Origin of the sequence: Paenibacillus humicus NBRC 102415 (genome assembly GCF_004000905.1) — a bacterium.
Lineage (GTDB): Bacteria > Bacillota > Bacilli > Paenibacillales > Paenibacillaceae > Paenibacillus_O > Paenibacillus_O humicus.
The window spans coordinates 57,672-115,342 of record NZ_BIMD01000004.1 but is presented as its reverse complement, the minus strand read 5'-3'; the positions used below and the strand labels follow the sequence as shown (position 1 = coordinate 115,342).

Below are 57,671 nucleotides of genomic sequence, written 5' to 3'. Positions count from 1 at the left end.
AGCGGCCATGTTCTGGCCCGCGACGTTGTTCTGCAGGCCGCTGAGCAGGCTGTTGACGTAGAACGCCAGCGTGCGCATCGCTTCCTTCTGCATGAACAGGGTCGACGTCTCGACGTCGCCCCATACCGTCTGGAACGTCAGGATCGAGATCGTCGCGATGGCGGGAGCCGACAGCGGCAGCACGATGCGGGCAAAGATGCCGACATGGCCCGCTCCGTCGATCTTGGCCGCCTCGATGAGATCGTTCGGAATCTGCGAGACGAAGCCGACGAGCATGAACACGGCGACGGGCGAGGCGAGCGACGGCAGCACATGGCCGAAATACGTGTTGTTCAGGCCGATGCCGCTGACGATCAGATACCTCGGGATGGAGACTGTCTCCGGCGCGAACATGAGCGACAGGGTGATCATCGAGAGGATGAGCGCCTTGAAGTGGAACCGGTACTTGGCCAGCACATAAGCCGCCATCGTGCTGACGATGATGACGCTCGCCAGCGTCAGGCTCAGCACGACGATGCTGTTGAACAGATAGCGCGTGAACGGAACGGTCGCGTTCGAGGCGTGCAGGAACAGCGACTCGAAGTTGCGCAGCGTCGGATGCTGGACGAAGAAGCGCGGCGGGAACAGGAACAGCTCGTTCTGCGGCTTGAACGCATGGCTGAAGATGAAGATGATCGGCAGCGACATGAACGCCGCGAGCGCGGTGAAGCCGCCGATCAGGACGGCCTGGAAAGGCGATGCCGAGCGGATTCTTCGGAGTCTGGCGATCATGGCTCACAGCTCCTCCTTCGAGTTGAACAGGCGATAGGCGAATCTCATGACGAAGTAGCTGAGCAGCAGCAGGATGACCGACAGCGCCGAGGCGTAGCCGAGCTCGAAGCGGATGAAGGCGTAGTCGTCGATATGGTTGATGATGAGATGCCCCGCGTACTGCGGCGTCACCGCCATGCCCGTCAGCTGCGTCGAGATGCTGCCCGCCTTGAGCGTGGACACGATCGTCATGACGGCGCTGAACAGCATCTGCGGCTTCATCGACGGGACGGTGATGTAGAACACCTCCTGCAGCCGGCTGGAGATGCCGTCGATGCGGCCGGCCTCGTACAGCTCCCGGTTGACCGTCTGCAGGCCGGCGAGCATCGCGAGGAAGCCGACGCTGAAGCTCATCCAGAGCGAGACGAGGATCATGATCTTCATGAGCGACTTCGGATCCTGGAGCCAGACGACCGGCCCGTCGATCCAGCCCATCGACAGCAGGAAGTTGTTGACGTAGCCGACGCGGTCCCCGCTGAAGGCGGCGATCCAGACGACGGACAGCGCCACGGCCCCCGCCATCGACGGAGCATAGAAGACGAGCGTGTAGTAGTCGCGCACCTTGAGCGGCAGCTGGTGGATCAGCCAGGCGAACAGGAACGACAGGACGTACCCGCCCGGACCGACGATGAGCGCGAACAGAAACGTATTGGGCAGCGCCTTGGTCAGGAAGACGATATCCTGCGTGAACAGCGCGATGTAGTTGTCGAAGCCGATGAAATGCAGCTTGCCGAAGCCGTCGTAGGACGTGAAGCCGAGCGTCGCCGCCATGGCGACGGGAACGACGATGAAGACGAGGAAGCAGATCAGGAACGGAGCGAGGAACACATAACAGAAGGCGTCCCTGCGCAGGTCGCTTGCGAAGCGCCTCAGCTTCGGCAGCGCCGGCGAGGGCTTGCGTCCGCTGCCGATGGCGATTGCGGGAGTCGGCTCGGTGCCGGTATTCATTTGTCCGTCCCTCCCCAGTCGTAAGGCTTGCCGATCTGCGGCACGCCGAGGCTGCCGCCCGCGATGCCGAAGTCCTTCTGCCTGCGGTTCATTTCCCGCTGCAGCGAGAGCTGCGCCTGCTCCAGCGATTCCTTGGCCGGGATGCCGTCGAATACCGTCCGGTTCCAGGCGAACTCCATCTCCCGTCCCAGGAAGTAGTAGCCGGGCACGTTCGGCATGTTTTTCGCCCAGCGGGACTGCTCGCGGATCGCCATGAGGTCGGCGCCCGGCCAGCTGAGCGATTTCATCGCCTCGACGTTCGCGGTGTTCCACCGGTATTCCAAGCCGTAGAACGATTCCATGTCGCTCGCGTACTGCGCCTGCACCTCGTCCGAGGTCCACCACTTCAGGAATTCCCAGGCGGCGTCCTTCCGGCCGCTCTTCTTCATGATCATCGCCGTCGACAGCCCTTGCGGCGACCAGCGGGCGACCTCCCCGTCCGCTTGCCGGATGCCCGGCAGCGGAGCGGTCGCCCAGTGGCCGGTAATCTCCGGCGCGGCGACGAGCAGCTGCACGTAGGTGTTGAAGTCGGCGATGCCGATCGGGATGTCCCCGTCGCGGAAATGCTGGAAGAACGCCGGAATATCGATCGGCAGGTTGTACTTCGTGAACATTTCCGTCCACTGCTTGAACGCCTGCTGTCCCTGCGGGCTGCCGAGATTGGCCTTGAGGCCGTCGGCCGAATAAGGATCCGCCCCGTTCTCCAGGAAAAAGGTCGCGAAGTCGCCCTTGGGCACGTTCATCGTCATGCCGTTCTCCTGCAGCGTCGGCAGCATGTCGAACACATCCTCCCAGGTGTCGGGAGCCTTCAGCCCGAGACGGTCCAGAATGTCCGTGCGGTAGAAGAGCAGCTGGAAGTTCTGCACCTCCGGCAGGCCGTAAGTGCCGCCGTCATAGCTGAGCGCCCGGGCCGCTCCCGGGATGAACCGCTTCATGACGTCGCCGAAGCCGGGATATCCGGACAGGTCCTGGGCCGCATTCCGCATCGCGTAGTCGGCCGGCGTCGCTTCCCCGAGCCCGAGCGCGACATCCGGCACCTCGCCGGCCGCGTTGCCGAGGATGAGCATGTTCGGGTTCGGCATCAGGTTGATGTTCACCGCGATGCCTGTCTTCGGAGTGAAGTCCTGATCGACCATCTCGCGGAGCAGATCGACGTAGTCGCGTCCCCGCTGCACCCAGATCGTCAGCGCTCCTTGCTCGGTCTTGCCGCCCAGCTCGTAATCCATCGTGAACGAGCGTCCGAAGTCGCCGAGCGCATACGGCACGCGGGAGAGCACCGAGGCGGTCTTCAGGCCGGGATCGCTGTCCGGCGTGCGCAGGACGAAGTAATCGAGCATGAGCGGCTGCTGGGTCAGCGTCGACATCCAGGTCCCGATGCTGGCCTGGATCGTGGAGAAGTCGTTGACCTTGCTCGGAATTTCGTCCACATCGTCCAGCATGGCCTGCAGCATGCTGACGGAGGACTTGATCGCCTGAGACAGGTCGGAATCGCGGCCGTTCAGGCCGTTCACATAGTCGCGGATGACGTTCAGCCTGGCGACGATCGCCTGCACCTTCGCTCCGGCGTCGGGATCGTATTTCTTCATCTCCCAGGTGCGCTGGGAGTCGATGTTCGCATCCGAGGCGTTTTTGCTGTAGTTGCCCGTAATCAGGCGGATATGCCGGTCGAAGTCCGAAATCTGGCCGAGCGTCTCCTTGAGCGCGAGCGACACCGGCTGGAGAGGCGACGAATCCGCCGTCATCGTGATTTTGTGCCCGCCTTTCTTCAAGTAGATCCGGTAGGGATTGCCCTCGCCGTCCGCCGCCGGGGCGATCTCGAATTCCTTGTGGTAGCCGAGCCCGTAATGCAGCCATTCGCGGAACGGAACCTCGCCGTCGATCTGGATCGTGCGGTAGGCCTTGAAGCCGGCGCGGTAGTTCTGGAAGTTCTTCAGATCCAGGACGTACCAGCCGTCCTCCGGAACCTCCGTCCTCCATTCCACCCATTCTCCCGGCAGCCGCCAGCGGTTGCCCCCGAGCACGTTGTAGGTGAGATGCCCTTTGGGATCGGGCGATATGTTCGGCTCGGCCCAGTGGTCCGTCTGGATGGAGATGCTCGACTTGCGGTCGAACGCCTCGGCTTCCGTGATTTCGTACCACGCCGGCTGATTCCCGGCCTGATCCGCCGGCTGCGAGGAGACATACTCCTCGTAGGCGGGAAGGACGCGCTGCGGCTCGAAGGAAAGCTTCTTAAGCGCGACCGGCTCCCGCTCTCCGACCAGCCTCAGCGTGTGGCCGCCCTGCTCCAGCCGGTACAGCAGCGGCCTGGACGAGGCCGAGAAGTCGCTCGCCGCCTTGACGGACCATTCCGATATCTCCGTCTGCCGGGGGCGCACCTGCATGCCGAGCTCGTTGCGTTCATACGGGTACTTGGCATCCTTCCACAGCCGCTGCAGCTCGATCGTCTCCGACTCGGCGAACGGGTAGGCGCCGTCGAGCTGCACGCCCCGGATGACGGATGTGCGGCCGCCGGGCAGCGGCTTGTAGTCCAGATGCAGCTCGTACCAGCCTGCGCGCGGAGCTTCGAACGACCATTCCACCCAGCCGGAGTCGCTGTTCCAGCTCAGCGCGGGACCGTCGGGACCATCCGTCTCCGCCAGCTTCGCCTCCGGAGCCGATTCCGTGTACTGGAGCGGATCGATCGAGATGGTCGGCGAGGAGGCCGCTTCCGCCTCCGCCTCGGGATGCTGGAGCATCAGCCTGGCATAGGGAAGCTTCCCTTCGGCATCGGGCTGCGGGTAATTCCCCAGCAGCTGCGAGGCGCTGACCGTCTGGGAGAACGTCGCCGCTTCCTTGCCGGAAGACCACCAGATGATACCGCTTGCAACAGCGGCGATGAGCAGCAGCCTCAGGCCGAGCTTGCCCGCCCGGAGTAGAGGCTGCCGGCTTCGTTTCGGGAGGAAGGATCTTTGGCCGCTTCCCGTCATGCCTGCTCTCTCCTCAGCGATACTCCGCTGCTCTCGTCGAACAGGTGAATCTTGTCCATCTGGAAGCCGAAGGCAGCCTGCTCCTCGGGTTGGTATGCGCTTTCAGGATCGGTCCGGGCTATGACTCTCGTGTCGCCGGCCAGCAAATACACATAGGAATCGGCTCCGGTTTCCTCCTTCATCTGCACGACGGCGGCCGTGTAGCCGCTGTCCTCCCCTTCCGGAAGCGCGGCGCTCAGGCGTACATGCTCCGGCCGGACGCCGAGCACGACGCTGCGCAGCGACCGGTCGGTGCCGCCGAGGCGTCGCTCCATCTCCACGGGCAGCGGCAGCTTCATCCGGCGGTTGGCGAAGTAGAGGGTCCCGTCCTCCCGCTGGATCCTGCCGGGGATAAAGTTCATTTGAGGAGAGCCGATGAAGCCCGCCACGAACAGATTGGCCGGCTCGTCGTACAGCTTGCGCGGCGGGGCGACCTGCTGAATGACGCCGTCCTTCATGACGACGATCCGGGTGCCCATCGTCATCGCTTCGACCTGGTCGTGGGTGACGTAGACCGTCGTCCGCTTGAGGTCGCTCTGGAGCTTGATGAGCTCGGCGCGGGTCTGCGCCCGCAGCTTGGCGTCGAGGTTGGACAGCGGCTCGTCCATGAGGAATACCTGCGGCTCCCTGGCGATGGCTCGGCCGAGGGCGACGCGCTGCTTCTGGCCGCCGGACAGCTGGCTCGGCTTGCGCTCCAGCAGATGCGAGATTTCGAGAATCTTGGCCACGCGGTTCACGCGCAGCCCGATTTCATGCTTGGCGGTCTTGCGCAGCTTGAGGCCGAGCGCGATATTTTCGAACACGGACAGGTTGGGGTAAAGGGCGTAGTTCTGGAACACCATGGCGATGTCCCGGTCCTTGGGGGAGACGTAATTGATGAACTTGCCGTCCATGTACAGCTCGCCGCTGCTGATCTCCTCGAGACCGGCCAGCATGCGCAGCGTCGTGGACTTGCCGCAGCCGGACGGCCCGACGAGCACGAGGAACTCGCCCTCCTCGATGGACAGATGAAAATCGTCCACGGCGGGGCGGGCTTCGCCTTTATAGCGTTTGAAGACATGATTGAACGTGATGCTTCCCACTGTTCTCACCTCGCGCTAGACTCTTCTGGATTGCTCTAGAGTCCATGTTAGCGCAAGGCGGGAATGGAAATAATAGGGTGGAATTGGCTTTTGCAGGGGGATATTGGCTGGGGAAGAGAGTTGCGGAACTCAGATTCTCGATCGTATTCTCTCAAGTATAGGCGTCCATGATTCCGGCCAAAAAATTCCGATAGTCAGCCACATAGGATTCGGGCTCGATAATCCTCAAGTCCCGCCCGAAACCCGCTAAAAATTGAAACCCGATCTCGTCTTGAGGCACGCTGATCGTCGCCACCACCTGTTCGGGATTCGAGGCATCGATGCTTTTTCGGCCATACCTTTCCAGCAATTGATCTTGGATGCGGGGGGAAATCCGAGCTTTGACGGCAACGAGCCGAGCCTGATAGTCATTTCCCGCGACTGAATGATCCAGATCATTTCGAGGAATAAAGGATTGTTTCTCCGTATTCAAACGATCCGTTCTCGACAGTTTAAACGTTCGATACGCCTGCCGTTCTAAACAAAAGCCCTTCAAGTACCAGCTCATCTCGCTGAAATGAAGCTGGTAAGGCTCCACCGTTCTCTTTGTAGCGAGACCGTTTCGATCCATATAATCAAATGAAACCAGCCTGTTCTGCAGGATGGCCTGCTGGCAAATGTTCAAGATCGGTTGAATCTCCGACCGCCCTTCCCAATCGTAAAAGGACAGATGAATAAACCCTTTGGGAGACACCGGATTCACCATGGACTCAATCTTCTTTATCGTCATCTCCACTTCCTGATGGACCCGAATTTGCCCCAATCCGCTCAGAGCGACCAACAGATTTTCCAAATCCTTGTGGCTCAAAAGGCGCTTGTCGAGCTTATATTCATTCATGATCCCATAACCGCCATTCACCCCATGAATGGAGTAAATCGGAATATTGGACAGGCCAAGCGTTTCCATATCGCGGAGAATCGTTCTTTTGGACACCTGAAACAGCTTGGCAAATTCGTTCGCTGAAACGACTTCCTTTTGCAGCAGGATCATGACGATGGCAATCAGCCGCTCTATCTTCCCCATTTTCCCCTCCTCGAATTCGAGCATCGTAGCTGTTCATATAAATTCAAAAACGTCTGTTTCATTTTAATCCCAACTTTTGTTTGGGCGCAGCACAAATAAGTGACAATATAGCTGTCACCTATTATACCTTATGCTGAGTGCATCAAAAGAAGGAGGAATCACCATGTCAGCTGTTGCGTATTTGAATTTTGATGGAAATGCAGGACAAGCGATCGACTTTTATGCCGAAGCGTTCCATGCGACCCAGGTCAAGAAAGTCCAGTTCAAGGATCTTCCCCAAGATCCCAACTACCCGTTGCCGTCAAATGAACAGGAAATGGTGATGGAGTCATCGATCGAGTTTGATGGCGGAAAAATCATGATGTCGGACCTTCTGCCTTCCATGAAGCCGGTAACGGGCGAGCTTGTACAAGGAAACCAGGTGCTGATCAGTCTCGTTATCGAGGATCAAGAAGCTTTGGCCGCATACTTCAACAACCTGTCTGTTGGAGGACAAATCATATTGCCTTTGTCCAGCCACCCTTGGTCCGCTTGCTTCGGAATGCTGGTGGACCGATTCGGCATGGTCTGGAAGTTCAACAGCGACGCAGACAAGTTTCTTGATTCCGTAATTGCCCATAAAAAATAATAAAAGCGCGGTACCGTCTATGGACGGTTGCCGCGCTTTTTTTGTTCAGAAAATCAAGGACCGGGAGGATGGGTAGGGAGGAATTAAGCCGATAGAGCGGTTCAGCTGAACGGGGCTATCGGCGAAAAATACGAAAGGAGCTGCCGCGGCGCATGGTTTTCAACCCTAACATGGAACTTTCAAGCCACGGTCGGTCAAAATCCAACCGCAGTCACAAGCCTTCATTGATTTTAACTAGTATTTCCTTCAAGGTTTTCTTTTCCTCTGCGGTAAGGGTTTGAACGATTTGATCCTCGACGCTTTGAAAGGAATCATTAAAGTCTTCAATCAATTCAACGGCTTTGGGCAAAACATATATATTTTTTTGCCGTTCATTATTGGCAGGTATCTTGCGCTCGATAAATCCTCTTTTCTCAAGGCCCTGAAGCATGCTTGTAATACTGGCTCCTCGCACGTGAAACCGATCTGCAAGGTCCTTTTGAATAATAGTTCTATCTTGGTTTTTGTAGATATAGTCGATTATTTTCCCCTGGTGCGCGTTTAAACCCAGCTCTTTGATGCTCTCGTCCGCTCTTTTCTTTAACTTAAGGCCGATAATCTGGAACAAATCCAGATAAGGCGTTTCCTTGCGGGGTTTCATGATGGTACCCCCTCAAATTATTAGAAGGCTAATTGTCTATAAATAGACTATACAAAAAACGAGCAGACGCGTCAAACAACAGTTAGCTTATTGACAGTTAGCTTTCTAACTTTTATACTCCTAATTGTTACATTGCCATGCAGCTGTCAGGCCAAGGAGGAATAAGAATGAAGAATGCAGTTCAACACGTTCCGTCAGAAAAAGTGACTGCCATTACGAATGCGCGTATTTTCGATGGGGAAAGAGTAATCGAGTCAAGGAGCGTTGTCATCAAAGGAGAAGCCATCCTTGCGGTGGGCGGCGACATTCCGGCGGATGCAACTATCATCGATGCCAACAATGCGACATTACTGCCCGGCTTAATTGATGCGCATGTCCACACTTCCATCGGAGGTTTGCGGGATGCCTTGAATTTCGGCGTGACGACAGAACTCGAGATGAACGGCGACTTTACGGAGAGAGGACGCGCAATCCAATTGAAAAATGCAGAGGACGTCGCCGATGTCCGTTCTGCAGGCACGGCGATAACCGCCCCGGGCGGCCATCCGGATGAATTGCTTCCGGATGGGGATGAGATCCCGGAATTCGTATTAAAGGAATTGGAGAAGCTTGCAAAGGAAGACCGGGAAGCTATGCTGGCCGCATACGCCCACGATCACGAAGAAGTTCCGCAAGTAACGACGGTGGAAGAAGCCATCAAACATGTGCATACACAAGTGGAGAATGGCGCCGACTATATCAAAATCATGATTGAAGAAGGCACCGTCATGGGTGCTCCTGGCCTGCCGGTTTTAAGCGACGAGATTCTACGTGCAGCCGTGGAAGAAGCCCATAAGTTCGGCAAAATCGTCATCGCCCACGTCTTGACTGCTCATTCTTCGCAAACCGCCATCGATCTTGGAGTCGACGGATTGGGCCACCTGTTTGTCGACAGGCCTGAATACACGTCGGAGTTAGTGCAATCCATCGTCGATTCCGGCGCGTTTGTTATACCGTGCTTGGTGTTGAACTCATCCATTCTCGGGAATCCAGCAACCGATTTGGCGAATGATCCGCGTGTTTATTCCAACTTAAGTCCGGAATGGATCGATATTCTGAACTCTAGCTTCCATACTTTCCCGCAAGGCAAAATGGAAAACAGCTTCAAAAACGTGATGGATCTTCACTATGCAGGAGTGGATATTCTTGTCGGTACGGATGTCGCCCCCGTTCCCGTTCCGAATCTTGGCGGCCTGGCTCATGGAGCCAGCGTGCATCATGAATTGCAGCTGCTCGTTACGGCTGGATTCACTCCCATAGAAGCGCTTCAGTCGGCTACCTCGAAACCGGCCCGTCGGTTCGGTCTTGAGGATCGCGGACGTATTATCGAAGGAGCGCGCGCTGACCTCGTCCTGGTCAATGGCGATCCGACAACCACTATCTCGGATACCCTGTCCATTCAAGCCGTATGGTTCAAAGGCGTACAGAAACGAAGTTGATCGTTGTTACTCCTGTTCTAACAAATTATATGTAGTCAAAAACGAACAGCAGGGCCCTCCGCTTCGAAGAGGGCCCTGCTGTTCGTTTTTGTAATTCAACTGCCAGCCGATTGACGCCGTCTGAAAAGGCACGTTTAAAGACGTGGATGGACAATGGCGTCCATCCATCTTCACTTTCATATGGCCGTTTCATCTATAAAGCGAAGCCAAAAAAGGCGCCATGTTTCGGGTCTCGGCCACCCTCGGTCCCGTAAACAAGGAACGTGGAATTAATTGTCGGGATACATCCGCTCCGACTAACCTCATCACGGCTGGCAGCAAGCTGCCATCACTCGTTGGGAATTGTTGATGCATGAACTAGTCATGATTCAACTGCCTCCTGTGATTTTTTCTTGAATTGGCCTTTGTTTACTTTACTTTGCTCCAATTCCTTCATTATCGACTCGCCTTCAATATCGACATTTGGCATCACATTATCGAGCCATTTAGGCAGGTACCAGGCGGACCTTCCAAGCACAGCCATGATCGCAGGAGCTAAGGTCATCCGAATCAAGAATGCGTCCACCAAAACACCGAAAGTAAGTGCAAAGCCCATTACTTTAATCATCGGATCGTCAGCAAATATAAAGGCGCCAAATACAAAAATCATGATTAGTCCCGCTTCAGTCACGACTCGGCCGCTCAGTCCCATTCCTGGCTAGGATCACGATAGCTCCACCGAAAAGAGGAAGTGCAAATTGTCGCCAAATCATTGAGTGAACTTGAATAGACCCTTTAGTCTTTGAATTGATTCATACTCAAATCTTTGCTGTGCCGGACTTCAATCCAGCCCGAAATCCCACTATCTTTCGCTGTCACTTATGATACGATACACCGCAATGTATCTAAGCACAAAGTACGGTTGACCATAACGTATACATCCGCATATAAAACAAAACCATTCCCAATTACGGAGTGGTTTCTTTGAAAAGTACTTCACTATGTTCGACCTTTTATTCTCAATCAAGTCAACTACGCATTTGTATCTAACATTGTTGGGATAGTGATTTCTTTTACGCAAGAAGCTTTAGAAAGGTTCATTACGCATTTAACCAAAGAAACCATATCTTGAAGAGGAATCTGTGTGCCGCCATATGTTGAGAGGACTTTTTCGACTCCATCCTCCAATGGAATTTGGGTTGCAATCTCACCAGGATTTATACAAGTTACACCGATTCCATATTTCTTTACATACTCTCTCATGGAATTTCCAATACCACGCAAACCAAACTTAGAAGCTGCAAATGAAACTTGTGTAAAATCGTTATGTTCAAGACCTGCCGTAGAACCAATCAAGAAAATTTTGGCGTTATCTGACTTTTTGAGATTCGGTAAAAGCTTCTGGATACAGGTAATCGCAGAAGTAACATTAATATTGATGATATTGGCAATCTCCGCTGGATCATCTTGCTCAAAATTATAGTCGTCTCGAAACCCTTTACTCTCCCATATCCCTACATTGTATATTAATACGTCTATAGCAATATCATTTAATGCACTCGTAATCAACTTGCTTGCATCAGGATTCGCTAAATCCGCCTCGATCCAATATTTCTGAATACCATCTTCAACGTTTAAACTGCTAGGGTAAGTTCTAGAAACCACCCAAACCTGATCGCCATGTTCGGGTAATCCCTTGACGAATGCCTCACCTAATCCTTTACTTGCTCCGAAGAGAATGAAATTTTTCATGAGTTATCCTTTCGATACGATTTTTTTATAATTATATCTAGTAATCACCGCTCATGAGAACAGTGTCTCATTTAAATAATAATCACTATTTTTATATGGCTACATATTCCGAATCAACGAAGCATCCAAATACTCTCTCCCCAAATAACCACTCAGAGGACAGGACGGTAACGAACTTATAACATTTTTCAACTCTGTTCCTTTCTCATGAGACCAAATTTCAAAAATCAAAGTCTTCTTTAGTTGATGGTACTCTGGGGAGTCCGTCACCCCCGTTAGAACCTCAAAAGCATAAATCTCATATCGCCAAACTTGCCTACAGATTGGTATCTACCTGTCTTCAAGCGGACGTAGTGCGTTTATTAGGTGATTTATTTCAGTTATGCTATATAATATTGTGGTTTAAAGTACGTCACCCCACGTGCATTGGGGAACTTCCCATAAAACGATGTATCAGGTCTTTCGGCACTGTGGTACGACTCTCCGCGCTGTCCGTCTATCGTCCATATAAAGACAAAATACCAGCCGCTTTTTCAATTAAATGTTCTCTGATATGCGAAGGGCTCAAACATTCGCAGTGATTGGTAAATCTTAATAAGGAGTCATAACCTTGCTCATTATCTTCCAATAAAATTGTTGCAGTGTACCAGCCATCCGTATAAGAAACAATACAATCTTCACCATAATAATCTATCATCGTCTTTTTAATATTCTCATTAAATCTAATTTGAACGTTTATCCATGATGCTTCTTTGGAGAATGATGCATCCATCTCAGCGATTTCAAAGTTGCTCGGGACAAATGTAGTCTCTGAAAGAGATATATTAGATATCCGGTAAACTCTAAATGTTCGAAACACCTGCTTTGTCCGACAAAAGCCTTGCAAGTACCAATGATTTCCCTTGTGAACAAGTCGGTACGGCTCGACTTCCCGGTTGGACGTCCTTCCCTTTGCGTTGCAATATTCAAAATGTACTATTTTCTGCTGATCCAAAGCTTTATGCACGCATTCTAGAAATTGCTCCAAACGAGCGTCTGCATACCACGGCGTCAGGTCAATGACGATTTGTTCCGTTTGTCTTTCAACCAACGATAATTGATTACTAGGCACCATACCTTTGACTTTGATAATGGCATTTTTGGATTGCTCGTCTTTTAATACAGATTGAACGCCTGACAAGCCAATAAGCATCGTACGAATGTCCTTGTTTGTGAAAAGCTTTTTATCTACTTTATATTCTTCCAGAATACCGATGCCGCCCTGACGTCCAGGATAGGTTATGATCGGAATACCCGCCTGATTGATAGCTTCAACATCGCGGTAAATCGTACGGGTAGTCACTTCCAAAATTGCGGCCAGCTCTTTAGCATCCACTTTTCTGCGTTGCATGAGAAGCATAATAATGGAGATTAATCGGTCGATCCTCATCCTTTCACCCCCTCTACCCTTTAAAACATGACATAATGTTGTCAAGTTTTCCATGTTACAATCAAATCCAATTCTGTCATTGGAGGTTGAGCCGAATGAACGAGAACCAAATGTTGCAACCTGAGAACCATACCATTACCCCCTGGGTCACTACAAAAAGCACAGAAAAATTGATTGCTTTTTTGGCTTCCGCATTTAATGCACAGGAACTTGGCCGGGTATACAATGCTGACGGAAGCATAGGACATGCAGAGGTGCGCATCGGCGATTCAAAGATTCTAATGTTCGATTCTCCTGCCGAATGGCCGTCGTTTCCTTGCTTGATCCGTCTGTATGTGGGTGACAGCGATGAAATTTTTGCTCAGGCCATCAAGGCCGGCGCTACATCCATGACGAGAGTGATAACCCAGGCATGGGGGGAACGAGGCGGAAGAGTAGTTGATCCGTTCGGAAATATATGGTGGATAACATCCAAAATAGAGGACGTTAGTCCTGAAGAAATGATAGAGCGGTCAAAACAGCAAGAGTATATTGATGCTATGGAATATGCCCAGAAGAGCTTTAACTCATTTTTGACGGATGTGGAAAAGAGCTGAAAGACCCATTTTGGACTTTTTCAGGAGCAACTAATGAGTCGAATCCGAAGGCCACACTCGCCCGCTCCTTTGGGTGTCTAAGCGGTAATCGGAATATTTGCTCCGGAAAAATTCACGGCCAAGCTGCTCGGCGGCGGTAACCGGAGAGCTTGGGTCATTCACCACCTCGCCGCGGCTGTTGCCGAAGCCTCGCACGACACCAACAAATTCGGAGTCTGTGTAGCGGGAATACTCCTGAATTTGATGGATAATGCCGAGCGAGGCGCCCGGATAAGTCTCCTCGGAAGCCAGCGCAAGGCCAATGCGCTTGCGGGACATCCTCTCCATAACATGGGCCGATTCCGAGTACGACGCTGCATAATAGCAGAATGTGCGATCGAAGAACGCTTTTGTCTGAGCCGATAAGCCGTACCAGTACACCGGGGAACAGAACACCACACCGTCGGCCGGTAGAAAGTCATCGAAAAACAGCGTCCGGTACTGGTCGGCAATAGCGCACTCGCTGTCCGGAAGACGACAGGTCCGGCAATCATGGAGAAAGCTTGAAATGTACGAGTCAATGAACCGCAACGATACCTGAGTCCTCACCTGCTCCGCCCCACGCTGAACAGCTGCTGCAAGCGCGGCAGAATTCCCTTTGCGTCGCGGGCTGCCAACGAGGATAAGCAGCTTTGGTGAATGGTTTTTTGGATTCAATTCTATTTCCCCTTTCCAATGCGGTTTTAGGTTCAACGCTTTTCTTATCCTCATTGTAATAATGAAATTGCAAATTGAATAATGATCGATATTGATATTTGTATCATTATTTCTGATATCCCTTTGGAGGAGAAACCGTGGAACTGATTGATCTCAAAGTATTTTTGAGCATTGCAGAAGAAGGCAGTATTTCGCGGGCAGCTGAACGATTGGAGTACGTGCAGTCGAATGTTACCGCGCGAATCCGTAAGCTGGAGTCTGAATTGGGCGTAGCGTTGTTCTACAGACATTCCAAAGGCGTCACACTATCTGAAAAGGGGATCGTATTACGCAAATATGCGCTAACGATTATGAATTTGTCCGAAGAAGCGGTTAAAGAGGTCCGGGAGACATCTTATCCAAGCGGCCCCTTAGCGATCGGCGTTGTAGAGACCGTTACGTGCGGAAATTTTATGAACATCTTATCAGATTTTCAATTGCAATACCCGGATGTATCGCTTTCCCTAATAACTGGAACCTCATCGGAGCTTCTTGCAAAGGTACTAAACTATCAATTGGATGGCGCCTTCATCACTGGCGATATCAAGTCGCCTCAGTTGATTTGTGAATATACGATGCAGGAGCAGGTCAAGCTGCTGACCCAAAAAACAGATGAGGTTTACCCGGACCTGTCCAATACGAAATGGGCTGTTTTTCCGGAGGGATGTCCATTCAGGGCTATTTTGGAGGAGTGGCTTGGCAGCAAAGGAATACCTCTGGTGAATATGATTGAAATCAGCTCGTTGGAAACGCTGCTGAGTTGTGTGCGGTCCGGTCTTGCTGCTACGCTGCTGCCTCAATCCGTGCTGACTGGAGCCTACAAGTCGCTGGGTGCATTCACGCTTCCGGCAGCGTTCGGGTGTACGCAGACAAACCTGGTTCGCCGGAATGCTCCATTTTCCAGTAAAGCTTTGACAGCTTTCGTAGAAATGGTGAAGATCGCTGGCCTTGATTGAAATTTATTTATGCCAGGCCGTCTGTGTCGCTACTCTAAGTTCTGTCATTTCGCAAGGAAGGATAGGTAGTTCTCCTCTTTCAAGCTCACCCGATACGGCCAGTTGAGGAAGAAATGCAATTCCGATGCCGGACATTGCGCATTGTTTTATTGCTTCAGCACTTGAAAATTCCAAATTCATATGTAATCTAACGATTCCTTCCCGAGCTAATGCCTGATCGAAAATCAATTCAGTTTTAGGAGGGACTTTATCATGGAATATGAAATTTTGGAGCTAGGCGATTATACCCTGCAGTCAGGTGCAGTGCTGAATAACGCTTTTCTCGCATACAAAACTTATGGGACTTTGAATGCTGAGAAGAACAATGTTATTTTGTATCCTACAGCTCTGGGCGATACCCATCGAAGTAATGAATGGTTGATCGGCGAAGGTATGGCACTGGATCCAAATAAATACTTTATTATTGTTCCAAATCTGTTAGGAAACGGCTTGTCTTCATCCCCTAGCAACATGGAAATACCGTCAGATAAGAACTCATTTCCTCTCATTACGATCTATGACAATGTGCGAATACAGCACCATCTCATGATGTACAAACTAGGGATTAAGAAGATTGCTCTGGTCACAGGCTGGTCATTAGGAGCTATGCAAGCCTATGAATGGGGAGCCGCTTATCCCAATATGGTTCAACGGATAGCACCTTTTAACGGAACAGCCAAGACTTGGCCTCACACCTATGCCTTCTTTGAAGGTGTAAAGGCTCCACTGGAGACTGACGACACGAGCACAAGCTTACGAACCGTAGGACGTATTTACGCCGGATGGGGACTCTCGCATGCGTTCTATCGTAATAGCTGCTACAAGGAGCTAGGGTACGATTCATTAGATGAGTTTATTGCCGGTTTCTGGGAGCAAAACTTTCTTGCGCTTGACCCTTGCAACTTATTGGCAATGATTCGGACAGGGCAACATGCCGACATCAGCAATAATCCCTTGTACAAGGGTGATTTCAATCAGGCACTCCAAAGCATCAAGGCCCAAGCCTGCATTATGCCAGGAAAAACAGATCTCTATTTTACGCACGATGATAGCATGTACGAAGCCGATCATATGCCGAACGCATGCATACATCCAATAGACTCCATTTGGGGACATTTTGCTGGAAGGGGTATTCATCAGCCTGATATCTCTTTTATTAATGATGCACTAAATAATCTTCTGTCCAATTGAATTTCATAAATCAATAGCCTTGCTGGGCTTGAGGTTCAGAGAAGTTATGTAGCAACCAATTCGTAAAATCATCTTCGTTATAAATGCTATCTTCAATAACCGCATTGTATATATCTACACTAAAAAATTTCTTTCGATACAAAGGATGACTATATAATCTGTTCTTCAACTTCAAAATAGCCTTCCTTTGCATCACATCAATTTTGGATTTCAATTCATGTATCTCCAACTCTCTTCGAGCAAAATCTTCGGAAGAAATCACCCAAACATCAACTTTCCAATCGTTTGAATATATAAATGTGTAGCAACCCCAATAATATCCTAGAGGTAAGTGTTCTGTATGACCAATTAACTCATTACGATAATTCATCTTGGATGGTTTAATACACAGAGCAAGTTCCTTTCCTAATTCAAAAAAGCTATTTACATCCATTTCATCATTGGCTAGATATATATCTAAGTCCCTCCACGTCATTAATTCCAAGAAGTAACTTCCACTTACTAATGCTTTTCCAAATTTATTGAGAACGTGCATTAAACCATTCTCATATAAAATTCCATCCGCTTCACTTTTAATAGTGGAATTAAGTTCTTCTAGATCAGCAATCATCATTTACCTCCAAATTATAGAACTTGTATATAAAATCATTCTTTCAAGTCCAAAGAACCATCACTCACACCATACCATATATTTCAATTTCGTTATTATCGTATCGCTTCAAATTTCGCTAAGAGTCGGTCGCTGGAAGTGCATAAGGCATATCTGAAAACAATAAACACGAAAAAGATGTAACCCACGCCCCCACTCCTTACACCTCATCAGACCGACTAGAATCCATTCTGACTCGACGAAAGAAGCGTCAAGGACATTGAATTGTTCTTTGACGCTTCAATTAACGATGACTTTGTGCTTATTTATGATAAGGTTCACCACTCTTAATCTTAAACTGGACCCCGCGTAACTTAACTACTGAGTATTGAGCACTCTCGGTATGCTCGTTGTCATTCCGGATAGCAACACTCCCGAGCAACCTAGATTTATGTTTTTAAAGAAAAAAGCCCGCTTTTATGCGGACTTGAAATCATTATGGTGTTCCAACCGTGTGCATTTGCTGAGTGCAGCTATCTTAATCGTCCATATAGTTATTTCCGCAACAATATCCCGGCACCCACCCTAAAACCCGCTTTGCCCGCTCGTTGCTAAACAGCGGCTCCCGCCCGGCCAGCTCCTTCTTAAACTCCTTCACCTCGGGATAATAATTCTTCACCAGCTCGGCCGTATCCAGCTCGCTCAGCGTATCATCCCCGGTTATATTCAGCACTTCCGCTCCCTGGATCCCCTCCACCGTCAAGGCCAGAACACAAGCCGCGGCGGCGTCCCGTAGATCTACATAACTCCAAAGGATCTTCCGAAAAGCCTCCGGCCGCTTCATCGCCTCCCGCAAATGATCATGCTCCTGCGGAGCCGCGATCAGGGAGAATCGGAGGCTGACGACCTCCAGCCCGCTGCGGCGGCTGAACATCGCCGCCGTCTGCTCGTTCAGCGTCTTGGACAGGCCGTAGCCTTCCTGGGCCAGATGGGGATGATCCTCATCGACTGGCAGATAAGCCGGCGCAAAGGGCTTCTCCGCCCACGCGAAGCCATAGCAGGACGTGCTCGATCCCATGACAACTCGATTAATTCCAAGCAGCGAAGCAGCCTCCAAAATGTTGAAGCCCCCGATGACGTTGTTGGCGAAGATATGGTTATGCGGGAACCCGACCGGCGCCGGTATCGCTGCCAGATGGACGATGCCCTCCGCTCCGCGCAGGGCGCTCATCACCTGCCCCAAATCGTTCATGTCTACCTGAAGCTGCCTGCAAGGCAGCTTATCCGAAATGCGGCTATCCAGCGAAACGACGTCGAATTCGGCTTCCTTCAGCTGGCGCACGACCTCCGAGCCCAGCTTGCCGCTGCCTCCCGTTACCGCGACTGTTTTCATGTGGCGCCTCCTCTTGGCTTGTCCCCGCACTTCAGCCCGATCTGTACAGCTGCTCAAAAAAACATCGTGTAGAGCGGGTCTGCCTGGCTGACGTTCTTCACCGTACTTGAATGCTCCTACTCCAAGAAACAGCCGCCATCAAGGCCGAACCAGCGTCCCGTCCGCCTTGCGGTCCAGCGCATACGGATGATGGTACTTCGAGCTGTCCCAGCCTTTGCGCAGCAGGCCCGCAGCTTGGACTTCATCCAGCTCCAGTCCGAGTCCCGGCTTGTTGTTCGGATACAGGTAGCCGCCTTTTCGCTCGATCAATCCCGGAAAAGCTTCCCGCTCCTCCGGCCGGAAATGGTTCACCTCCTGAATGCCGAAGTTCCACAGCGCCATGTCCAGATGGACCGCCGCCGCCTGGTTGACGGGATCGTTCTCCCCGCCCTCCTGCCAGGCGGTGCGGACGCCAAACGCCTCTGCGACGGCGGCGATTTTGCGGCAGGCGCTGATGCCGCCCGCCTTGGACAGGCGGACGCGGATGAAGTCGATCAGCCGCTCGGAGATCAGGGGCAGCCACTCCTGCACGTTGGTGAACTGCTCGCCTACCGCTTGGGGCGTGGAGCAGGAAGCCCGCAGATGGCGGTACCAGCCAAGCTGTTCAGGCGGAAGCGCGTCCTCCAGGAAAAACAATCGATAAGGATCCAGATTCCGCGCCAGCTGGATCGCCTGGACCGGAGACAGATGCTCATGCACGTCATGCGTGAACTGCGCATCCGGCCCGAACTCCAGCCGCAGCCCCTCGAACATCCGGGGTATGGCGGACACATAGGCCTGCTCGTCGAAAACCTGATTCCTCGACCATGCATTCTCTGGCAGCCGAGCACGCGAGGCGTCGATGAAGCCGCCGCCCCCGTAGCCGCCCATCTGCACGCGGATAACGGTGTAGCCCTCCTCGATGAAGCGATGCACGTCTTCCTTGAGCTCGGCTAGATCTCGCCCGCCCGCATGCCCGTAGCAAGGCACGGCCGCACGGGCCGCTCCTCCGAGCAGCTGGTACACCGGCAAGCCCGCTTCCTTGCCTTTGATGTCCCACAGCGCCATGTCGATGCCGCCGACGGCCGTCTGCAGGATGCCGCCGCTGCGCCAGTAGGCGCTGAGGCTCATCACATTCCACAGATCCTCGATGTTGGCGGCGTCCTTGCCGATCAGCAGCGGCTTCAGCAGCTGCTCGATCACCTGCACGACCGCCTCCGGGTTGTACAGATCCGAGGCGGAGCCAAGCCCGTACAGCCCGTCCTGGTCGGTGACGACCTTCACGATCGTCCAGCAGCCGTTCTCTCTCGTGCGGATGCACTGGATATCCCTGATCCTGGCCATTGCGATCCCTCCTTACGGACGGCGAATGCCGACCGTGACGATCTTGGCCGGTCCGACAGCCTGGATGAACTCCCCTTGGGAGCTTGCCAGAGCCGCGCCGACTTCTTCCATGATTGTGCTCTCATACATCGGGTTGTCCACGTCATCCATGATCGAGCTTTCATTGAAAGGAATATCCGCAGCACATGCGGCCGCATCGTGATTTCGGCAACCCGACGGGCCCGTACCATCCATACTCATTCCCTCGGACAAATCCGCTCCCTCAAGGAGTATGGACTTGACCTTAAGAGCGGTCTCTTCCCCCTTTACGTTGAACACGCGCAGGAACAGGTCGTCGCTGTCCTCGCCCGCCTTGAGCGCGCTGAACGCGAGGCCTTCGCCATGCCAAGCGACCATCTCCCGCGAAGCCGGGAGGGCTCCGCCATGCTCGCCGGTCTGGACCGCCGTCCACGGCACCGGGAACTGGTACGCCTCGACGAAGGCTCCCGACTCCGCAACATCGCCGTCATGGACGATGAGCTTCATTTCCAGCGTGTGGACGCCCAGGCATTGAGCTTCCGGTGTCGGGAAGACGCCCCAATCGCCGAGCTCCCGCGTGCCGCGCAGCAGCGTCACGGCGAGCGTCGAGCCTTCCTCCAGCGCCTCATACTCGTTCAGGCCGATGTTGGCGACGGTCAGTCCGGCCGAGCCGTCGCTGATGCTGACGAACGCGTTCTGATGCTGGGCGTTGCTCGGATTGGTCCAGGCCGACTCCGGCTTGATCGGACGGCGGGCCAGCTCGTAGATGGAATCCGCCGTCACGGCGTCCGCCGCAAGTCCCGTCGGGAACAGCATGCGGATCCGATGGTCGCGGACCGTGTTGTCGACCGTGCTGGAGATCGCGACCGAGCGCGAACCCCGCTCCAGCGCCAGTCTCGTGACGATCTTCACCTCAGCCGTCTCCTTTACGCGCCGGGACTTGCGGCAGCGGAACGGAACCATGGACGCGACCTCCCGGTCCAGCGTCTCGTCCGCTCCGGCCGGCAGCTGCCAGCGGTGGACGATTTCCAGAACGGCCCGCACAGCCGTATGCTCCGCAACACGAACCTCCGCCTGAAGTTCCCGGGTCGTCAGCGGCTGCTCGCCGTCCGGCTGCCGGTACATGTACTCGTTGCCGATGTCGCCCGTATCCTCGTAAACGCCGAGACCGGCATAAACGCGGCCGTTCCCTTTATCCGTCAGCGTAAAGGAGCCGTCCTCGGCAACCTCGATACGAACCTGCCCATTTTCAATGACGCGTCCCGATGCAGCCAAGCCGCCGCTGTCATGCAAAGCCACCGTCCCTACCCCGGAAGGCACAACCGCATACGTCCGGTACCCGATGCCAGGCAGCGGCTCGGCATGCAGCTCGGCCTCGATGCGGTACGCCCAGTACGGCTGGCGGAAGCGGTCATCCGGCAGGTCGTAGCCGAATTCCAGGCCGACCTTGCGCAGCTCGGCCGGAACCTGCCTCCCCGCCTCATCGACGACGATCCAATCGTCGAGACTCAACGACTCGAACGCCGGCTCCAGCTCGCCATACCGCTCATGCGGCTGACGATGGTCGAAGTAAAACCGCTCCAGGTCGACCGCCGCCTTCACTACGCCTCCCCGGGCATGGCCCGACGTGTTGAACACGACGAACGGACGCGAACCTTCGCGGAAGCCGGACGTGTCCACCTGTGCAGCCAGCCACTCCGCGCTGCGCCGCGCGACGGCCTCCGCGACCTGCCCCGCCTTGGCGAAGCGGGTCATCATCTCGCGATGGACCTCGTCCACGCTGCAGCCGCAGATGCTGTCATGCGGATGGTTCTGCAGCAGCGTTTTCCAGGCGTACAGCAGCTCTTCCCGCGGATAGGCGGCGCCTGCGAGCATCGCCATCGCCGACAGCGGCTCCGCCACCTTCTCCAGCAGCGTCTGCACACGCGCGTTGGCCTGCTTGATGTACACCCTCGCCGAGGCGGTGTTCACGAGCGTGATCCAGCCGTCCGTGAACTGGCTGCGCAGCTCGCCCTTGACGACGTCGAGATTGCCCGGCAGCTCCGCCTCCAGCGCCGCGACGTACTGAGGGAAGCTCGACTGCCGGAACTCGACGTCCGGCCTGATCTCCGCGGCCGTGCGAAGCGCCTCGGACAGATCCTTCTGCAGCGGCTGATGGTCGCAGCCGTTCATGAACAGCAGCTGGTCCGTCGAGGCGAACGTCTCCGCGTCCGCCAGCTTGCGCTGCCAGTACTCCCGGGCAGCCTCCTGCTCGACCGGAATTTCCACCCCGTTGTTGTACCACCCCGCGAACAGGATCGCCAGCACCCGCGTGCCGTCCGGCGACTCCCAGTGCATCTCGGAGAACCGGGACGTATGCTCGCCGCCCTCCTGCACCTCGTTGTTGAAGCCGACCGGCTTGACTCCCCGCCCGTATACGGCCGTCGTGATGCCGGCTTGGGAGATGAGCTGCGGAGCCTGCCCCATGTTGCCGAAGGAATCGGGGAAATACCCGATGCGGGCGACGCCGCCGAATTTCTCCGACGCCTTGATGCCGATGAGCAGGTTGCGCGCATTGGCCTCGCTGCTCACGAGGAACTCGTCCTGGAGAATATACCACGGGCCGACGACAAGCCTGCCCTGCCGGACGAGCTGCCGCACCTCCGCCTCGCGCTCTGGCTTCACAGCCAGGTAGTCCTCCAATACGATGTACTGCCCGTCGAGATGGAAGCTGCCGAAGTCCGGATCGTCGCGGAACGTCTCGATCAGATCGTCCATCAGCTGCACGAGCTGCAGCCGGTGCGTCTCGAACGGGAGATACCACTCCCGGTCCCAATGCGAATGCGCGATGACATGCGCTGTTTTCGTCTTCATTTCGCCGATCATCCTATCTCTGTATATTCGCTGGCTTAGACCCGCTTACATCTTGACCGAACCGACCGTCATGCCCTTCACGTACATCTTCTGCATGAACGGGAACGCCATCAGAATCGGAATGACGGTGATCAGCGCGCCGGCCATGAGCTCGTTCCACTTCTTGAACGACGAGGAGTCCAGGTACATGAGCCCCATCGGAAGCGTAAACATGCTTTGCTTGTCGACGATGATCATCGGCCAGAGGATGTTGTTCCAGCTGCCGATGAAGTTCAGGATCGCGATCGTGCCGATCGCCGGAAGGGCGAGCGGCAGGTAGATGCGCCAGTAGATCTTGAAGCTGCCGCAGCCGTCGAGCACGGCGCTCTCGTACAGCTCATGCGAGATCGTCCGGAAATAGCTCGTGAACAGGAAAATCGCGAAAGGCGCCGCCCCGTTGATCATGGGGAGGATCATGCCGATGTACGAGTTTTGCAGGCCGAGGTTCGTCATGTTGATATAGAGCGGAATCAGCGTCGTCACGCCCGGCACGAGCAGCAGCGCGATGAACGTGTAATAGAAGATTTTTTTGCCCTTGTACCGGAACTTCGCGAACGAATACCCCATCATCGTGTAGATGACGACGACGCCGAGGATGACAAAGAGGCTGACGACGACGCTGTTGACGAAGAACTGGTAGAAGTTCAGCTTGCTCCACACCTCCCCGAAGTTGGACCAAAGAGGCGCGGCCTTGGGGAAGGGAGACTGTGGATTCGCGAGCGAGTCCTGGGTCGTCTTGAGAGACGTCCCGATCATCCATAGAAACGGGTACACGCAGGTGACGCCGTAGATGACGAGTAGGATATGCTTCAAGTATTTGACCATGCGGGTCCCCTCCTATATGTCCGCCTGGAAGGAGCGGATGCTGAAGATGGCGATGACTCCCGTTACGAGGAAGGAGACCCATCCGATCGCGCTTGCCAGGCCGTAGTCGTTGTCGAGGAACGCGGTGCGGTACACGAGAGTTCCGATGACCTCCGAGCTGCCGCCCGGTCCCCCGCCGGTCATGATGAATACGTTCTCGAACGTCTGAAAAGCCCCGTTGATCATCTGGATGACCGCGATCAGCGTGATCGGCTTGAGCAGCGGCCATGTAATCTTGCGGATGAGGGTCGTCTTGCTCGCCCCGTCCACGCTGGCCGCCTCGTAGAGGGTCGGGTCGATGGATGTAAGTCCCGCGTAATACAGGATGAGCGTGCCCGGAAGGCCGCCCCAGATCGTCGTCAGGATGATGCCCATGAGCGAGGTCGACGAGCTGCCGAGCATGCCTCCGGGAATGACGAGGAAGTCCAGGCCGATCCATTGGAACAGCGCATTGAGCGCGCCGGCGGGCTCGAACAGCCCTTTCCAGACGTAGAAAATCGCGACACCGGACGCAATCATAGGCAAGAAATAGACGGTGCGGTACATCGCGGCCATCTTCGTGTTCTGCAAGGTGAACGCCAGCACGAGCGCCGCCGGCACGACGATGACCACCTGGAAGACGGCGATCAGCGCGTTGTGCAGCAGCGCCTTGTAGAAGTTCTGCGTGACGATCGGGTCGTCGCCGAGCAGAAACTGGCGGAAGTTCGCCAGCCCCTCGAAGCGCGCCGTCGAGAAGTCGATGCCCGACCAGTTGTAGAAGCTGAGCAGGATGGAGAAGCCGACCGAATACACCCCGACGCCGAGAAACAGCAGCACGCCGGGCAGCAGGAACAGATACGGCACCCATTTGTTTTTTGTCGTTACCATCTCAAAAATCACCTTCAGGCTCTTGGAGTAACGGCCGGCCGGCGCTGGATGCGCCGGCCGGCCGGATGGATCGGGACTTAGTTGCCGCTTGCCTCAAGCTTCGCCATCGTGTCGTCGAATTTCCCCGCCGCCTGCTCCGCCGTCAGCTTCTTCTCGATGACCGACTGCAGCGCCTGGGCGTACACTTCCCATTCCTTATGCTTGCCGCGCAGGGAATTGATGGCCGGCGAAGCTTCGGAATACGGTCCAGGCTCCTTGGCGAAGGCGTCGGAGATGGACTTCAGGTTCGGATCGAGATCCTTGGCATGGTCGCCGAGATTTACGGCCGGCACGGTGTAGGCGCCGTTCGCGAAGGCGACGGCCGCTTCGGGATCGGTCGTCATGAAGGTGATGAAATCAAGCGCCGCTTCGCGGTTTTTGGAATCCTTATTGACGGACAGCTGCGTCAGGGTGAACGGATCGGTCGTCCAGGCCTGGATTTTGGAGCCTTCCAGCGGCGGCACCGGGAACGTGATGATATCCTCCGGCTTCATGCCCATCGCGAGCAGCGTCGACATCGTGAAGGAGCCGCCAAGGTCGAACGCCGCCTTGCCCGCCGCGAACGCCTGGTCGGCGCCGTCGATGTCGGTCGACAGGACGCCCGGCATGAGCAGATCCTTGCCCGCCAGCGTCTCCATGGCCTTGACGACCGGCAGGTTGGCGGGATCGCTCATCTTGGCCTTGCGCTCCAGCAGATCGATGTAGCCCTGCGGTCCGCCATGCATGATGGAAAGCGCGGAGCCGGCCCAGTTCTCCCACAGATCCGGAATTTTCGCGCCGAACACGAGGCCCGGCGTTCCGCTTTTCGCCTTGACGGCTTCCATCATGGAGACGAATTCCTCCCAGGTTTTCGGCGCTTCCGCCTTCAGCCCGGCTTCCTCCAGCAGCTTCTTGTTGCCGTAGAAGGTGAAGAAGCCTCCGATGTCGAGCGGCAGGCCGTAGAACTCGCCGACCTTCAGTCCTTTCTGGACGGTCGTGGCGTTTTTATCCGTCTTCCAGGAGTCCACCTGGGTCTGCGTGATGCGGATCGGGTCCATTGCGGTGCCGACGTATTTGCCGAGCACGTCGTCCTTGATTTCGCCGGACAGCTCCAGCACGGAGCCTTCGATGGAATCGCCCGCGGTCGCCCACCAGTTGATGACATCCGGCAGGTTTTTGGAGTTGGCCGCCGCCTGGAACTTCTGGCGGTACGTGTCGTCCGGAGTGAAGGTGTCGATCTTGACCTTGACGCCCGTCTTCTGCTCGTACAGCTTGGCCGCCGCCTCGAAGCCCGGCGTGTACGCCACCTTCCAGGTCCACATCGTCAGCTCCTTGCCGGAGCCCGCAGCGTTATCGTCGCCTCCGCCGCCCGAGCAAGCGCTCAGCAGGAGAGCGGATGCCGTCATCGTCGATAGGATACAACCTGCTTTTCTATTCATGGCCAACCACCTTTTCTGTATTTAGCTTGGAGTCGTTCCTGCGGCGGCTGCCCGCCTCGCCTATTCATCGTAGCGCAGGAGACAGGAAAGCATACAGGAGGCGGAATTGGCTTTTGCAGGCCGATCTTGGCTTTGTCTCGGGAAGCTGCGGTTCAACCTTGCGCGGACGCGGATTTGAGCCGGTTCATGCGATGCCTCAGCTTGCCCAGCGATTATTTCCGGGTGGGAGAAAATAGGAATCCGTAGGAGTCCACGCGAAAAAGCCTCTACAGGACGATAGCGTCCCATAGAGGCTTGTGTTGCTTAGCGGTGGCTCGTCGGATGGGTCGCCGTAACCGGCAGCTCTCCCTTGAACATGCGGTTGATGTCCCCCGCGAGCCTCAGGTAGAAGTCCGACGATACCGACACGCCGTCGGCGTCCAGCGTCAGGAAGTATTGATTCGTCGGAATCATGGAGCTGTTCTCGGCGATCTTGGCGATGGCCGTTCCTTCGTCGTACTCGTCGAACATCGCGACGTAGCCGGTGTTGATGCCGACCGTCTTCATGTCGTAAGCCTGCCTCCACATGAAATCGCCGTGCATGCGCGGATTCTCGTTGCGCGGGCCGCCGGTCATGTTGGACCAGGCCGAGCCCGGCCAGATGACGGGCTGGTAGGCGATATTGTTCTGCTGCGTGAACGTGTAGTCCGGCTGCCAGACGTTGGTCTTCCAGCTGTCTGCGTCGTTCATGTCGTGAAAGCGGCCGACGAACCACGGGGAGATCATGTCCAGCGACTTGTACACGTCGAGGAACCCGGCCTTGGAGTCGTTGACGCCGGTGCGCCAGTAGGCCGGCACGCCGCCGATGACATAGACGCCCTGCTGCTTGAACCAGCTGATCAGCCCCGCCGACTCGGCGGCCGTGCCGGGACGGTCGGTGAAGCCGATGCCCCAGATGCAGACGACCGTTTTGCCGTTCTGCTTGGCGTAGGCGCTGGACGAGGGAAGTCCCATCGCGTTGACGACGTTGGCCGTCCAGTCATGCTTGACGGCATTGACCCAGTTGGAGGCGTTCATGCCGGTAATGTCGTACATGACGTAGAACTTGCGGTTGTTCGCCTCCGCCGCGTTCTTGACCTTGACGGCGACGCTGTCGCGGTTCGTCTTCCAGTTGTTCGGCGTGTCGCTCTCGTCCGCCCCGAACCGCTGGAGGGCCGCTCCGTCGATGTTGTACGTCTTCATCCATTCGAAATGCTTGCTCACCGTCTCCTGGTCATACGAGGAGAACAGCTTGGCCGAGGAGCCGTTGCCAAAATTGCCGAGTCCGGTCTGGTAGGACTTCGTATATTCCCTCATGTCGGGATACAGCTCGAAGTTGACGTTGCCGGTCGCGGCAGGCGCGCTGCTGTTTTTGGACCAGTGCACCCAGCCTCCGTTCGGAGAGCCGTCGCCTGCGGCATTGAACCAGCCCTGGTAGCCCGCAAACAGCTTGCCGACGACGTCTCCGCCGCTTGGCGCCGAAGCCGCATTGAACTTGAACCAGAGAATGTTGAACAGGTTGCCGGCGCCTCCGGTAAACTTCAGGTACAGCGTATGGACACCGCTTGCTCCGGAGACGGAGCAGGACTTGGTCTGCCAGTTCTGCCAGCCGCCCGTTCCCGGGACGGCGCAGGTTCCGATCAGCGTGCCGGACACGCTGTCCAGGCGCGCCTCGATGCTGCCGCCGCTGTTGTTGCTGGCGACGCGGACGTCGAGCGACGACGCTCCGCTGCCGAAGTCGACTCCGTTGAAGGCGATATAGTCGCCGTTGTCGATGAAGGCGACGTTCTGGCCGCCCTCGCTGGAGGCTTCGAGCTGGATGCCGGACTGGCTGCTGTAGCCGGAGGCGGCTGTCTGGGCGAACGCGGAGGCGGCCGAGGCTTGGCTGGCGGACAGGGACATCCCGGTTGCCAGCATGGCGACAGCGACGAGCAGAGAGAGCAGGCGGCGGCGGTTGAAGAGACGGGATTTGTTCATAAGTTCCTCCTTTGATCTCGATCGAATGCTGGATGGCGGCGACGTCTGGCTGCGACCCCTGTTGCAGGCTGCCGTTGAATCGGCAGTCTTCCCCACCTCCTCGACTTCGCATCAGCAAGCGCTTTCATAAATCGGCGGGCTTGCTTTCTCCAGTTTAGCGATGGAATCCCCTTCCATCTATAGGGCGGATTTATCTTTCTCAGGGCAAATCGATACGGTTTGACCCCTCTTTCGGCTCGTACAATGAAAACGCTCTATTGTGAGGAGGACCGAGTCGTGATAAACTTTGTAAACACGCGTTCATATCCTTGCATGCTGAGCGCGGGAAACAACGGAATCCAATATCTCAATGTCAGGAGAGACAGCGAATGAAATACAGAAAGCTTGGCCGCTCCGGCCTCAAGGTCAGCGAGATCAGTCTCGGCAGCTGGATGACGTACGGACATACAGTCGGTGAAAATACGGGTGCGAAGCTGGTCGACCGCGCCTTCGAGCTCGGCATCAACTTCATCGACACCGCCAATGTGTATGAGCAGGGCGCAGCGGAATCCATGCTCGGCGACATTCTGCCTGCGTATCCGCGCGAGTCGTATGTGCTGGCGACGAAGGCGTTCTGGCCGATGGGCTCGGGCCCGAATGACCGGGGCCTCTCCCGCAAGCATGTCGTCGAGCAGCTGAACGCCAGCCTGAAGCGGCTGAAGCAGGACTACGTCGACATTTTCTACTGCCACCGCTACGATCCCGAGACTCCGGTGGAGGAGACGCTGCGCACGATCGAGGACTTTGTCCGCCAGGGCAAGGTGCTGTACGTCGGCGTCAGCGAATGGAGCGCGGCCCAGATCCAGGAGGCGGTTCAGGTCGCGGACAAGTACCTGCTGGACCGCATCGTCGTCAACCAGCCGGAGTACAGCATGTTCAACCGCACCATCGAGCGGGACGTGCTGGCCGTCAGCGAGAAGAACGGCATCTCGCAGGTCGTGTTCTCCCCTCTCGCCCAAGGCGTGCTCACCGGCAAATACCGGCTCGGCCAAGAACTTCCAGAGGGCAGCCGTGCGAGCGATCCGAAGACGAACATGTGGATCAAGAACTACTTGACCGACAGCCATCTGCGCAAGGTCGACCAGCTGGACGCCGTGGCGAACGAGCTGGGCTTGTCCCTCTCCAGCCTGGCGCTCGCCTGGATTCTGCGCCATGACAGCGTAGCCAGCACGCTCGTCGGAGCGACGAAGGTGTCCCAGCTGGAAGAGAATGTGAAGGCTTCGGGCGTAGAGCTTTCGGAAGAGATCGTCGCGAAGATCGAGGCGATTTTGACGGGAACGGAAGAATAGAAAAGTCCGTTCGGACCTTCTTTCCTATTCCAGCAATCTGTTAACCGCACAGCAAAGAGCGCCCGTCGTCGACGAGCGCTCTTTTGCCAGTTGCCTCCTGCACGAGAACAGCTATAGTCCCGCCATCGGCGCTCAAGGATTTATTTCCACCTCTTCCGCATGCCAGTGTCCGTTTTTCCATTTCACTCTCATCCTGATGGTCTCCACCGATCCGAACCGATGATCGCCAGCTTGGAAGGAAAAACTCTGCTTGGCATAAACATAGGCTCCAAAAAAGGAATGAACCGGAACGATGGAAAAGATTTTATGTTTGTTCGGCTCGTAGCGGTAAGGCGACTGCACCAAACCGCGCTTCAGCGGATTCAGCTTGTCGTAGGCCTGCTCGTTCATGTAGGGAGCGAAGTTTATATCCGTTTGCATTCCAATCGTCATTATTTTTTGGACGCCGTTCCTTATCCAGATGAAGCCTGCGGTATATGCGGACAGGAATAGGAGCAGCAAGACAAGGAGCAGCGAGAGCTTCTTTTTCAACGCGATCATCCCTCCCATGCTCTCAAAAACGCAAGGCGGCTGCGCAAGGTTGCGGGCTCATGTTCCTGTCCGAACCTTTCCCAAGCCTGAGTCAGTTGTTGAACAAGCTCCGATACTCCGTCGGCGTCATCCCTTCATGCTCCTGGAACCGCTTGTTGAAATAGCTGGCGCTCGGATATCCGGCCCGCACGGCGATGTCTCCGATGTTGTCGTCCTTCCGCTCCAGCAGCTGCTGCTTCGCCATCTGCAGCCGGGCGCGCGTCACGAAGTCCGATGGCGTCATCTGCATGGCGCTCTTGAACAGCTTGCAGAAATAATGCGGGCTCACCTCCGCCCGATCCGCCCATTCCTGAAGGATGAACGGCTTCGCCGCCTCCTGCTGCATGAGCGGCAGCAGGCCGATGACGCGGCTCTCCGCCGGGCTCGTGCGCCCCGAGGTCAGGCTGACCGCCTGCTGCACGAACTCCGCGAGCACCGCATACGTCAGCGTGGACAGCAGCGCCGGTCGGGTCATGCTGTTCGCTTCGGCTTCCTGGAGCAGCGCGAGATGAGCCTCCTCCCAGGCGGAGGGCTGGCGCAGCTTCCACAGATTGTTCTTGTGGAAGCCCCTTTCGATCATATAATCATGAAGCGTGCCGCCATAAAAATGGATCCAGCGCACATCCCACGGCTCCTCGGCGCTGCTGTAATACCGCTGTCGCTGCAGCGGAAAATACAGAACCGCCTCGCCCCGCTCCAGCTCGTGGATCTTGCCTTCCACCTCGACATACCCCCGCCCGGAGGCGACGTAATGGATGTTGAAGTTGTTCAGGGCACCTGCCTCCCGATGCACCGAATGCGTGGGATATTCCGTGTATCTGCCGACCGATTCCGGAAAGACGAAGTACGGAAGATCCGGCCAGGTCAATAAATGGGCCTGCCGCTCCATTGAAATCTCCTCCAGGACAATATTGTTCTAATGACTCTCAAAATATTATTATTTTTATTCTATCTTCCATTTCATATAATGACAATATAATCGCAGTTGTTGAAGGAGGAGATGTTTGAGCCATGAACGGGAAGCTGAAATGGGGCATTTTGAGCACCGCATCGATCGCGAGGGGTTCGGTCATTCCGGGCCTGATGAAATCCGAGCTCAATGAAGTCATAGCCATTGCAAGCCGGGATGAAGGGAAGGCCCGCGGGACGGCGGATGAATTCGGGATACCCGGATATTATGGCAGCTATGAGGAGCTGTTAGCCGACGATGAAGTCCAGGCGGTCTACATTCCGCTGCCCAACCATCTGCACCGCGAGTGGGCGATCCGCGCCATGGCTGCCGGCAAGCATGTGCTGTGCGAGAAGCCGATCGCGCTGACCTCGGCCGAAGCGGAAGAAATGGCTGCAGCAGCGGCCGCGAGCGGCGTCATTCTCGCGGAAGCCTTCATGTACCGCCATCATCCCCGTTACGAGACGATCCGCAGCATTATCGATTCCGGCAAAATCGGCGATCTGAGAAGCATACACGGCACGTTCACGTTCAACAGCTCCAACAGCTCCGGCAACGTCCGATTCAACAAGGACTGGGGAGGCGGCGGCCTCTACGACGTCGGCTGTTATCCCATCACGGCAGCCCGGCTCCTGCTCGGCCAAGAGCCGGAGGCCGTCACCGTCAGAGCTTTGTTCTCGCCGCAGCACGGCGATGTCGATATGATGGCTTCAGGATTGCTGGAATTCCCGGGCGGCCTGGGCGTTACCTTCGACTGCGGCATGTGGGGCGCCTTCCGCAATACGCTCGAGGTGCTCGGTACCGAGGGCATCATCGAGGTTCCTTCCGCTTTCATCGCTCCGGAGGACAGCGGAGCCCATTTCTACTTAACAGTCAACGGACAGCGGGAGGAAATCGAAGTTCCTCACATCAACCATTTCTCGCTGGAATGCGACGATTTCGCCCGTACGGTGCTGCACGGAGAGCCGCAGAAATTCCCGCCGCAGGATGCGGTCCGCAACATGCGCGTTCTGGAAGCCTGCCTGCAATCGGCGCGCGAGGACAAGCGCATCGTCCTGCAACCGGTTGCAACCCACCAATAAGGAGGAAATGCCATGAAAACAATCCTCATCCCGGGAACCGACAAGCCCGTCTCGATTCTGATGAAGGGCTCCGACTACTTTACGCATGACCAGTACGAGAAAGCGGCGGCCAATCTCGACGCCTTCCTCGCCATCGGCGGAAATGCCGTGGATACGGCGCACATCTATTGCGGCGGCCAGAGCGAAGAGGTTCTGGGCCGTTACATGGAGGAGCGCGGCAACCGCGATGACCTCGTCATCCTGACGAAGGGCGCCCATCATGACCATACCGGTCCCCGCGTGAACCGCCAGGCGATCAACAGCGATCTGACGACGAGCCTGGAGCGGCTGCGCACGGATTACGTGGAGCTGTATGCGCTTCACCGGGACGATCCTTCCGTGCCTGTCGGCGAAATCATCGAAGCGCTGAACGAGCATATCGAAGCCGGCCGCATCGGCGCGATCGGCGGCTCCAACTGGACCTGGCAGCGGCTGCAGGAAGCCAATGAATATGCGGCGGCCCATGGCCTTGCCGGCTTCACCTTCAGCAGCCCGAACTTGAGCCTCGCCAAGGTCAACGAGCCGTTCTGGCACGGCTGCGTGTCGGCCGACGCGGAAACGCTTCGGTGGCATGAGCAGCAGCAGCTGCCCCTGCTGTCCTGGTCCTCCCAGGCGCGCGGCTTCTTCACCGGCCGCTTCTCGCCCGAGGTGCGCGACAACGACGACATCGTCCGCGTCTTCTACAGCGACGGCAACTGGGAGCGTCTGCGCCGGGCCGAGCAGCTGGCCAAGGAAAAGGAAGTCACGGTCATTCAGATCGCTCTGGCTTATGTGCTCAATCAGCCGTTCCCGACCTGCGCGCTGATCGGCGCCCAGAACGCGCAAGAGCTCCGCTCTTGCCAGGAAGGGACATCCATCAAGCTGACGCGCGCCGAGCTGGACTGGCTGGATCTTACCGCTGCTAGCGTTGCGGGATAAGAATAGCCCGAAAAAGAGAGCTTGTGCAGGCAATCAAGGAGGCTACCCCTCAGGACAGCCTCTCCATTCCTAAAACGCCAAAAGGGACGAAGCGGATATGGTTGATCCGCTTCGTCCCTTTTCCTTTTTGGCGGGCCTGCCCTCTCTCCATTCCATTACCAAGCGGATGATCTTGATAGAAGGGCTTTTCTATTCATTTCCCTGATGTCCCTCTTAGGACTTTCCGAGCGAGATGCAAAAACCATTAGATAGAGTAAAGCAGAAGCTTGTCCCGCCTGGATGCAGCAACGGCTAAATTTCCCTTCCAAAATCAGTACCGGTTATTGGCTCGCAGCAGCGTGAAACGGTTCGGCCGGACCTTGTCCGCCTCGCGCAGCGAGTTCTCCACCAGCTGCTCCGGCAGGCCGAGCTCTTGCGTCGAGACCGGACCGCCGACGGAGCGCAGCCAGTCCCTGATTCGGCCCGGCTCCGGCAGGCTGCCGATCCATTCCTGTATTTCCGGCCAGTGCCGCTCCAGCGCCTTCCTTCCTGCGGCGTCCACAATCTCGCCGTGCCGATAACGTCCGCTGCCATCAGCCGAAGCGGCGATACGTTTGTACAGCGACGAGATCAGTGCGCTTGCCGCTCCGACCTTCGCTCCATGCAGCAGCTGCCTCTGCCCCGTGCGGTGCAGCTCCATCTCCCAATAATGCGAAAGATGATGCTCCGCGCCGGAAGCGCAGTTGGACGAGCCGAGTATGAGCATGGCAAGCCCGGAGCGGATCAAGGCTTCGGTCAGCGCCGTGATTCCTTCGGCGCTGCGGCTTGCGATGCTGCCGGCATGTCGGATGCAGGACTCCAGCGCATCCTCCGTCATCGCAGCCGCCCATTCATCATACGGGCTTAAGCCCAGGCGGGCTTCAATCCGCCAATCCAGCAGGGACGTGAATTTGCCGAGCATATCCCCGAAGCCGGCGGCAATTAGCGGCGCGGGAGCCGCCCGGAGCAGATCCGTATCTGCGAACAAAGCCGAGGGGCCGACGGCGGACACCGTCGTTTTCATCCCGCGGATGAGCAAAGGAGCCCCGAGCGAGGTGAAGCCGTCGACCGAAGGCGCCGTCGGCACGCTTACGAAAGGAATGCCCGCTGTGTAGGCGGCATAACGGCTGAGGTCGTGGATCGTGCCGGAGCCGGCTGCGACGATGGCCGTCGCCCGATGCTGCTGGACCGACAGCAGCAGCTGCACGACCGAAGCCTCGTCCGCGACGACGTCGCCCGCCGCATTGGCATCGATCAAGACGGGATGCAGGTCCAGCTTCATGCTTGACGCCGCATCGAGAAGAATCGTTCCCGCAACTTTCGACGTTGCCGCGTCGCATGCCATGACCGCGTTCCGATGCCCTTTCTCCGATAGGAATTCCACAGTCCGGGCTGCCGCCCCGGACGAGACGTCGATCGTTTCCGGGAATGTCATGCCGCTCAAGTCCCGCCCTAAGGCGAGCGCTCCTTGCGCCATTTCTTGCAGAATCATGCCGGCATTCTCTCCCTTCCATGGCTGCCTTGCTGCCTGAGGCTTGTCAGCGCCCATGTCTCAGCGATTCAGCCGCCACAAAAGATCGCTCAGCCGCAGCTCCTGGCGCAGGCTCCCCGGCTTCGTGTCCCGGCCGATCACAATCGCTTCGATGCCTGCCATCTCGGCGAAGTCGAGCATCTGCTCCGTGCTGACGTTGTACGAGAAGCCGGTATGATGCGCGCCGCCCGCCTCGATCCAGTTCTCCACTCCCTGCTTCAATGATGGAAACAGCCTCCACAAAACCCGCGCGACCGGAAGCCGGGGCATATTCCGAGCCGGCTCCACGGCTTCGACCTCGCTGACGAGCAGGCGGAACCGTCCGCCCAAATCAACGATCGACGCATTGATGGCGTCGCCTCCGCGTCCGCTGAACACCATGCGCGCCGGATCCTCCTTGCCGCCGATGCCGAGCGGATGCACCTCCAGAGCGGGGCGTGCCGCCGCGATCGTCGGGCAGATCTCCAGCATATGGGCGCCAAGCACAAGCTCGTTGCCAGGTTCCAGATGATAGGTGTAGTCCTCCATGAAGGAGGTGCCTTCATTGCCGGACATGATTTTCATCAGACGCACGAGCGCTGCCGTCTTCCAGTCGCCTTCCCCTGCAAAGCCGTATCCCTGCGCCATGAGCCTCTGCACGGCGAGACCGGGAAGCTGCTTCAGTCCGTGCAGATCCTCGAATGTCGTCGTGAACGCGGTGAATCCCCCGTCCTCCAGAAAGCCCCGGATCGCGATCTCCAGCCGCGCCTGGTAGGCGATCGCCTCCCTTGCCTCCGGCGATCCGTCATTCATCGCGTACAGCTCGGCGTATACGCCCATGAGCCGCTCCACCTCCGCGGCCGCGACCTCATCGACCCTCTTCGCCAGATCGCCGACTCCGTATGTGTTGACCGACCAGCCGAACTTGATCTCCGCTCCGACCTTGTCGCCCTCCGTCACGGCTACCTGCCGCATATTGTCGCCGAAACGGGCAACCTTCAGCGTGCGGCTCTCCGCGAATGCGGCGGCCGCTCGCTGCCAGTCACCGATTTCCCGGCGGACGGCTTCGTCCTCCCAATGCCCGAACACGACCTTGCGGGCGGTTCCCATCCTGGCATGGATATAGCCATGCTCCCGGTCGCCATGGGCGGACTGGTTCGTGTTCATGAAGTCCATGTCGATCGTCTCCCACGGAATGTCGCGGTTGTACTGCGTAGCCAGGTGAAGGAGCGGCTTCTTCAGCCTGGACAAGCCTCCGATCCACATTTTGGAGGGGGAAAAAGTGTGCATCCACGCAATGACTCCCGCGCATTCGGCGTCCGCTCCGGCTGCGGCCAGCGCCGAGGAGATCTCCTCCGGGGTTGTGAGCACTCCACGGAACTCGATTTCACAAGGAATAACGCTGGATGAACTCAGCTTTTCCGCGATTTCGCGGCTATGCCCTTCTACTTCCAAAAGAGTCTCGGGTCCATACAGATGCTGGCTTCCGGTCAAAAACCAGAAACGCCAAGGGCGAGCGGTCAACATATGGCAGCCATCCTTCCAAGGTTGATGGGTTCAATCGGTAAGTTGCGGTCTTTTCAAGCCGTTCTATTCGATTAATTTGATCATTGATTTGGTCATTTGGCCTATGAATTCGACTATCAACTCGGTCTATGAATTCGACTATGAATTCGTTCTATAAATTCGGTCTATGAATGTGGTCGAATCAAAATCCGTTCCGAACCCCTCCAGCTCTATTGAACCTGCGGCTGCGTCCGGCCGTTCCGTTCCGAAGAATTCCTCGCCTGCTCCTTCATCGATTTAAGCGTTTTCATGACTCTGCCGGCTCCACGTCCGAAATAATCATGCAGCTTGCTGTATTCCTGGAAGAGAGCTTCGTAGACCCGGACATTGCCGGGGATCGGCTTGAACGACTCTTCCTTGACGCGCGCCATGAAACGCGCGGCATCCACGATGGAATCGTAGCCTCCCTGCTCCGTGCCGGCAGCGACAGCGGCGAACATGGCGGCGCCGAGCGCCGGCGTCTGCCTGGAATCGGCAATCCGGATCTCGCGGTTCGTCACGTCGGCGTAGATCTGCATCATGAGGCGGTTTTTTTGAGGCAGGCCGCCGCAAGCGTAGAGAATGTCGACCGGCACTCCGCTGCCATGAAAAACGTCTACGATCATCCGGGTTCCGTAGGCCGTCGCCTCCAGCAGCGCGCGGTACACTTCTTCCGGACGGGTGTGGAGCGTATATCCAAGCATCAAGCCGGTCAGGTCGGCGTCGACCAGCACCGAGCGGTTGCCGTTCCACCAGTCCAGCGCCAGCAGGCCCGACTCTCCCGGCAGCAGCGCCGCCGCCTTTTCCTCGAGCCATTCGTGAATGCCGGCACCGGCGTCGGCAGCCGCTTCAAACGCATAGGCCGGCACCGCTTCGCGCGTGTACCACTCGAAGATGTCTCCGACAGCGGACTGGCCCGCTTCATAGCCGTAATACCCCGGAATGATGCCGTCCTCGACGACTCCGCACATGCCCTCCACGATGCGCTCCTCTTCGCCGAGAAGCATATGGCAGATGGAAGTGCCCATCACCATCACCAGCTTGCCCGGCGTCACGACGCCGACGGCGGGAACCGCGGCATGGGCGTCCACGTTGCCGGCGGCGACCGCCGTGCCCGCGCGCAGGCCGGTCAGCCGGGCCATCGCTTCCGTAAGGCCGCCGACTCTCGTGCCCGGCGGAACGATCTCTCCGCGCAGCTTGGTGGCCGTCAAATCCTCCAGGCGCGGATCCAGCGAGCCGAAGAAGTCGGCGCCCGGATAGCCGTCGCGCTTGTGCCAGGCGGCTTTGTAGCCGGCCGTGCAGCTGTTGCGGACGAAAGCATCGGTCAGCCTGTAAATGACCCAATCCGCCGCTTCCATGAACAGATCGGCCCGTTCGTAAATATCCGGGGCTTCATCGAGTATTTGCCAAACTTTGGCGAGCATCCACTCGGAGGACAGCTTGCCGCCGTAGCGCTGCAGCCAGGCTTCGCCTCTCTGCTCCGCCGCTTCGTTCAGCTTGTTCGCCTCGTCCTGCGCCGCGTGATGCTTCCACAGCTTCACCCAGCTGTGCGGATGGCCCGCATGCTCCGGCAGCAGGCAGAGCGGCGTCCCCGCGCCATCGACAGGCAGCATCGTGCAGGCCGTGAAGTCGATGCCGATGCCGATAATGTCTTCCGGATCGACGCCGGATAGCCGGAGCACCGCCGGAATCGAGCTTCCCAGCACTTCCATGTAGTCCGAAGGATGCTGAAGCGCCCAGTCCGGCTCCAGCTCCAGCCCCGAGCCCGGCAGCCGGCGGTCGATGACATGATGGCGGTACGGTGTGACATGATCCGCGATCTCGGAGCCGTCGACCAGATCGACCAGGACGGCCCGGCCGGACTGCGTCCCGTAATCGACGCCGATGGCGTATTTCCTTTTCATGGCTGCGAGCCCTCCTTGGGAATGGATTGGCCGTAATAAGCGCCCGATCCGTGCTTGCGCAAATAGTGGCGGTCCAGCAGCAGCTCCGACATGCCGGCCAGATCCGGCTTCAGCCGGAAGCTGCGGTAAGCCATCTTGGCCACCTCCTCCAGCACGACGGCGTTATGGACCGCTTCGGACGGATCCTTGCCCCACGTGAACGGAGCATGGCCATGGACGAGGACGCCGGGAATGGCGTCGGGATCGCGGTTCAGGAACGTCTCTGCGATGACCCTTCCCGTCTCCTTCTCATATGCGCCCTCGATCTCCGCGGCGTTCATCGGACGGGTGCAGGGGATCTCGCCGTGAAAATAATCCGCATGGGTCGTGCCGAGAGCCGGGATACCGAGCCCGGACTGAGCCCAAGCCGTCGCCCAGGAGGAATGGGTATGGACGATTCCGCCGATGGATGGAAAGGACCGGTACAGCACCAGATGGGTCGGCGCGTCCGACGACGGCTTCCACCTTCCCTCCACGACGTTTCCTTTGAGATCCACGACCGCCATGTCGTCCGCCGTCATGTCCTCATAAGGAATCCCGCTAGGCTTGATGACGACAAGGCCGGAGCCGCGGTCGATGCCGCTGACATTGCCCCAGGTGAACGTGACCAGGTTGTAGCGAGGCAGGTCGAGATTGGCTTTGAGCACTTCTTCCTTCAACTGCTGAAGCATAGAGCGAGGCCTCCTTTCGCCGATTCCACCTCATTATATACTTGTATGTACATCTTGGGAATATATGAACCATAAAAAGACCAGCCTGTACATACATCAGGCTGGTCTTGATTCTCGATTCCAATACTAAACCATCACTTTTCCAGGGCTGCCGTGGAATCGCGGATGACAAGCTCCGGCTTGTAGACGAACTCCTTCGCCTCGCCCGGACGGCCTTCGATCAAGCCAAGCAGCGTCTCGGCCGCCTTGATGCCAAGCTCCGCCTTCGGATGCGTGAGGCTCGTCAGCTTGACCGGACCCGCGACCGCATAAGCGGAGTCGTCGAAGCCCGTCAGCGACAGATCGCCGGGCACCGACAGCCCGAGGCCCGCCGCGGCATCGACCAGCCGCACAGCCAGCTCGTCGTTGTAGCAGACGAGAGCGGTCGGACGGCGGTCTCCGGTCAGAAGACGGGAAGCCGCTTCAAGCGGCTTCTCATGCTTGTCCTCGGAGGAGTACAGCACGAGCCGCTCCGGGTGCAGCGGTATTCCCTTCTCTCTGCAGGCTCTCATGAATCCCTTCATCCGCATCGTTCCCTGGATGTCGTCGGTCTTGAAAAAGCCGGCCAGCTCCCGATGGCCGAGGCTGATGAGATGGGAAGCCGCCTCATATCCGCCCGCTTCGTCATCGACCCTGATGCAAGGACAGTCGAGACCCGAATAACGCTCGTTGATCATGACGAACGGAATCCCCTCCAGCTCCAGCCGGATGTACAGGTCCATGTTCGCGTTTCCCTGGGCGCTCTTCGTCGGTTCGATGATGAGCCCGCTTGCCGGGTAGGAAAGCATTCGCTCCAGGCTGTCCCGCTCCTTGAGCTTGTCGTTGTCCGTGCTGGAGAGGAGGAGCCCGCAGCCTCTGCGGCTCAGCTCGCTCTCCGCGCCCCGGACGATATGGGGGAAGATATAGTCGGATATATACGTCGTCACCATGCCGATCGTCGGCGTGTCTCCGGCGGTGCGTACGCGCAGCCGGGAGACGAACGTCCCCTTGCCTTGGACCCGGTAGAGCAGCCCGTCGTTCACCAGCTCTCCGATCGTCTGCCGGACCGTCTGCCTGCTGAGGCCGAACATGGCCGCGAGTTCGTTTTCCGAGAGCATCTGCTCGTCGGCCTTGTACCGTCCCTCCTGCAGCCAATCTCCAATCTGCTGCTTCAACGCCAAATATTTCGGAACCTTGTCATCCATCCCAGCACCCCGTCGCATATATTTACATGATTATATCATATTTAAGTTGTACATACATGTTGGATGAGCTATGATAAGGCTGGAAAACAAACCCTTCTATATAAAGCGAACATTTGATCGAGCGGAGTCGATGGAATGATTTCTGGAGAAGCAGAGCTTACGAAGCGTTTTTCTCCGAAAACTTGAAGCGTTCGCCTTTAACCCGTATATCCCCTATTCATAGGGATTTTTTCGAGAAATCCGGGTCTAACAGCGATCGGAAGAGCATTCCATCTGCGCAGCGGCCCCTGTTCGTTTCCGTTCAATTTATATAGACCAAATCGATGCGAACGAGGTGCAGGCGAATGGCTCTTCAAGCAAAAATGGCTGTCGACAGGGATTTTGTCATCGGCCGCGTGGACGACCGGCTTTACGGTTCTTTTATCGAGCATCTGGGCCGAGCCGTCTACGGCGGCATCTATGAGCCGGAACATCCTCTCGCGGACAGCAGCGGCTTCCGCCGGGACGTCCTGGACATGGTGAAGAAGCTCCAGGTACCGATTGTCCGCTATCCGGGGGGCAACTTCGTGTCAGCCTATGACTGGAAGGATGGCATCGGCCCCCGGGACAGCCGTCCGAGCCGGCTGGAGCTGGCATGGCGCACGGTGGAGCCGAATCTCGTCGGCATGAACGAATTCGCCGACTGGGCGAAGGCGGCCGGAACCGATGTCATGTGGGCGATCAATCTCGGCACCCAGGGCATGGAGGATGCCCGGCAGGCGATCGAATACGCCAACCATCCGGGAGGCAGCTATTGGAGCGATCTGAGGATTTCCCACGGCTATAAGGAGCCCCATGGAATCAAAACCTGGTGTCTCGGCAACGAGATGGACGGTCCATGGCAGATTGGCCAGAAGACCGCCGCCGAATACGGCAGAGCCGCATCGGAAGCCGCCAAGGCGATGCGTCAGGTCGATCCTTCCATCGAGCTGGTCGCCTGCGGCAGCTCCGGCCTTGGCATGCCTACCTTTGCAGAATGGGAAGCGACGGTGCTCGACCTGTCCTATGACCAGGTGGACTACCTGTCGCTGCACCAATACTACGGCAATCATGAAGGCGACACCCCCACTTTCCTGGCGCGGTCGCTTCAGATGGACGAGTTCATTGAAAGCGTTGTCGCGATCTGCGATTACGTCAAAGCCAAAAAGCGCAGCAAAAAGCGGATCCACCTGAGCTTCGACGAGTGGAACGTCTGGTATCATTCCAATGAATCCGACCGCAAGCTGGACCCTTGGCAGATCGCTCCCCCGCAGCTTGAAGACGTCTACAACATGGAGGATGCGCTCGTCGTCGGCTGCATGCTGATCTCGCTGCTCAAGCATGCCGACCGCGTCCATATCGGCTGTCTCGCCCAGCTCGTCAACGTCATCGCGCCCATCATGACCGAGAACGGAGGCAGCGCCTGGGCGCAAAGCATTTATTATCCGTACTTGCACGCTTCCCTTTTCGGCCGCGGCCAGGCGCTCGTGCCCCTGATCCGCTCTCCCAAATACGACACCAAAGAAATCACCGATGTTCCTTATCTGGAGTCCGTCGCCGTCCATCGCGAGGAAACCGGCGAAATCACGATCTTCGCCGTCAACCGCAGCCTGGACGAGGAGCTGCTGACGGAAATCGACCTCCGCAGCTTCGGGACATGCTCCTTGATCGAGCATATCGTGCTCGACAATCCCGATCTCAAGGCGTTCAATACAGCGGCTAGGCCCGACACGGTCCTTCCCCGCACGGGCGGAAGCTCGACCGTGGACGGCTCCAAGGTCGCCGCTTCCCTGCCGAAGGCTTCCTGGAACGTGATCCGTCTCCGGACCATTTCGTAAGCCGATTGCAGGTTGCAGGAATGACAAGCAAGGGACTCCGGCGGACGCTGCCGGAGTCCCTTCAGGTTTTTTTCGTTCCCTCATCATCCATCGGTCGCTGATTCCGAGCGGCTCCTTGTTCCACGCCTAAGATGAAAACGCTTTAAACCGCATCCGCTCATCCGGTCCCCGATTGGAACCTTGGCCCGGACCGACTATAATAGAATAGATTTCCTGTTCAACCTACTCTATTTCTATGGGGGTTCCTATGCGACCTACTCAACAGCAATTGGAAAACTACGCCGACATTATCGTCCGCGTCGGTGTCAACGTGCAGCCGAATCAGAAAGTCGTCGTCATGGCTCCGATCACCGCCGCGCCTCTCGTTCGGCTGGTGTCGTCCAGAGCGTATGCAGCCGGTGCCCGCGACGTCCACGTCGAGTACAATGACGAGGAGCTGACCCGCATCCGCTTCAAGCAGGCGCCGGAGGAGAGCTTCTCGGAATATCCGGCATGGCGCGCCAATGCCATGAAAGGGTTCGCCGACGAAGGCGCCGCCTTCATCCAGATCTACTCCCCGAACCCGGACCTGCTGAACGATATCGATCCGGACCGGATGGCGACCAGCTCCAAGACGGCATCAACCGCTCTCGCTCCTTACCGCAATGCGCTGATGAACCACGAGAACGCCTGGACGCTCGTATCCTACGCCACTCCGGAATGGTCCGCCAAAGTATTCCCGGGTATTCCCGTAGAAGAAGCGGTCGAGAAGCTGTGGGACAGAATCATCGATGCCACCCGGATCGGTCTCGACAATCCGGTCTCGGCATGGGAAGAGCATAACGCCACCCTGCTGTCCATGGTCGACCGGCTCAACGCCAAGCGCTATGCGGAGCTCCGCTATACGGCTCCCGGCACGGAGCTGACAATCGGACTTCCGGATGGCCATCTCTGGCTCGGAGGAAGCAAGGAAAATTCGCGCGGCGTCATGTTCAATCCGAACATGCCGACGGAGGAAGTGTTCACAATGCCGCACAAGGACCGGGTGAACGGAACGGTTCGCAGCACAAAGCCGCTGAACTACAATGGACAGGTCATCGACGGCTTCTCCTTGACGTTCAAGGACGGCAAAGTCGTCGAGTTTTCCGCCGAGCAAGGCTACGAGACGCTGTCCAAGCTGCTCGCGACCGACGAAGGCGCCGTGCAGCTCGGCGAAGTCGCGCTTGTACCGAACGATTCCCCGATCTCGAATTCCGGCATTACCTTCTTCAATACTCTGTACGACGAGAACGCATCCTGCCATCTCGCTCTCGGCCAAGCCTATCCGGTCAACCTGGAAGGCGGCTCGGACCTGTCTCCCGAGGAGCTGGCTGCCCGCGGCTCCAACCGCAGCCTCGTCCATGAGGACTTCATGATCGGCTCGCCGGAGATGGACATCGACGGCGTCACGCAGGACGGCAAGATCGAGCCGATCTTCCGCGCCGGCAACTGGGCTCTCTAGGTTCAAAACCCGGCCTATGAGGCCGATGCAGCATCCCGGAAACTAAAAAAAGCAATCCGGAAGCCAGGCTTCCGGATTGCTTTTTGTTTTTCAGCGGCATGGGAGGAGGAATCCGCCGGCGCTGTTCGGCAGATGAATCGGCCGCAGTCACCGGCAGCCTGTGCTTCCATCCCTTACTTCGCTTCCGCGGCCTCAGGCATCGCTTCCGGACGGGAGCAGCTGCTGACCATCTCGTAGTGCCTGCCCTCGGCGGAGGCGTCATGGAAGCCGTGCATCGCCTCCAGCACATGGTAGGCCATCTCGCCGCTGGCGCGATGCGGAATTCCCTCCGCGATGGAGCGGGCCAGGTCGGCCACGCCGATGCCGCGGTTGTTGTCCGTGAAGCCGTGCGTGAGCGGAATCTCTTCCGCCGCATCGGCTCCCTGCCTGCGCAGCCGGACGACGCCCCCGAAATTATTGGGATCCGGAACGAGCAGCGTGCCTGCCGTGCCGTAAATCTCGATATTCGGCAGCGTTCCCCCGACCGGGGTGTCGAAGCTCGTAATGAGCGTGCCGACCGTGCCGTTCTCGAAGTCGATCACCCCGGCGATATGGGTCGGAACCTCGACGTCGATCACTTCTCCGCGCTTGGGCTCGCTGCGGACGGTCCGCTGCGGATGCGAGACGACTGCCGAGCCGGTCACCCTGCGGATCGGACCGAGCAGATTCACCAGAGCGGTCAAATAGTACGGGCCCATGTCGAACATCGGTCCGCCGCCCTTCTTGTAGTAGAAGGCCGGATCGGGATGCCAGCTCTCGTGGCCGCCGCTCAGCATGAAGCCGACTGCGGCGATCGGACGGCCGATCGCTCCGTCGTCGATCAGCTTGCGGCAGGTCTGGATGGCGCCGCCGAGGAACGTTTCGGGAGCGCTAGCCACCCGGAGCCCTTTGCTGGCGGCCAGCTCAAGAACCTGACGGCCCTCCTCGCGCGTGACGGCGAGCGGCTTCTCCACATACACATGCTTGCCGGCTTCCAGCGCAGCCAGGCATACCGGGGCATGGGCCTGCGGAATCGTCAGGTTGACGACGATGCCGATCTCCGGATCTGCGAGCAGCTCTTCCACTGTATAGGCATGGGGAATGCCGTATTCCTCCGCCATGGCGCGCGCTCTGGAGGGATCCATGTCGGCGCAGGCCGCCAGCTCCACCTCGGGATACTGCTTCAGGTTCGTGAAATAGATGCGGCTGATGTTGCCGCAGCCGATGACGCCGACTTTAATGGGGTTCATAGTATTGGGGCCTCCTTGGGCTGTCGTTGTTCTAGGCTTGCGGACGGGCGGCCCACAGGAAGCCCCGTCTCATCAGTTCGAGCACCGGAGGCATCTCGACGATATTGGCCTGATGTCCGAGCGTATTGTGGTAGACGCGTCCTTGGCCCCATGTCTTCGTCCAGACGACGGGCATCTTGACGCCGTCGAAGTCGGTCGTCGCATGTACGGTGATGGCTGGATCGACGTGCATGTAGTATTTTTCCGAGGAAACCTCGAAATCTCCGATTCCCTCTGTCAAAGGATCGTCCGGGCGGCTCATGCTCACCTCGTATCTCACCCCGTCGTTGCCGGGATGCGCGACCCATTGTCCGCCGACCATATGCTGATATTCGACTTCATTGCGGAAGGCGTCGCTCATCCCTCCGTGGCAGCCGGCGATGCCGCAGCCGGCCTGCACGGCATCCAGCAGCGGGCGCAGCTGCTCCTGAGCGATGCTGCCCATCGTCCAGATCGGGACGATCAGATCGAGCGAGATCATCAGCTCCGCGTCCTTGAAGCTGTCCAGCGTATCCGAGACGACAACGTCGAATTGTTCCTTGCCCAGCAGCTCCGCGAAAATCGCGGCCACCTCTTTCGGCTGATGGCCGTCCCATCCGCCCTGCACGATCAATGCTTTTCTCATGGTGCACCCGCCTTTTTCCTCATATCGTTTTCGAGCTTCACGCTTCCTGCATTTCCTGTAGGGCTACCCAGCGTCGCTCCGCGATGGAACGGTCGACCGCCTCCAGCACCTCCTGGCATTTGACGCCGTCGACGAAATTCGGCGAAGGCTGGCGGTCTTCATGAATGGCGGTGAACAGCTCCAGCATCTCATGCGTGAACGTATGCTCGAATCCGATCGTATGCCCTGCCGGCCACCAGGCGTTGATATACGCATGCGGAGCATCGGTGACGAGCACCCGGCGGAAGCCTTGCACATCGTCCGCATCGTCGGTGAAATACACCTGCAGCTCGTTCATCCGCTCGAAATCGAAAATGACGCTGCCTTTGCTGCCGTTGATCTCGAAGGAATTGGTGCTCCGATGACCCGCCGCGAAGCGGGTCGCCTCGAAGCTGCCGAGCGCGCCGCCCTCGAAGCGGGCGAGGAACAGCGTCGCGTCGTCGACCGTGACCGGACCGCGCGGAGCGTCCTTGTCGCCCTTGGCGCTCAGTCCCGTCATCTCGGCGGCGATGGGCCGGTCCTTGACGAAAGTTTCGCTCATGCCGATCACCTCGCTGAACTCTCCCACCAGGTAACGGGCCATGTCGATCAGGTGGGCGCCGAGATCGCCATGCGATCCGGAGCCGGCGATATCCTTCTGCAGCCTCCATACGAGCGGGAAGTCCGGATCCAGAATCCAGTCCTGAAGGAACCAGGCGCGGAAATGATAGATTTGGCCGAGCCGTCCTTCATCGATCAGCTTCTTGACGAGCTGCACGGCCGGCGAGAACCGGTAGTTGAAGCCGACCATATGCTTGATTCCGGCTTGACGGGCCGCCTCCAGCATCTCCCTCGCATCCGGCAACGACAGAGCGAGCGGCTTCTCGCAGAACAGATGCTTGCCTGCTGCCGCTGCGGCCAGCGCGATTTCCTTGTGCGCATCGCTCGGAGCGTTGATGTCGATCAGGTCGAGATCGTCCCGCTGGACGAGCCGTCTCCAATCCGTCTCGGCTTCCTCCCAGCCGAACTGGGCGCGGGCCTGCTCGACGGCTGCGGCATCGCGGCCGCAGAGAACCTTCAGCTCCGGACCCGCAGGGGCATCCGGGAAAAACATCGGCAGGGCGCGATAGGCATTGCTATGCGCCTTGCCCATGAACTTGTAGCCAACCATCCCAACCTTGATCTTCTTCACCGACATCATCTCCTTCAATGGATTCTGTTGTCTGCTTGCCTTCGCCTCATGGACGGCCGGGGCGGTACAACAGCGTCGAATCCCTCGCCGCCAGCCTCGTAGCCAGCATGAGCTCATGGGAAGGCGCGATGCCGCCCTCCGCCTCGCCGATCGCCCGCAGCGCAGCCTGCCGGCCGACTTCGTCGAAAGGGACCGCCACGGAAGTAAGCTGCGGGCTCGTCATGGAAGCTCCATCCGAGCCGTCATATCCGGCGAGCGCGTAATCCCTTCCGGCCTGGATCCCTTTCTCCAGCAAGCCTTGCATGATGCCGATCGCCATCCGGTCGTTGCCGGCATACACGCTGTCGGCCTGTCCGCTCCGCAGCAGCTCCTCTACCCGAGAGGCAAGCGCCAGGCCGCTCTTGCGGCTGTACTTGCCTTCAAGAACGATATGCGGCGACAGCGGCAGATCCGCCTGCTCCAACCCCTCCACATAGCCGGCATACCGGTCTCCGCTGTTGGAATACTGCGCAGGACCGCCGACAAAGGCAATGCTGCGGCAGCCGAGTCCGTGCAGATGGGCTACCGTCTGCCGGCTCCCTGCGGCATGATCTCCGTCTGCCGTCCGATGCTCCAGTCCTTCGAACCGCTGGCCTGCGACGGCGTAGGGATAGCCGGCCGTCTCCAGCTCCATCAGCGCCTCCCTCTCTCCCGGAATCCCGCTCGAACCGAGCACGATGCAGGCATCCGCCTTGCGGGATCGGAACAAGCCGGCATATGGACTTGCATCTCCCGGCTGCCGGAAGATCAGCAGCAGATTCAGCCCCCGCTCGCCGGCCGCAAGACCGATACCGCCGAGCAGCTGCGAGAAGTAGAAGGTGGAGAAGAGCGGCACGTTCGGCATGAACGGCAGCACGACGCCCAGGTTTCCGCTCCTCTTCTTCGCGAACTGCCGGGCGATGTCGCTAGGCACATAACCCAGCGCGTCCGCCGCCTCCAGCACCTTGAGCCGGGTTGCCTCCTTGATCGGCCCCGTCCCGCTCAGCACCCGCGACACGGTCGCCTCGGATACGCCCGCGAGCTTGGCGACTTCCGTCCTTTTTGTCATTCCACAGCCTCATTTGCCTTAAATATATACTCATGTACGCGTGTACATTTTTTCATGAAAACGCTCTTATGTCAATGCAATCCTGCGACAACAAAGCGATGAATGGCGCAATAGCGAACAAAAAAAACCCGGCATGGCCGGGGGGATGAATCAAATGAACGGCATCGTTTGCGAATGGGCCGCGCCGCGTCACCTATCCCGTCTTCCTGCCGAACCGGATCCGCGGATCCAGCAGCAGATAGATCATATCCGCGATCCAGGAAAATAGGACGACGAGAGCGGTAACGAGGAGGATGACGGCGATCAGCAGCGGATGGTTGCGCGAAAGAGCGGCGTAAACCATCAGCGATCCGAGACCGCCCCAATTGAACACGTTCTCGACGATGGCCGAGCCGCTGACCAGCATCGGCAGATCCATCGCGGCAAGAGTAACGACGGGGATCATGGCGTTTTTGAGTCCATGCACAAGGATGACCCGTCTTTCGGGAACGCCTTTTGCCCGGGCAGTCTGCAGATAGTCCAAAGGAAGCACCTCCTGCAGGCTGGAGCGGATGAACTTGAGATACACGGCGACGATGCCCAGCATCAAGGTCGCCACGGGCAGAACCATATGCTGCAGCAGATCCGGCAGGTTCCCTTCCATTCCGGGAGTATGCATGCTGCTTGGAGGAAGCCAGAGCAGGTTCATGGCAAACAGCTGACGCAGCCAGATGCCGGCGGCGCTGGCGGGCAAGGCGAAGCCGGCAAGCGCGAGCATGGCTGCCGCCCGGTCCGACAGGCCGCCCGGCCGGCGGCTGTTGTAGATCGCCAGCGGAAACGCGATCATGAGCGCAAGAAGCCACGCGGTGCCGATCAGAATCAGGCTGTTCTGCGCATACTTCCAGATGTAGCCGCTGATCGGATACATCTGGTAATCCAGGCCGAGCGCTCCATGACGGAGACCTTTGAGCCAGGCCCAATACTGCTCCAGAAAGGGCAGATCGAGTCCGAGCGCATGCTTCCGGGCATCCACGAGCTGCTTCTGCTCCAGCGTCATTCCGATCGTCGACCACATGTCGCCGGGCATTTCATGAATCAGATAAAAGCATGAAGCGGACACGATCAACAGGACGACAATGGATTGAAGCGTTCTGCGAATGATGAATTCCCACATATCGGACCCTCGCTTGCCGGCAGGAATGGATGGCTGAGGCGCGACTCCTGCGCATTCGCGACCACCTGCCCATAGTTACCATCTTCTGCTCAATTACAATCTTCTGCTCTATTGCAATCTTCTGCTCTATTGCAATCTTCTGCTCTATTGCAATCTTCTGCTCGATTGCAATCTTCTGCTCGATTGCCATCTTCTGCTCGATTGCCATCTTCTGTTCAATTACAATCTCCTGCTCCATTAATTACAATCTCCTGCTAAATACACCATTTCCTGCTCATCTTCTGCTTGCTCCAGAGCATTCACAGCCTTGTGGCATAGAAGATGGCTACAGATTGACGGTTTTCATGCCGTCCTCGGCGTACCGCTCGCCATGCGCCGCTCCGCGCGGGGCGACCTCCTCGATCCGGCTCCGATCTTCGTCCGTCAGCCCGATATGGACCGCTCCGATGTTCTCCTCCAGATAGCTGCGGCGCTTCGTCCCCGGGATCGGAACGATGTCGTCGCCCTGCGACAGCAGCCAGGCAAGCGCCAGCTGGGAAGGCCTGCAGCCTTTCGCCGCCGCAATGTCGCGGACCCGGTCCACCAGCTCCAGATTCCTGCCGAAGTTCTCTCCCTGGAAGCGGGGAGAGTGGCGGCGGTAATCGTCCTGCGGCAAATCGTCGAACGCTTGGATCTGGCCGGTCAGGAAACCTCTGCCGAGCGGCGAATAGGGAACGAAGCCGATGCCGAGCTCGCGGCAGAGCGGGAGGATCTCGTCCTCGACATCCCGGCTCCACAGGGAATATTCCGTCTGAAGCGCAGAGATGGGATGCACGGCGCTGGCGCGTCGGATCGTATCCGGAGCGGCTTCCGACAGGCCGAGAAAGCGGACCTTGCCTTCCTTGACCAGCTCCGCCATCGCCCCGACCGTCTCCTCGATCGGCGTATCGGGATCAACCCGATGCTGATAGTACAGATCGATATGATCGGTTCCAAGACGCCGCAGGCTGGCCTCGCAAGCCGCGCGTACATAATCGGGACGGCCGCTCACCCCGAGCCTTGACCCGTCCTCCGCTCTGCGGATGCCGAACTTGGTCGCGATGGCCGCGTCGTACCTTCTGCCTTTGACGGCTTGTCCGACCAGCTCTTCATTGGCTCCGACGCCGTACATGTCCGCCGTGTCCAGGAGCGTCACGCCGAGCTCCAGCGCGCGGTGGATCGTGGAGATCGACTCCGCTTCGTCCCGGCCCCCGTAGAAATCCGACATGCCCATGCAGCCGAGTCCCAGCGCCGATACTTCCAAACCTTCTTTTCCCAGCATCCGTTTCTGCATGCAGAATTCGCCTCCCATTCATTTTGCCAAACCGGCAGCGGCCCATCCTTCCGGCCGTCCATGCGCCGTCCAATCGTTATGCTGCAGCCTCCGCAATGCCAGCGTGTCCGTCTTGCTGAAGCTTCCATAATGCTGGAGTTTCCATCATGCCAGAGTCTCCGTCTTGACATGCCCATGCAGCCGAGTCCCAGCGCCGATACTTCCAAAAAGCCTCCGCCATACCAGAATGTCCGTCTTGCCGGAGCCTCCCATGCCGGAGTCTCCGTCTCGCTAGAGCTTGCCCTGCCGGTCCTTCAGCAAATCGCGGATTTCGATCAGCAGCTTCTCCTCGCCCGTCAGGACGGGATCCTGCCTCTTCGGCAGCTCTTCCTCATGATGCCGCTTGCGCTTGAGGCCGGTGAGCAGCCGGATGAACAGGAAAATGGAGAACGAAACGATGAAGAAGTCGATCACGCTCTGGAGGAACAATCCATAGGCGAGCGTAGTATCTCCGAATGTCGCCTTGAGCCCGGAGACGTCGACGCCTCCGAACAGCATGCCGATCAGCGGCGTCAGAATGTCCGCCACGAGCGAGCTGACGATTTTGCCGAAGGCCGCCCCGATGATGACGGCGATAGCGAGATCCAGGATGTTGCCTTTGAGCGCGAACGCCTTGAATTCCTTCCACAAAGGGAGCCTCACTCCTGTTCCATTATAGGTTGTCTATTTCCCACGTCCTTCCATTTTAACTCCATTCGGCTTCTGCCGCCAGATACATATCCGGCGGAAAGCCGGCGTAAGGTAGCACATAGCGGCAGAACCCGAGCCTGCCACCGGAAAAGGAGTCCATGCCATGAACAATGAGCGCCAATCCATGCCGGTTCCCGAGCCCATGCGAGCGGATGGAGCCGGCGGGCCTGACAAAGGCCCCCGCAACCTTATGCGCGATCTGCAAAATCCCGATCTGCTCGTCCCCCCGCCAACGGACAACGGCCTCATCCCGAATCTGAGATTCTCCTTCTCGGATGCGCATATGCAGCTGAACCAGGGCGGTTGGTCGCGCGAGGTGACCATCCGGGAGCTCCCCGCAGCGACAACGCTTGCCGGAGTCAATATGAGCCTCATTCCGGGAGGAGTCCGGGAGCTTCACTGGCATCAGCAGGCCGAATGGTCTTATATGCTCCTCGGAAGCGCCCGGATTACCGCCATCGACTGGCAAGGCCGCAATTTCATCGCCGACGTCGGTCCCGGAGATCTGTGGTACTTTCCGCCGGGGCTGCCCCATTCCATCCAAGGGCTGGAGGAAGGCTGCGAATTCCTGCTCGTCTTCGACGACGGCCATTTCTCGGATCTGAACACCCTCTCCATCTCCGATTGGTTCGCCCATACTCCCAAGGACGTGCTGGCCGAGAACTTCGGCGTTCCGGCGAGCGCGTTCGATTCCATTCCGCCCGGACAGGTCTACATCTACCGCGACCGGGTGCCGGGTCCCGTCCAAAGCCAGGAAATTCAGTCGCCATACGGCTCCGTCCCGTTTCCTTTCAAGCATTCGCTGCTCGCCCAGACTCCTCTCACGACACCGGGCGGCAGCGTGAGGATCGCAGATTCGACCAACTTCCTGGCATCCAAGACGATCGCGGCCGCGCTGGTCGAAATCAAGCCGGGAGGCATGCGCGAGCTTCATTGGCATCCCAACCAGGATGAATGGCAGTATTACTTGGCCGGACAGGGCCGCATGACCGTATTCGGCGCCGGCGGCAAAGCGAGGACCTTCGATTACAGAGCCGGCGACGTCGGCTACGTCCCTTTCGCCTTCGGCCATTACATCCAGAACACCGGAACCTCCACGCTCTGGTTTCTGGAAATGTTCCGCAGCAGCCGCTTCGAGGATATTTCCCTCAACCAGTGGATGGCGCTGACGCCTCGCCAGCTCGTCAAAAGCAACCTCCATGTCGGAGACGAGGTCATCGATTGCCTCCGGAAAGTCAAATGGCCCGTCGTGCCGGGACCGGATAAGGAGTGAGAGCCGAATGCATCCCGAACGCTTTTTTGCGCAGGATCGGTTTCCCTACGCCTGGATGGCTGCTTATCCTCCCCTGCCTCCTATCCGCAGCCTGTACCGAAGCGGCAGCCAGCAGGGCGAGCCTGCGCCGAGTCTGACCTTTGTCCTCGTCCATGGGTCCTGGGCGGACGCCAGCTATTGGAGCGAGGTTGCATCCGAGCTGAGAAGGCAAGGCCACATCGTCCATGTGCCGGAATATCCCGGTCATGGCCCGGATTATAATCCCGGCGTTACGCATGAAGCCATTACCCGAGCGGTGGCGGCAACCATTACGGGCTGCGGCCTCTCCGATGTGCGGCTCGTCGGCCACAGCTTCGGAGGAAGCGTCATTCAGAAAACCGCCGAGCTCGTGCCGGACCGAATCCGCAGAATCATCTTCATGAACGCGTTCGTCCTGAAGGACGGCCAATCGGTCGCAGACGAGCTCCCTCCTCCCGTGCAGCAATCGTTCATCCAGCTCAGGCAGTCTTCCCCCGACGATACGATCATGCTTCCGTACCCGCTGTTCAGGGATACGTTCGCGAATCTGGCCGACAAAAGACTCGCCGATCATCTGTACAGCAGGATGGTTCCGGAGCCGGCGAAACCTCTCTTCGAGAAGCTCGACCTGAAGAAATTCTATGGACTCGAAATTCCGAGAAGCTACCTGTACCTCACGACCGACGGCGTGCTGCCGCAAGGAGAAGGCTACGGCTGGCATCCTCACATGTCCGGACGTCTCGGGGTGTTCCGGCTGATCAAAACGGAAGGCGACCATATGTCCACCGTCAAAACCGCTCCGGCGCGCATCGCGGCCAGCCTGTACGAAGCTGCCAGGGATTGAAGGGAAGCCGGAGCGAGCCATTCCTAGCAGTCGGTGCAGCCGGTGAAGCTAGGCGGCAAGGGCAGCCGGCGAGGCAGCCGGCCAGCCTGACGTTGCCAGACTGGCCGAGAGTCCCTTAGGGGACTTTTTTTAGTTGGACGGTTTCGCAATCTTGCGCTCCTATCCGGGATGCCGCACAAACGCGCTTGAAGGCGTTATACTGATGAAGGAGGTGATCCTGATGCGGATAACGGATTCAATCGGCTTCGGGCTGCGGGAAGACGGGGGCGGCAGCTCCCTCGGAGAGCCGCAGCTGCTGGGCGACAGTGAATGGGAAGCCGTGGCAGCATGCGACGGCTCGAGAGACGGGGAATTTTTCTACGCGGTCAGGACGACCGGAATATTCTGCAGGCCTTCCTGCCGGTCCAGGCTGCCGAACCGGGAGAACGCCGGCTTGTTCCGAACGTTCGGCGAAGCGCTCGCCGCCGGCTACCGCCCTTGCAAGCGATGCAGGCCGACGGGAGAGCTCGTGCCTGACGAGGACTGGATCACCCTGGCCCAAAGATTCATCCGCGCTCATTATGCCGAGCGCCTGACCTTGGAAGCTCTCGCGGCCGCATGCCACGGCTCGCCGTTCCACCTCCACCGGACGTTCCATAAAATCGTGGGCGTCACGCCCGTTGAATACATCCAGCAGGTTCGGGCCGAAGCCGCCAAGGAGCTGCTGCTGTCCACGGATCTGCCCGTCGCTGCCGTAGGCAAGCGCTGCGGCTGGCCCAACACGCCTTATTTCACGACTTTGTTCAAAAAAATGACGGGCATGACTCCGGCTGCTTACCGCCGGAATGCCGCCGACAGGAAAGGGGAACGGATTCATGAGCGCACAAAATGAGGTTATCGTCTATTGGTCCAAGCTCCGTCACGGAGATTGGGAGCTTCATCTGGCCGCAACCGAAGAAGGGTTGGCATTCGTCGGCTCGCGGGATGGAGGGGAAGCCGAAATGACGGCGTGGACAAGCGCCCGCATGCCGGGATCGAGGCTCGTTCGAAGCGAGGAGAAGCTTCATCCCTACGCGGACGAGCTGCTTCAATACTTGGAGGGCAGGCGCGATGCGTTCACGCTGCCGTTCGCGATGAGCGGAACGCCGTTCCAGCTCGCGGTATGGGAGGCGCTCAAGAGCATTCCTTATGGAGATACCGAGTCGTACTCCGGAATCGCGGACCGGATCGGCAGGCCTTCCGCAGTCCGGGCCGTCGGCGCCGCGATCGGCGCCAACCCCGTGCTGATCGCCGTGCCCTGCCACAGGGTCATCGGCAAGGGCGGCGCGCTTACCGGCTACCGGGGCGGGATGGAAATGAAGACGACGCTGTTGGAACTGGAGCGAGCGCGAAGGGCCTGTAATCAAGGGAAGGCATAGCAAAAGCAGCGCCTCGGGACATGGAAACGGTCCCGGGGCGTTTTCACTTGCTTGGCCAGCAGCATATGCCCAGCCCGATCCAGCGCGGCGGAGCTCGCCCGAGGAATAGCGAAAGCGGGCCGCGATGCGGCCCGCCCGATCTATTTCACGCTCATATACCGTTCATACGCGGCTGTGCGGATCTTGAGCAGCTGATCCAGCTTCATGTCGTTCAGCTTCTTGATGTAGGCATCCCATTCGGCATCGATGTTGCCCTTGGTCACCCACTGGGCGCGCATCGTCGCCGCATAACCGTCGATGTCGGTCGTCAAGGTCGGCAGCTCCTGGAATTCCTCCGCGCTGTACATAACGTTCGGGAACGGCGTCGTCACGTATTCGCTGCCGAGCTTGTCGATCTCCAGCTTCAGGCCGTCGCCGGTCTTCGGATTGAGCACGATGTTCTTCTCGAAGGAAGGGCTCACGTACTTCGGTCCGAAGTCGCGGACCGACTGCTCCCAGTACCAGGCGTCGGCGCTAGTGCCGCTGGGAGGGTCCATCAGGGTGTACGTGCCGTTGTCGTTCTTCTGGATGACGGTGCCGATCGCTCCCCAGAAGTTCTGGATGCCGGCTTCGTTCGTGTAGAACTGGTCCGCCCAGCGCGCGGCGATCTCCGGCTGCTTGCAGGAGGCCGTAATGAGCAGCTCGTTGCGGTACAGGCTCATGCCGACCGGAATGCCGGACTGATACCGCTTGCCGTCCGGTCCTGCGAGCGGCGGAATCGTGACGTACTGGTCCTTCCATTTGCCGAACACGGCGTCCGGAGTCCACTGGTAGGAGAAGCCGACGATCGGCGCGTCCGCGTTCTGCTGCTTGGCCGAGGTCATGGTGGCGTCCTGCGTGAACATCTCCTTGTCGATGAGGCCCGCTTCATACAGCTTGTTGGCCCACTTCAGCCCTTCCTTGTATTCCTCTGTCACCGGATAATAGACCGGCTTGCCGTCCTTGACGAGCATGTTGTTGCCGTTCGGATCGGTGATGCCGAACGGATTGAGGAAGTCCATGCTCAGCCCTTTCTCGGTATACGGAATCTCGTCGTTCTTGCCGTTTCCGTTCGGATCCTGCTCCTTGAACGCCTTGAACACGTTGTAGAGATCGTCGATCGTATCCGGCACCTTGAGGCCGAGCTTATCCAGCCACGTCTTGTTGATGACCGGCTGGAACTTCGTTTTCGGACGGGACGGCAGCCTTGCCGGCATGGAGTAGATTTTGCCGTCCGGGAACGTGCTCAGCTTTTTCAGCTCCGGCGTTTCCTGCAGCGCGGCCTTCAGGTTCGGCATGTAGGAATCGATGTATTCGTCCAATGGGCGGAAGTAGCTCAGATTGTTGACGATGTCGGAGTCCGAGAACGCGAGATCGCCGAAAATGATGTCCGGCAGCGTGCCGCTGGCGAGCATGATCGACTTCTGCTCGTTCCAGTCGTTGGAGGACATGACCTGCCATTCGATCCTCACATTCGTATTTTTCTCCAGATCGATCATCCACTGGTTCTTGGTGAACGTGTCGCCCATGTTGCCCCAGCGGACGGTCAGCGCCTTGAGCGTTACCGGCGTCTTGACGATCGGCAGGCCTTCCTTGTTGAACTCGCCGGTCTTCACAGCTGCGGCCTTGTCTCCTCCGCCGCCGCTGCAGGCGGTCAGCCCGACCAGCAGAGCTCCGGAGAGCAGCGCGGCCATCACGGTTTTAGATGCGGAACGGTAACCCATCTTTCATTCCCCCCGATTAATTGTTGTCGCGAGATCACATGACGGTCAAGCCGATTGCTCATTCCTTCACGGCGCCGATCATCACCCCCTGATTGAAATACTTCTGCACGAACGGGTACAGCAGCATGATCGGAACGGTAGAGACGATGATGACCGAATACCTCATCAGGCTGGCCAGCCTGAGCGCGATCTGCGCCGCCTCCCCGCTCCCCATGCCGGACTGCATCTGATTGGTGATCAGGATGTTGCGCAGGATGAGCTGCAGCGGGTACAGTTCGGGATTTTTCAGATAGATCAGCGCGTTGAAGTAGGAGTTCCAATAGCCGACGGCGATCCACAATCCGAGCACGGCGACAATCGCCTTGGAGAGCGGAAGCACGACCTGCGCGAAGTACCTCAGATTGCCGCAGCCGTCGATCTGCGCCGCTTCCCACAGATCGCCCGGAATGCTCGTCTGGAAAAACGTCCGGGCTACGATGATGTTGTAGGCCGACACGGAGAAGGGAAGCACCATGACGAGAAAGGTATCGTACATATGGAAGTCGCGGACCGTCAGGAAAATCGGAATGAGGCCGCCGCTGAAAAACATCGTGAAGATGAAGTAAAGGGACAGAAGCTTGCGCCCGGGCAAATCCCTGCGGGACAGCGCATACGCCGCAGACAGGTTGACTGCGAGGCCGATCGCCGTGCCCGCTGCCGTATACAGGATCGTGTTGCGGTAGCCGATCCAGATGTTGGCATGCTTCAGCAGCTCCTTGTATCCGTCCAGCGTGAAGCCGCTCGGCCAGAGCCACACTTTGCCGCCGGCAACCGAGGACGGATTGCTGAAGGAGGCGATGACGATAAAATAAAGCGGATACAAAAGCACGATCAGCATCAGGACGGCGAGTCCGTACAGAACCGCCTCCAGGACGGCATCGGAAGAGCGGGTGTTGACGCCTCCGGCCGTTTTGCCCGCAACAGCGGCATTCCGTGTCTCCATCATGAATTCCTCCGGCTTACCACAAGCTGTTGCTGCTTGTTTTTTTGGCGATTTGATTGACGATGACGAGCAGGGCGAAGTTGATGACCGTATTGAACAGGTTGATCGCGGAGGAGAAGCTGTACTGGCTGCTGAGCAGGCCGATCTTGTACACATAGGTGGAGAGGATCTCGCTCGAGGTGATGTTGAGATCGTTCTGCATCAGGTATACCTTTTCAAAGCCTACCCCGAGCAGCCCGCCGACCCGCAATACCAGCAGCGTCACGGCCGTCGGAAGCAGCATCGGAATATCGATGAAGCGGACCTTCTGCCAGCGGCTCGCTCCGTCGACAGTCGCAGCCTCATAGAGGCTAGGATCGACCGCCGACAGCGCCGCGATATAGATGATGCTGTCCCAGCCGGCATGCTGCCACACGTCCGACCAGACATAAACGCTGGTGAACAGGCCCGAGGAGCCCATCAGATCGGGAGGCTCCACTCCGAACAGCGCGTACAGATTGCCCAGCAGGCCTGTGCTTGGCGAGAACAGAATGAGCATCAGCCCCACCATGACGACCGTCGAGATGAAATGCGGCATGTACGTCACCGTCTGGAAGAAGCGTCTGAACCGGTTGGCCCGCATCTGGTTCACCATGAGCGCCAGCGCGATCGGTATCGGGAACGTGGCCATGCTGTACAGGCTGATGACCAGCGTGTTCCGGATCGTATTGTCGAATTGATACGATTGGAAAAATTTCTCGAAATACTTGAATCCCGCCCATGGACTGTCCATGATTCCAAGCGCAGGACTGTAATCCTTGAACGCGATCACGACGCCGTACATCGGCTTGTACGCGAAAAGCAGCGTCAGGATAAATGCGGGCAGCAGCAGCACATACAGTCCCGCTCCCCTTCTGATCTGCCTGACCGTCCGTCCCGTCGTTCCGGCTTGACCGGATGCCATCTTCATTCCCCCCCATGCAGCGGCACTGTCGCTGTCCCTCTTGAACTCCTCCAGTATAGCCCCGCCCAGGGCGCGGACGGCGGACCTGAAGGACCGTTATCCGGACTTCC

The 57,671-nt window shown here is 57.7% G+C and carries 50 protein-coding genes and 1 pseudogene (1 of these 51 only partly in view); 14 read left to right on the top strand and 37 right to left on the bottom strand.

The genetic code is table 11. The annotated features are described in order from the left end of the window. The 5 genes from PHU01S_RS04605 to PHU01S_RS04585 form a co-directional block, all read right to left on the bottom strand. On the bottom strand, positions 1-771 hold the 5' portion of the coding sequence (locus PHU01S_RS04605) for a carbohydrate ABC transporter permease (RefSeq protein ID WP_127506412.1). It extends 96 nt beyond the left edge of the window; only the first 771 of its 867 coding nucleotides appear in the window; the start codon lies at positions 769-771; its stop codon lies beyond the left edge, outside the window. Between the two features lie 3 nt (positions 772-774). Next, positions 775-1,758 (bottom strand): carbohydrate ABC transporter permease, encoded by a 984-nt coding sequence (locus tag PHU01S_RS04600; RefSeq protein WP_127506410.1) that lies wholly within the window; start codon positions 1,756-1,758, stop codon positions 775-777. After that, the gene (locus PHU01S_RS04595; protein WP_127506408.1) at positions 1,755-4,763 is read right to left on the bottom strand and encodes an extracellular solute-binding protein; all 3,009 of its coding nucleotides are present in this window, start codon (positions 4,761-4,763) and stop codon (positions 1,755-1,757) included. Before PHU01S_RS04595 ends, PHU01S_RS04600 begins: the two co-directional genes overlap by 4 nt. Further along, positions 4,760-5,884 (bottom strand): ABC transporter ATP-binding protein, encoded by a 1,125-nt coding sequence (locus tag PHU01S_RS04590; protein ID WP_049867749.1) that lies wholly within the window; start codon positions 5,882-5,884, stop codon positions 4,760-4,762. Before PHU01S_RS04590 ends, PHU01S_RS04595 begins: the two co-directional genes overlap by 4 nt. 151 nt (positions 5,885-6,035) lie before the next feature. After that, positions 6,036-6,947 carry a helix-turn-helix transcriptional regulator gene (locus PHU01S_RS04585; RefSeq protein WP_048747445.1) on the bottom strand — a complete coding sequence of 304 codons (912 nt, stop codon included), beginning with the start codon at positions 6,945-6,947 and terminating at the stop codon, positions 6,036-6,038. Positions 6,948-7,110: 163 nt separating this feature from the next. On the opposite strand from PHU01S_RS04585, the gene PHU01S_RS04580 reads away from it, so the two are divergent. Next, on the top strand, positions 7,111-7,575 hold the full coding sequence (locus PHU01S_RS04580; RefSeq protein WP_127506406.1) for a VOC family protein: 465 nt from the start codon (positions 7,111-7,113) through the stop codon (positions 7,573-7,575). Between the two features lie 211 nt (positions 7,576-7,786). Here the strand turns inward: PHU01S_RS04580 and PHU01S_RS04575 are convergent, their stop codons facing one another. Beyond that, entirely contained in the window at positions 7,787-8,215 is a 429-nt protein-coding gene (locus PHU01S_RS04575) for a MarR family winged helix-turn-helix transcriptional regulator (protein ID WP_127506404.1), read from the bottom strand. A gap of 167 nt (positions 8,216-8,382) precedes the next feature. Between PHU01S_RS04575 and PHU01S_RS04570 the strand changes: the two genes are divergently transcribed. Further along, positions 8,383-9,693, top strand: a complete 1,311-nt coding sequence (locus PHU01S_RS04570; protein ID WP_127506401.1) for an amidohydrolase family protein — start codon at positions 8,383-8,385, stop codon at positions 9,691-9,693. A gap of 361 nt (positions 9,694-10,054) precedes the next feature. Here PHU01S_RS04570 and PHU01S_RS04565 read toward each other — a convergent pair. From PHU01S_RS04565 to PHU01S_RS04555, 3 genes and pseudogenes are all read right to left on the bottom strand, one after another. Then, a pseudogene (locus PHU01S_RS04565) lies at positions 10,055-10,387 on the bottom strand (MMPL family transporter); the annotation flags it as partial. A 317-nt stretch (positions 10,388-10,704) separates the two neighbouring features. Next, entirely contained in the window at positions 10,705-11,424 is a 720-nt protein-coding gene (locus tag PHU01S_RS04560) for an SDR family NAD(P)-dependent oxidoreductase (protein ID WP_127506397.1), read from the bottom strand. A gap of 496 nt (positions 11,425-11,920) precedes the next feature. Continuing rightward, the gene (locus PHU01S_RS04555; protein WP_164762979.1) at positions 11,921-12,853 is read right to left on the bottom strand and encodes a helix-turn-helix transcriptional regulator; all 933 of its coding nucleotides are present in this window, start codon (positions 12,851-12,853) and stop codon (positions 11,921-11,923) included. Positions 12,854-12,948: 95 nt separating this feature from the next. On the opposite strand from PHU01S_RS04555, the gene PHU01S_RS04550 reads away from it, so the two are divergent. Continuing rightward, positions 12,949-13,449: a VOC family protein gene (locus tag PHU01S_RS04550; protein ID WP_048747455.1), complete on the top strand. Its 501-nt coding sequence runs from the start codon at positions 12,949-12,951 to the stop codon at positions 13,447-13,449. A 30-nt stretch (positions 13,450-13,479) separates the two neighbouring features. Here PHU01S_RS04550 and PHU01S_RS04545 read toward each other — a convergent pair whose 3' ends face one another. Then, positions 13,480-14,181: a flavodoxin family protein gene (locus tag PHU01S_RS04545; protein WP_246029147.1), complete on the bottom strand. Its 702-nt coding sequence runs from the start codon at positions 14,179-14,181 to the stop codon at positions 13,480-13,482. Between the two features lie 101 nt (positions 14,182-14,282). On the opposite strand from PHU01S_RS04545, the gene PHU01S_RS04540 reads away from it, so the two are divergent. Further along, positions 14,283-15,140, top strand: coding sequence for a LysR family transcriptional regulator (locus PHU01S_RS04540; protein ID WP_127506391.1), 858 nt, complete (start codon positions 14,283-14,285; stop codon positions 15,138-15,140). Between the two features lie 3 nt (positions 15,141-15,143). Here PHU01S_RS04540 and PHU01S_RS27085 read toward each other — a convergent pair whose 3' ends face one another. Beyond that, entirely contained in the window at positions 15,144-15,368 is a 225-nt protein-coding gene (locus PHU01S_RS27085) for a LysR substrate-binding domain-containing protein (RefSeq protein ID WP_164762978.1), read from the bottom strand. A gap of 24 nt (positions 15,369-15,392) precedes the next feature. On the opposite strand from PHU01S_RS27085, the gene PHU01S_RS04530 reads away from it, so the two are divergent. Beyond that, positions 15,393-16,370 (top strand): alpha/beta fold hydrolase, encoded by a 978-nt coding sequence (locus PHU01S_RS04530; RefSeq protein WP_127506389.1) that lies wholly within the window; start codon positions 15,393-15,395, stop codon positions 16,368-16,370. Positions 16,371-16,380: 10 nt separating this feature from the next. On the opposite strand, the gene PHU01S_RS04525 is transcribed toward PHU01S_RS04530, so the two are convergent. From PHU01S_RS04525 to PHU01S_RS04490, 8 genes are all read right to left on the bottom strand, one after another. Continuing rightward, a complete protein-coding gene (locus tag PHU01S_RS04525) occupies positions 16,381-16,983 on the bottom strand; it encodes a hypothetical protein (RefSeq protein ID WP_127506387.1) in 603 nt (200 codons plus the stop codon). 514 nt (positions 16,984-17,497) lie between these two features. Further along, the gene (locus tag PHU01S_RS04520; RefSeq protein WP_127506384.1) at positions 17,498-18,352 is read right to left on the bottom strand and encodes an NAD-dependent epimerase/dehydratase family protein; all 855 of its coding nucleotides are present in this window, start codon (positions 18,350-18,352) and stop codon (positions 17,498-17,500) included. Between the two features lie 138 nt (positions 18,353-18,490). Beyond that, on the bottom strand, positions 18,491-19,714 hold the full coding sequence (locus tag PHU01S_RS04515) for an enolase C-terminal domain-like protein (protein WP_127506382.1): 1,224 nt from the start codon (positions 19,712-19,714) through the stop codon (positions 18,491-18,493). 12 nt (positions 19,715-19,726) lie between these two features. Continuing rightward, complete coding sequence (locus PHU01S_RS04510) at positions 19,727-22,585, bottom strand: alpha-mannosidase (RefSeq protein WP_127506380.1); 2,859 nt, start codon at positions 22,583-22,585, stop codon at positions 19,727-19,729. A 45-nt stretch (positions 22,586-22,630) separates the two neighbouring features. Next, the gene (locus tag PHU01S_RS04505) at positions 22,631-23,449 is read right to left on the bottom strand and encodes a carbohydrate ABC transporter permease (RefSeq protein ID WP_021878031.1); all 819 of its coding nucleotides are present in this window, start codon (positions 23,447-23,449) and stop codon (positions 22,631-22,633) included. 12 nt (positions 23,450-23,461) lie between these two features. Then, on the bottom strand, positions 23,462-24,355 hold the full coding sequence (locus PHU01S_RS04500; RefSeq protein ID WP_049867758.1) for a carbohydrate ABC transporter permease: 894 nt from the start codon (positions 24,353-24,355) through the stop codon (positions 23,462-23,464). Between the two features lie 77 nt (positions 24,356-24,432). Then, positions 24,433-25,812 (bottom strand): ABC transporter substrate-binding protein, encoded by a 1,380-nt coding sequence (locus PHU01S_RS04495; RefSeq protein WP_127506378.1) that lies wholly within the window; start codon positions 25,810-25,812, stop codon positions 24,433-24,435. A 303-nt stretch (positions 25,813-26,115) separates the two neighbouring features. Further along, a complete protein-coding gene (locus PHU01S_RS04490) occupies positions 26,116-27,807 on the bottom strand; it encodes a carbohydrate-binding protein (RefSeq protein WP_083436501.1) in 1,692 nt (563 codons plus the stop codon). A 368-nt stretch (positions 27,808-28,175) separates the two neighbouring features. On the opposite strand from PHU01S_RS04490, the gene PHU01S_RS04485 reads away from it, so the two are divergent. Then, positions 28,176-29,135 (top strand): aldo/keto reductase family protein, encoded by a 960-nt coding sequence (locus tag PHU01S_RS04485; RefSeq protein WP_127506376.1) that lies wholly within the window; start codon positions 28,176-28,178, stop codon positions 29,133-29,135. Positions 29,136-29,267: 132 nt separating this feature from the next. Here PHU01S_RS04485 and PHU01S_RS25610 read toward each other — a convergent pair whose 3' ends face one another. Together PHU01S_RS25610 and PHU01S_RS04475 are read right to left on the bottom strand one after the other, a co-directional pair. Then, positions 29,268-29,666, bottom strand: a complete 399-nt coding sequence (locus PHU01S_RS25610) for a hypothetical protein (RefSeq protein ID WP_164762977.1) — start codon at positions 29,664-29,666, stop codon at positions 29,268-29,270. 91 nt (positions 29,667-29,757) lie between these two features. After that, a complete protein-coding gene (locus PHU01S_RS04475; RefSeq protein ID WP_127506373.1) occupies positions 29,758-30,594 on the bottom strand; it encodes a helix-turn-helix transcriptional regulator in 837 nt (278 codons plus the stop codon). 122 nt (positions 30,595-30,716) lie between these two features. Here PHU01S_RS04475 and PHU01S_RS04470 point away from each other — a divergent pair, with 122 nt between their 5' ends. Continuing rightward, complete coding sequence (locus tag PHU01S_RS04470; RefSeq protein WP_127506371.1) at positions 30,717-31,736, top strand: Gfo/Idh/MocA family protein; 1,020 nt, start codon at positions 30,717-30,719, stop codon at positions 31,734-31,736. Between the two features lie 12 nt (positions 31,737-31,748). Beyond that, positions 31,749-32,693, top strand: coding sequence for an aldo/keto reductase (locus PHU01S_RS04465; protein WP_127506369.1), 945 nt, complete (start codon positions 31,749-31,751; stop codon positions 32,691-32,693). Between the two features lie 310 nt (positions 32,694-33,003). Here PHU01S_RS04465 and PHU01S_RS04460 read toward each other — a convergent pair whose 3' ends face one another. From PHU01S_RS04460 to PHU01S_RS04440, 5 genes are all read right to left on the bottom strand, one after another. Further along, the gene (locus PHU01S_RS04460) at positions 33,004-34,203 is read right to left on the bottom strand and encodes a sn-glycerol-1-phosphate dehydrogenase (protein ID WP_127506367.1); all 1,200 of its coding nucleotides are present in this window, start codon (positions 34,201-34,203) and stop codon (positions 33,004-33,006) included. A 60-nt stretch (positions 34,204-34,263) separates the two neighbouring features. Further along, positions 34,264-35,748 (bottom strand): L-arabinose isomerase, encoded by a 1,485-nt coding sequence (gene araA / locus PHU01S_RS04455; protein ID WP_127506365.1) that lies wholly within the window; start codon positions 35,746-35,748, stop codon positions 34,264-34,266. Positions 35,749-35,957: 209 nt separating this feature from the next. Further along, on the bottom strand, positions 35,958-37,670 hold the full coding sequence (locus PHU01S_RS04450) for a ribulokinase (RefSeq protein ID WP_127506363.1): 1,713 nt from the start codon (positions 37,668-37,670) through the stop codon (positions 35,958-35,960). Next, on the bottom strand, positions 37,667-38,380 hold the full coding sequence (gene araD, locus PHU01S_RS04445) for an L-ribulose-5-phosphate 4-epimerase (RefSeq protein ID WP_048749830.1): 714 nt from the start codon (positions 38,378-38,380) through the stop codon (positions 37,667-37,669). The genes PHU01S_RS04450 and araD overlap by 4 nt, the downstream gene beginning before the upstream one ends. Before the next feature lie 134 nt (positions 38,381-38,514). Continuing rightward, positions 38,515-39,603: a GntR family transcriptional regulator gene (locus PHU01S_RS04440; protein WP_049867767.1), complete on the bottom strand. Its 1,089-nt coding sequence runs from the start codon at positions 39,601-39,603 to the stop codon at positions 38,515-38,517. Positions 39,604-39,947: 344 nt separating this feature from the next. Here PHU01S_RS04440 and arfA point away from each other — a divergent pair, with 344 nt between their 5' ends. Both arfA and PHU01S_RS04430 read left to right on the top strand, forming a co-directional pair. After that, positions 39,948-41,459, top strand: coding sequence for an arabinosylfuranosidase ArfA (gene arfA / locus PHU01S_RS04435; protein ID WP_049867768.1), 1,512 nt, complete (start codon positions 39,948-39,950; stop codon positions 41,457-41,459). 247 nt (positions 41,460-41,706) lie between these two features. After that, positions 41,707-42,939 (top strand): aminopeptidase, encoded by a 1,233-nt coding sequence (locus PHU01S_RS04430; RefSeq protein WP_048749833.1) that lies wholly within the window; start codon positions 41,707-41,709, stop codon positions 42,937-42,939. A 173-nt stretch (positions 42,940-43,112) separates the two neighbouring features. On the opposite strand, the gene PHU01S_RS04425 is transcribed toward PHU01S_RS04430, so the two are convergent. From PHU01S_RS04425 to mscL, 8 genes are all read right to left on the bottom strand, one after another. Continuing rightward, on the bottom strand, positions 43,113-44,207 hold the full coding sequence (locus PHU01S_RS04425) for a Gfo/Idh/MocA family protein (protein ID WP_021881291.1): 1,095 nt from the start codon (positions 44,205-44,207) through the stop codon (positions 43,113-43,115). Between the two features lie 31 nt (positions 44,208-44,238). Further along, positions 44,239-44,871: a ThuA domain-containing protein gene (locus tag PHU01S_RS04420; protein ID WP_127506361.1), complete on the bottom strand. Its 633-nt coding sequence runs from the start codon at positions 44,869-44,871 to the stop codon at positions 44,239-44,241. Positions 44,872-44,908: 37 nt separating this feature from the next. Further along, complete coding sequence (locus PHU01S_RS04415) at positions 44,909-46,060, bottom strand: Gfo/Idh/MocA family protein (RefSeq protein ID WP_373864520.1); 1,152 nt, start codon at positions 46,058-46,060, stop codon at positions 44,909-44,911. 67 nt (positions 46,061-46,127) lie between these two features. Next, on the bottom strand, positions 46,128-47,168 hold the full coding sequence (locus PHU01S_RS04410; protein WP_048749839.1) for a LacI family DNA-binding transcriptional regulator: 1,041 nt from the start codon (positions 47,166-47,168) through the stop codon (positions 46,128-46,130). Positions 47,169-47,361: 193 nt separating this feature from the next. Next, positions 47,362-48,267: an ABC transporter permease gene (locus PHU01S_RS04405; RefSeq protein ID WP_218032412.1), complete on the bottom strand. Its 906-nt coding sequence runs from the start codon at positions 48,265-48,267 to the stop codon at positions 47,362-47,364. Further along, positions 48,236-48,559: a hypothetical protein gene (locus tag PHU01S_RS04400; RefSeq protein WP_127506356.1), complete on the bottom strand. Its 324-nt coding sequence runs from the start codon at positions 48,557-48,559 to the stop codon at positions 48,236-48,238. Before PHU01S_RS04400 ends, PHU01S_RS04405 begins: the two co-directional genes overlap by 32 nt. A gap of 87 nt (positions 48,560-48,646) precedes the next feature. Next, entirely contained in the window at positions 48,647-49,633 is a 987-nt protein-coding gene (locus tag PHU01S_RS04395; protein ID WP_127506354.1) for an aldo/keto reductase, read from the bottom strand. Between the two features lie 270 nt (positions 49,634-49,903). Continuing rightward, positions 49,904-50,302, bottom strand: a complete 399-nt coding sequence (mscL, locus tag PHU01S_RS04390; protein ID WP_048749843.1) for a large conductance mechanosensitive channel protein MscL — start codon at positions 50,300-50,302, stop codon at positions 49,904-49,906. Positions 50,303-50,465: 163 nt separating this feature from the next. On the opposite strand from mscL, the gene PHU01S_RS04385 reads away from it, so the two are divergent. The 4 genes from PHU01S_RS04385 (at position 50,466) to PHU01S_RS04370 (ending at position 53,894) form a co-directional block, all read left to right on the top strand. Continuing rightward, positions 50,466-51,635: an oxalate decarboxylase family bicupin gene (locus tag PHU01S_RS04385; RefSeq protein ID WP_048749845.1), complete on the top strand. Its 1,170-nt coding sequence runs from the start codon at positions 50,466-50,468 to the stop codon at positions 51,633-51,635. A 7-nt stretch (positions 51,636-51,642) separates the two neighbouring features. Next, positions 51,643-52,497 (top strand): alpha/beta fold hydrolase, encoded by an 855-nt coding sequence (locus PHU01S_RS04380; RefSeq protein ID WP_246029146.1) that lies wholly within the window; start codon positions 51,643-51,645, stop codon positions 52,495-52,497. A gap of 220 nt (positions 52,498-52,717) precedes the next feature. After that, entirely contained in the window at positions 52,718-53,368 is a 651-nt protein-coding gene (locus PHU01S_RS04375) for a bifunctional transcriptional activator/DNA repair enzyme AdaA (RefSeq protein ID WP_083436655.1), read from the top strand. Beyond that, on the top strand, positions 53,352-53,894 hold the full coding sequence (locus PHU01S_RS04370) for a methylated-DNA--[protein]-cysteine S-methyltransferase (RefSeq protein WP_127506352.1): 543 nt from the start codon (positions 53,352-53,354) through the stop codon (positions 53,892-53,894). Before PHU01S_RS04375 ends, PHU01S_RS04370 begins: the two co-directional genes overlap by 17 nt. A gap of 140 nt (positions 53,895-54,034) precedes the next feature. On the opposite strand, the gene PHU01S_RS04365 is transcribed toward PHU01S_RS04370, so the two are convergent. From PHU01S_RS04365 to PHU01S_RS04355, 3 genes are read right to left on the bottom strand one after another with little or no spacing between them, the layout of a single operon-like run. After that, positions 54,035-55,636, bottom strand: a complete 1,602-nt coding sequence (locus PHU01S_RS04365; RefSeq protein WP_021879658.1) for a type 2 periplasmic-binding domain-containing protein — start codon at positions 55,634-55,636, stop codon at positions 54,035-54,037. A 58-nt stretch (positions 55,637-55,694) separates the two neighbouring features. Then, positions 55,695-56,621: a carbohydrate ABC transporter permease gene (locus tag PHU01S_RS04360; RefSeq protein WP_232312738.1), complete on the bottom strand. Its 927-nt coding sequence runs from the start codon at positions 56,619-56,621 to the stop codon at positions 55,695-55,697. A gap of 13 nt (positions 56,622-56,634) precedes the next feature. Next, positions 56,635-57,561 (bottom strand): ABC transporter permease, encoded by a 927-nt coding sequence (locus PHU01S_RS04355; RefSeq protein ID WP_048743883.1) that lies wholly within the window; start codon positions 57,559-57,561, stop codon positions 56,635-56,637. Between the last annotated feature and the right edge of the window lie 110 nt (positions 57,562-57,671).

Bases quoted from the DNA above. Each gene is read 5' to 3' on its own strand.
- PHU01S_RS04485 (WP_127506376.1), top strand. From the start codon at position 28,176: ATGAAATACAGAAAGCTTGGCCGCTCCGGCCTCAAGGTCAGCGAGATC.
- PHU01S_RS04490 (WP_083436501.1), bottom strand. From the start codon at position 27,807: ATGAACAAATCCCGTCTCTTCAACCGCCGCCGCCTGCTCTCTCTGCTC.
- PHU01S_RS04425 (WP_021881291.1), bottom strand. From the start codon at position 44,207: ATGAACCCCATTAAAGTCGGCGTCATCGGCTGCGGCAACATCAGCCGC.
- PHU01S_RS04530 (WP_127506389.1), top strand. From the start codon at position 15,393: ATGGAATATGAAATTTTGGAGCTAGGCGATTATACCCTGCAGTCAGGT.
- PHU01S_RS04600 (WP_127506410.1), bottom strand. From the start codon at position 1,758: ATGAATACCGGCACCGAGCCGACTCCCGCAATCGCCATCGGCAGCGGA.
- PHU01S_RS04410 (WP_048749839.1), bottom strand. From the start codon at position 47,168: ATGACAAAAAGGACGGAAGTCGCCAAGCTCGCGGGCGTATCCGAGGCG.
- PHU01S_RS04505 (WP_021878031.1), bottom strand. From the start codon at position 23,449: ATGGTCAAATACTTGAAGCATATCCTACTCGTCATCTACGGCGTCACC.
- PHU01S_RS04380 (WP_246029146.1), top strand. From the start codon at position 51,643: ATGCATCCCGAACGCTTTTTTGCGCAGGATCGGTTTCCCTACGCCTGG.
- PHU01S_RS04515 (WP_127506382.1), bottom strand. From the start codon at position 19,714: ATGGCCAGGATCAGGGATATCCAGTGCATCCGCACGAGAGAGAACGGC.
- PHU01S_RS04465 (WP_127506369.1), top strand. From the start codon at position 31,749: ATGAAAACAATCCTCATCCCGGGAACCGACAAGCCCGTCTCGATTCTG.
- PHU01S_RS04360 (WP_232312738.1), bottom strand. From the start codon at position 56,621: ATGATGGAGACACGGAATGCCGCTGTTGCGGGCAAAACGGCCGGAGGC.
- PHU01S_RS04370 (WP_127506352.1), top strand. From the start codon at position 53,352: ATGAGCGCACAAAATGAGGTTATCGTCTATTGGTCCAAGCTCCGTCAC.
- PHU01S_RS04575 (WP_127506404.1), bottom strand. From the start codon at position 8,215: ATGAAACCCCGCAAGGAAACGCCTTATCTGGATTTGTTCCAGATTATC.
- PHU01S_RS04500 (WP_049867758.1), bottom strand. From the start codon at position 24,355: ATGGTAACGACAAAAAACAAATGGGTGCCGTATCTGTTCCTGCTGCCC.
- PHU01S_RS04580 (WP_127506406.1), top strand. From the start codon at position 7,111: ATGTCAGCTGTTGCGTATTTGAATTTTGATGGAAATGCAGGACAAGCG.
- PHU01S_RS04495 (WP_127506378.1), bottom strand. From the start codon at position 25,812: ATGAATAGAAAAGCAGGTTGTATCCTATCGACGATGACGGCATCCGCT.
- PHU01S_RS04365 (WP_021879658.1), bottom strand. From the start codon at position 55,636: ATGGGTTACCGTTCCGCATCTAAAACCGTGATGGCCGCGCTGCTCTCC.
- araD (WP_048749830.1), bottom strand. From the start codon at position 38,380: ATGCTTCAGCAGTTGAAGGAAGAAGTGCTCAAAGCCAATCTCGACCTG.
- PHU01S_RS04400 (WP_127506356.1), bottom strand. From the start codon at position 48,559: ATGGAGCAGGAGATTGTAATTGAACAGAAGATGGCAATCGAGCAGAAG.
- araA (WP_127506365.1), bottom strand. From the start codon at position 35,748: ATGTTGACCGCTCGCCCTTGGCGTTTCTGGTTTTTGACCGGAAGCCAG.
- PHU01S_RS04570 (WP_127506401.1), top strand. From the start codon at position 8,383: ATGAAGAATGCAGTTCAACACGTTCCGTCAGAAAAAGTGACTGCCATT.
- PHU01S_RS04430 (WP_048749833.1), top strand. From the start codon at position 41,707: ATGCGACCTACTCAACAGCAATTGGAAAACTACGCCGACATTATCGTC.
- PHU01S_RS04450 (WP_127506363.1), bottom strand. From the start codon at position 37,670: ATGAAAAGGAAATACGCCATCGGCGTCGATTACGGGACGCAGTCCGGC.
- PHU01S_RS04395 (WP_127506354.1), bottom strand. From the start codon at position 49,633: ATGCAGAAACGGATGCTGGGAAAAGAAGGTTTGGAAGTATCGGCGCTG.
- PHU01S_RS04585 (WP_048747445.1), bottom strand. From the start codon at position 6,947: ATGGGGAAGATAGAGCGGCTGATTGCCATCGTCATGATCCTGCTGCAA.
- PHU01S_RS04525 (WP_127506387.1), bottom strand. From the start codon at position 16,983: ATGATGATTGCTGATCTAGAAGAACTTAATTCCACTATTAAAAGTGAA.
- PHU01S_RS04550 (WP_048747455.1), top strand. From the start codon at position 12,949: ATGAACGAGAACCAAATGTTGCAACCTGAGAACCATACCATTACCCCC.
- PHU01S_RS04420 (WP_127506361.1), bottom strand. From the start codon at position 44,871: ATGAGAAAAGCATTGATCGTGCAGGGCGGATGGGACGGCCATCAGCCG.
- PHU01S_RS04510 (WP_127506380.1), bottom strand. From the start codon at position 22,585: ATGAAGACGAAAACAGCGCATGTCATCGCGCATTCGCATTGGGACCGG.
- PHU01S_RS04440 (WP_049867767.1), bottom strand. From the start codon at position 39,603: ATGGATGACAAGGTTCCGAAATATTTGGCGTTGAAGCAGCAGATTGGA.
- PHU01S_RS04470 (WP_127506371.1), top strand. From the start codon at position 30,717: ATGAACGGGAAGCTGAAATGGGGCATTTTGAGCACCGCATCGATCGCG.
- PHU01S_RS04595 (WP_127506408.1), bottom strand. From the start codon at position 4,763: ATGACGGGAAGCGGCCAAAGATCCTTCCTCCCGAAACGAAGCCGGCAG.
- PHU01S_RS04520 (WP_127506384.1), bottom strand. From the start codon at position 18,352: ATGAAAACAGTCGCGGTAACGGGAGGCAGCGGCAAGCTGGGCTCGGAG.
- PHU01S_RS04375 (WP_083436655.1), top strand. From the start codon at position 52,718: ATGCGGATAACGGATTCAATCGGCTTCGGGCTGCGGGAAGACGGGGGC.
- arfA (WP_049867768.1), top strand. From the start codon at position 39,948: ATGGCTCTTCAAGCAAAAATGGCTGTCGACAGGGATTTTGTCATCGGC.
- PHU01S_RS04555 (WP_164762979.1), bottom strand. From the start codon at position 12,853: ATGAGGATCGACCGATTAATCTCCATTATTATGCTTCTCATGCAACGC.
- PHU01S_RS04355 (WP_048743883.1), bottom strand. From the start codon at position 57,561: ATGGCATCCGGTCAAGCCGGAACGACGGGACGGACGGTCAGGCAGATC.
- PHU01S_RS04475 (WP_127506373.1), bottom strand. From the start codon at position 30,594: ATGGAGCGGCAGGCCCATTTATTGACCTGGCCGGATCTTCCGTACTTC.
- PHU01S_RS04415 (WP_373864520.1), bottom strand. From the start codon at position 46,060: ATGGTTGGCTACAAGTTCATGGGCAAGGCGCATAGCAATGCCTATCGC.
- PHU01S_RS04560 (WP_127506397.1), bottom strand. From the start codon at position 11,424: ATGAAAAATTTCATTCTCTTCGGAGCAAGTAAAGGATTAGGTGAGGCA.
- PHU01S_RS04385 (WP_048749845.1), top strand. From the start codon at position 50,466: ATGAACAATGAGCGCCAATCCATGCCGGTTCCCGAGCCCATGCGAGCG.
- PHU01S_RS04460 (WP_127506367.1), bottom strand. From the start codon at position 34,203: ATGATTCTGCAAGAAATGGCGCAAGGAGCGCTCGCCTTAGGGCGGGAC.